48 protein-coding genes and 2 pseudogenes are annotated in these 55,733 nt (G+C 71.2%); 22 read left to right on the top strand and 28 right to left on the bottom strand.

Annotated elements, in window-relative coordinates:
- Nucleotides 1-208: pseudogene (locus KIP79_RS09165) on the top strand (CBM35 domain-containing protein); the annotation flags it as partial.
- Between the two features lie 189 nt (nt 209-397).
- Here KIP79_RS09165 and KIP79_RS09160 read toward each other — a convergent pair.
- From KIP79_RS09160 to KIP79_RS09150, 3 genes are all read right to left on the bottom strand, one after another.
- On the bottom strand, nt 398-1,483 hold the full coding sequence (locus KIP79_RS09160; protein WP_214104255.1) for a LacI family DNA-binding transcriptional regulator: 1,086 nt from the start codon (nt 1,481-1,483) through the stop codon (nt 398-400).
- Nucleotides 1,484-1,674: 191 nt separating this feature from the next.
- Nucleotides 1,675-2,499 carry an SAM-dependent methyltransferase gene (locus KIP79_RS09155; protein ID WP_250212889.1) on the bottom strand — a complete coding sequence of 275 codons (825 nt, stop codon included), beginning with the start codon at nt 2,497-2,499 and terminating at the stop codon, nt 1,675-1,677.
- A 445-nt stretch (nt 2,500-2,944) separates the two neighbouring features.
- A complete protein-coding gene (locus KIP79_RS09150) occupies nt 2,945-3,709 on the bottom strand; it encodes an SDR family NAD(P)-dependent oxidoreductase (protein ID WP_214104254.1) in 765 nt (254 codons plus the stop codon).
- 156 nt (nt 3,710-3,865) lie between these two features.
- Between KIP79_RS09150 and KIP79_RS09145 the strand changes: the two genes are divergently transcribed.
- From KIP79_RS09145 to KIP79_RS09115, 7 genes are all read left to right on the top strand, one after another.
- Nucleotides 3,866-4,621, top strand: coding sequence for an enoyl-CoA hydratase/isomerase family protein (locus tag KIP79_RS09145; RefSeq protein WP_214104253.1), 756 nt, complete (start codon nt 3,866-3,868; stop codon nt 4,619-4,621).
- A 92-nt stretch (nt 4,622-4,713) separates the two neighbouring features.
- Nucleotides 4,714-6,144, top strand: coding sequence for an aldehyde dehydrogenase (locus KIP79_RS09140; protein WP_214104252.1), 1,431 nt, complete (start codon nt 4,714-4,716; stop codon nt 6,142-6,144).
- A gap of 50 nt (nt 6,145-6,194) precedes the next feature.
- On the top strand, nt 6,195-6,611 hold the full coding sequence (locus tag KIP79_RS09135) for a RidA family protein (RefSeq protein WP_214104251.1): 417 nt from the start codon (nt 6,195-6,197) through the stop codon (nt 6,609-6,611).
- Entirely contained in the window at nt 6,608-8,176 is a 1,569-nt protein-coding gene (locus tag KIP79_RS09130; RefSeq protein ID WP_214104250.1) for an amidohydrolase, read from the top strand. Before KIP79_RS09135 ends, KIP79_RS09130 begins: the two co-directional genes overlap by 4 nt.
- Before the next feature lie 21 nt (nt 8,177-8,197).
- Nucleotides 8,198-8,719, top strand: coding sequence for a 3-hydroxyanthranilate 3,4-dioxygenase (locus KIP79_RS09125; protein ID WP_214104249.1), 522 nt, complete (start codon nt 8,198-8,200; stop codon nt 8,717-8,719).
- Nucleotides 8,719-10,158, top strand: coding sequence for a class I adenylate-forming enzyme family protein (locus tag KIP79_RS09120; protein WP_214104248.1), 1,440 nt, complete (start codon nt 8,719-8,721; stop codon nt 10,156-10,158). Before KIP79_RS09125 ends, KIP79_RS09120 begins: the two co-directional genes overlap by 1 nt.
- A complete protein-coding gene (locus KIP79_RS09115) occupies nt 10,155-11,144 on the top strand; it encodes an amidohydrolase family protein (protein ID WP_214104247.1) in 990 nt (329 codons plus the stop codon). The genes KIP79_RS09120 and KIP79_RS09115 overlap by 4 nt, the downstream gene beginning before the upstream one ends.
- Here the strand turns inward: KIP79_RS09115 and KIP79_RS09110 are convergent.
- From KIP79_RS09110 to KIP79_RS09095, 4 genes are read right to left on the bottom strand one after another with little or no spacing between them, the layout of a single operon-like run.
- The gene (locus KIP79_RS09110; protein ID WP_214104246.1) at nt 11,116-11,955 is read right to left on the bottom strand and encodes an IclR family transcriptional regulator; all 840 of its coding nucleotides are present in this window, start codon (nt 11,953-11,955) and stop codon (nt 11,116-11,118) included. The two genes, KIP79_RS09115 and KIP79_RS09110, sit on opposite strands and share 29 nt — an antisense overlap.
- A gap of 20 nt (nt 11,956-11,975) precedes the next feature.
- Nucleotides 11,976-13,367, bottom strand: coding sequence for an MFS transporter (locus tag KIP79_RS09105; RefSeq protein WP_214104245.1), 1,392 nt, complete (start codon nt 13,365-13,367; stop codon nt 11,976-11,978).
- Nucleotides 13,364-14,359, bottom strand: coding sequence for an NADPH:quinone oxidoreductase family protein (locus KIP79_RS09100; protein WP_214104244.1), 996 nt, complete (start codon nt 14,357-14,359; stop codon nt 13,364-13,366). Before KIP79_RS09100 ends, KIP79_RS09105 begins: the two co-directional genes overlap by 4 nt.
- Entirely contained in the window at nt 14,356-15,531 is a 1,176-nt protein-coding gene (locus KIP79_RS09095; RefSeq protein ID WP_214104243.1) for a CaiB/BaiF CoA transferase family protein, read from the bottom strand. Before KIP79_RS09095 ends, KIP79_RS09100 begins: the two co-directional genes overlap by 4 nt.
- Before the next feature lie 143 nt (nt 15,532-15,674).
- On the opposite strand from KIP79_RS09095, the gene KIP79_RS09090 reads away from it, so the two are divergent.
- Together KIP79_RS09090 and KIP79_RS09085 are read left to right on the top strand one after the other, a co-directional pair.
- Entirely contained in the window at nt 15,675-16,553 is an 879-nt protein-coding gene (locus tag KIP79_RS09090) for an alpha/beta fold hydrolase (RefSeq protein ID WP_214104242.1), read from the top strand.
- Nucleotides 16,543-17,379 carry an alpha/beta hydrolase gene (locus tag KIP79_RS09085; protein ID WP_214104241.1) on the top strand — a complete coding sequence of 279 codons (837 nt, stop codon included), beginning with the start codon at nt 16,543-16,545 and terminating at the stop codon, nt 17,377-17,379. The genes KIP79_RS09090 and KIP79_RS09085 overlap by 11 nt, the downstream gene beginning before the upstream one ends.
- On the opposite strand, the gene KIP79_RS09080 is transcribed toward KIP79_RS09085, so the two are convergent.
- The 5 genes from KIP79_RS09080 to KIP79_RS09060 are packed head-to-tail and all read right to left on the bottom strand — an operon-like array spanning nt 17,371 to nt 23,386.
- A complete protein-coding gene (locus tag KIP79_RS09080; protein ID WP_214104240.1) occupies nt 17,371-18,903 on the bottom strand; it encodes an ATP-binding cassette domain-containing protein in 1,533 nt (510 codons plus the stop codon). The genes KIP79_RS09085 and KIP79_RS09080 overlap by 9 nt on opposite strands.
- Entirely contained in the window at nt 18,900-19,700 is an 801-nt protein-coding gene (locus KIP79_RS09075) for an ABC transporter permease (RefSeq protein WP_214104239.1), read from the bottom strand. The genes KIP79_RS09080 and KIP79_RS09075 overlap by 4 nt, the downstream gene beginning before the upstream one ends.
- The gene (locus tag KIP79_RS09070) at nt 19,697-20,629 is read right to left on the bottom strand and encodes an ABC transporter permease (RefSeq protein ID WP_214104238.1); all 933 of its coding nucleotides are present in this window, start codon (nt 20,627-20,629) and stop codon (nt 19,697-19,699) included. Before KIP79_RS09070 ends, KIP79_RS09075 begins: the two co-directional genes overlap by 4 nt.
- Before the next feature lies 1 nt (nt 20,630).
- Nucleotides 20,631-21,821, bottom strand: a complete 1,191-nt coding sequence (locus KIP79_RS09065) for a hypothetical protein (protein WP_214104237.1) — start codon at nt 21,819-21,821, stop codon at nt 20,631-20,633.
- The gene (locus KIP79_RS09060; protein ID WP_214104236.1) at nt 21,818-23,386 is read right to left on the bottom strand and encodes an ABC transporter substrate-binding protein; all 1,569 of its coding nucleotides are present in this window, start codon (nt 23,384-23,386) and stop codon (nt 21,818-21,820) included. Before KIP79_RS09060 ends, KIP79_RS09065 begins: the two co-directional genes overlap by 4 nt.
- A gap of 252 nt (nt 23,387-23,638) precedes the next feature.
- Here KIP79_RS09060 and KIP79_RS09055 point away from each other — a divergent pair, with 252 nt between their 5' ends.
- The 3 genes from KIP79_RS09055 (at nt 23,639) to rox (ending at nt 26,907) form a co-directional block, all read left to right on the top strand.
- On the top strand, nt 23,639-24,043 hold the full coding sequence (locus tag KIP79_RS09055; RefSeq protein WP_214104235.1) for a YciI family protein: 405 nt from the start codon (nt 23,639-23,641) through the stop codon (nt 24,041-24,043).
- Nucleotides 24,043-25,257: an RNA polymerase sigma factor gene (locus KIP79_RS09050; protein ID WP_214104234.1), complete on the top strand. Its 1,215-nt coding sequence runs from the start codon at nt 24,043-24,045 to the stop codon at nt 25,255-25,257. Before KIP79_RS09055 ends, KIP79_RS09050 begins: the two co-directional genes overlap by 1 nt.
- Before the next feature lie 189 nt (nt 25,258-25,446).
- Complete coding sequence (gene rox / locus KIP79_RS09045; RefSeq protein WP_250212885.1) at nt 25,447-26,907, top strand: rifampin monooxygenase; 1,461 nt, start codon at nt 25,447-25,449, stop codon at nt 26,905-26,907.
- A gap of 2 nt (nt 26,908-26,909) precedes the next feature.
- Here the strand turns inward: rox and KIP79_RS09040 are convergent, their stop codons facing one another.
- Entirely contained in the window at nt 26,910-27,731 is an 822-nt protein-coding gene (locus KIP79_RS09040) for an ABC transporter permease (RefSeq protein ID WP_214104233.1), read from the bottom strand.
- Nucleotides 27,731-28,672 (bottom strand): ATP-binding cassette domain-containing protein, encoded by a 942-nt coding sequence (locus KIP79_RS09035; protein WP_214104232.1) that lies wholly within the window; start codon nt 28,670-28,672, stop codon nt 27,731-27,733. Before KIP79_RS09035 ends, KIP79_RS09040 begins: the two co-directional genes overlap by 1 nt.
- Nucleotides 28,673-28,757: 85 nt before the next feature.
- Between KIP79_RS09035 and KIP79_RS09030 the strand changes: the two genes are divergently transcribed.
- The gene (locus tag KIP79_RS09030; RefSeq protein WP_214104231.1) at nt 28,758-29,495 is read left to right on the top strand and encodes a TetR/AcrR family transcriptional regulator; all 738 of its coding nucleotides are present in this window, start codon (nt 28,758-28,760) and stop codon (nt 29,493-29,495) included.
- On the opposite strand, the gene KIP79_RS09025 is transcribed toward KIP79_RS09030, so the two are convergent.
- The 4 genes from KIP79_RS09025 to KIP79_RS09010 are packed head-to-tail and all read right to left on the bottom strand — an operon-like array spanning nt 29,486 to nt 33,983.
- Nucleotides 29,486-30,628, bottom strand: a complete 1,143-nt coding sequence (locus KIP79_RS09025; RefSeq protein ID WP_214104230.1) for an alpha/beta hydrolase family protein — start codon at nt 30,626-30,628, stop codon at nt 29,486-29,488. The two genes, KIP79_RS09030 and KIP79_RS09025, sit on opposite strands and share 10 nt — an antisense overlap.
- A gap of 12 nt (nt 30,629-30,640) precedes the next feature.
- Nucleotides 30,641-32,062, bottom strand: a complete 1,422-nt coding sequence (locus KIP79_RS09020; protein WP_214104229.1) for a S41 family peptidase — start codon at nt 32,060-32,062, stop codon at nt 30,641-30,643.
- Entirely contained in the window at nt 32,059-33,126 is a 1,068-nt protein-coding gene (locus KIP79_RS09015; RefSeq protein ID WP_214104228.1) for an ABC-2 membrane transporter-related protein, read from the bottom strand. Before KIP79_RS09015 ends, KIP79_RS09020 begins: the two co-directional genes overlap by 4 nt.
- Nucleotides 33,123-33,983, bottom strand: coding sequence for an ABC transporter ATP-binding protein (locus KIP79_RS09010; RefSeq protein WP_214104227.1), 861 nt, complete (start codon nt 33,981-33,983; stop codon nt 33,123-33,125). The genes KIP79_RS09015 and KIP79_RS09010 overlap by 4 nt, the downstream gene beginning before the upstream one ends.
- Nucleotides 33,984-34,223: 240 nt before the next feature.
- Between KIP79_RS09010 and KIP79_RS49300 the strand changes: the two genes are divergently transcribed.
- Both KIP79_RS49300 and KIP79_RS09000 read left to right on the top strand, forming a co-directional pair.
- Entirely contained in the window at nt 34,224-35,630 is a 1,407-nt protein-coding gene (locus KIP79_RS49300; RefSeq protein WP_308169630.1) for a sensor histidine kinase, read from the top strand.
- Nucleotides 35,627-36,298, top strand: a complete 672-nt coding sequence (locus KIP79_RS09000) for a response regulator (RefSeq protein ID WP_214104226.1) — start codon at nt 35,627-35,629, stop codon at nt 36,296-36,298. The genes KIP79_RS49300 and KIP79_RS09000 overlap by 4 nt, the downstream gene beginning before the upstream one ends.
- 209 nt (nt 36,299-36,507) lie before the next feature.
- Here KIP79_RS09000 and mmsB read toward each other — a convergent pair whose 3' ends face one another.
- The 4 genes from mmsB to KIP79_RS08980 form a co-directional block, all read right to left on the bottom strand.
- A complete protein-coding gene (mmsB, locus tag KIP79_RS08995) occupies nt 36,508-37,692 on the bottom strand; it encodes a multiple monosaccharide ABC transporter permease (RefSeq protein WP_214104225.1) in 1,185 nt (394 codons plus the stop codon).
- Entirely contained in the window at nt 37,689-39,221 is a 1,533-nt protein-coding gene (gene mmsA, locus KIP79_RS08990; RefSeq protein ID WP_214104224.1) for a multiple monosaccharide ABC transporter ATP-binding protein, read from the bottom strand. The genes mmsB and mmsA overlap by 4 nt, the downstream gene beginning before the upstream one ends.
- The gene (gene chvE, locus KIP79_RS08985) at nt 39,218-40,357 is read right to left on the bottom strand and encodes a multiple monosaccharide ABC transporter substrate-binding protein (RefSeq protein WP_308169629.1); all 1,140 of its coding nucleotides are present in this window, start codon (nt 40,355-40,357) and stop codon (nt 39,218-39,220) included. Before chvE ends, mmsA begins: the two co-directional genes overlap by 4 nt.
- A 157-nt stretch (nt 40,358-40,514) precedes the next feature.
- Nucleotides 40,515-41,591, bottom strand: coding sequence for an endonuclease/exonuclease/phosphatase family protein (locus tag KIP79_RS08980; RefSeq protein ID WP_214104223.1), 1,077 nt, complete (start codon nt 41,589-41,591; stop codon nt 40,515-40,517).
- A gap of 154 nt (nt 41,592-41,745) precedes the next feature.
- Here KIP79_RS08980 and KIP79_RS08975 point away from each other — a divergent pair, with 154 nt between their 5' ends.
- From KIP79_RS08975 to KIP79_RS08965, 3 genes are all read left to right on the top strand, one after another.
- Nucleotides 41,746-42,153, top strand: coding sequence for a YciI family protein (locus tag KIP79_RS08975; RefSeq protein ID WP_214104270.1), 408 nt, complete (start codon nt 41,746-41,748; stop codon nt 42,151-42,153).
- The gene (locus tag KIP79_RS08970) at nt 42,150-43,295 is read left to right on the top strand and encodes an RNA polymerase sigma factor (RefSeq protein ID WP_214104222.1); all 1,146 of its coding nucleotides are present in this window, start codon (nt 42,150-42,152) and stop codon (nt 43,293-43,295) included. Before KIP79_RS08975 ends, KIP79_RS08970 begins: the two co-directional genes overlap by 4 nt.
- Before the next feature lie 153 nt (nt 43,296-43,448).
- Entirely contained in the window at nt 43,449-43,793 is a 345-nt protein-coding gene (locus KIP79_RS08965) for a YchJ family protein (protein ID WP_214104269.1), read from the top strand.
- A gap of 108 nt (nt 43,794-43,901) precedes the next feature.
- On the opposite strand, the pseudogene KIP79_RS50020 reads toward KIP79_RS08965, so the two are convergent.
- Nucleotides 43,902-44,111: pseudogene (locus KIP79_RS50020) on the bottom strand (NAD(P)H-binding protein); the annotation flags it as partial.
- Between the two features lie 2 nt (nt 44,112-44,113).
- On the bottom strand, nt 44,114-44,539 hold the full coding sequence (locus KIP79_RS08955; RefSeq protein WP_214104221.1) for a Rossmann-fold NAD(P)-binding domain-containing protein: 426 nt from the start codon (nt 44,537-44,539) through the stop codon (nt 44,114-44,116).
- A 101-nt stretch (nt 44,540-44,640) separates the two neighbouring features.
- Between KIP79_RS08955 and KIP79_RS48190 the strand changes: the two genes are divergently transcribed.
- From KIP79_RS48190 to KIP79_RS08945, 3 genes are all read left to right on the top strand, one after another.
- Nucleotides 44,641-44,775, top strand: a complete 135-nt coding sequence (locus KIP79_RS48190) for a hypothetical protein (RefSeq protein ID WP_256447165.1) — start codon at nt 44,641-44,643, stop codon at nt 44,773-44,775.
- 159 nt (nt 44,776-44,934) lie between these two features.
- Nucleotides 44,935-46,065 (top strand): HupE/UreJ family protein, encoded by a 1,131-nt coding sequence (locus tag KIP79_RS08950; RefSeq protein ID WP_214104220.1) that lies wholly within the window; start codon nt 44,935-44,937, stop codon nt 46,063-46,065.
- 31 nt (nt 46,066-46,096) lie between these two features.
- Entirely contained in the window at nt 46,097-50,815 is a 4,719-nt protein-coding gene (locus tag KIP79_RS08945) for an outer membrane protein assembly factor BamB family protein (RefSeq protein ID WP_214104219.1), read from the top strand.
- A gap of 160 nt (nt 50,816-50,975) precedes the next feature.
- On the opposite strand, the gene KIP79_RS08940 is transcribed toward KIP79_RS08945, so the two are convergent.
- The 4 genes from KIP79_RS08940 to KIP79_RS08925 form a co-directional block, all read right to left on the bottom strand.
- On the bottom strand, nt 50,976-51,233 hold the full coding sequence (locus tag KIP79_RS08940; protein WP_214104218.1) for a DDE-type integrase/transposase/recombinase: 258 nt from the start codon (nt 51,231-51,233) through the stop codon (nt 50,976-50,978).
- 255 nt (nt 51,234-51,488) lie between these two features.
- Nucleotides 51,489-52,121 carry a TetR/AcrR family transcriptional regulator gene (locus tag KIP79_RS08935; RefSeq protein ID WP_250212935.1) on the bottom strand — a complete coding sequence of 211 codons (633 nt, stop codon included), beginning with the start codon at nt 52,119-52,121 and terminating at the stop codon, nt 51,489-51,491.
- Nucleotides 52,122-52,164: 43 nt separating this feature from the next.
- On the bottom strand, nt 52,165-52,998 hold the full coding sequence (locus tag KIP79_RS08930) for an SDR family oxidoreductase (protein WP_214104216.1): 834 nt from the start codon (nt 52,996-52,998) through the stop codon (nt 52,165-52,167).
- The coding region (locus tag KIP79_RS08925) for an indolepyruvate ferredoxin oxidoreductase family protein (protein ID WP_250212884.1) at nt 52,995-55,733 on the bottom strand (2,739 nt) is incomplete at its 5' end. The genes KIP79_RS08930 and KIP79_RS08925, both read right to left, overlap by 4 nt.

The raw sequence follows: 55,733 nt of genomic DNA, 5'->3' as shown, positions 1-55,733 counted from the left end.
CTCGATCCGGGTGGACGGGATCGGCGCGCTGGGCTCCTCGGTCACCGCCACCCTGGAGTACACCCCGGGCACCGGACGCACGACGAACGTGTCCGGGCCGACCACGGTGTCCTCGACCGCCTACACCGTCACCAACGGAAGCCTCACCATCCCGATCGCCAACCAGGACGCCAACCGGGCCTACCGCCTGGTCCTGACCCCGCGCTGACTCCTCCCCGGGCAGTTTCCCCGCCGGGCAGTTTCCCCGCCGGGCGGCTTCCCCGCCGGGCAGTTTCCCCGCCGGGCGGCTTCCCCGCCGGGCGGCGAACGCATCGGGCCATCGGCACCCCCGAGCGCCGATGGCCCTTCGCGTTCCCGCGCACCCGGTGACCACGGCGCTCGCGTGGTCGCCGGGCGGTCAGGACGGTGCCGGGCCGCTGCTCTCGCGGACGATCAGTTCCGGCTCGCTCCAGACCGGCACGGCCGGGGCGGCCTCCGGGTCAAGCCGGCGGTGCAGCAGCCCGAAGCAGGCCCGGCCGAGACCTTCGAAGTCGAGCCGGACGGTGGTCAGCGAGGGGTTCATGAAGGCGGACTGCGGCGAGTCGTCGAAACCGACCACGCTGAGGTCGCCGGGAACCTCCCGCCCGGCCTCGCGGGCGGCCCGCATGACGCCCAGGGCCAGGTCGTCGTTGCCGCACAGGATGGCGGTCACCGAGCGGTCCGCCAGCAGGGAGCGCACGGCCAGGTAACCCGAGCGGGGGCTCCACCCGCCCTGCAACGGCTCGGGCCGCGGCCGCCCGGCGGCGAAGAGCGCCTCACGCCAGCCCTGGGTCCGCTGCGCGAGCGCGCTGGTGGAGGAGGGGATGGCGACGTAGTGCACGGTCCGGTGCCCCAGGCCGAGCAGGTAGCGGGTCGCGTGCGCCGCCGCCGCCCGGTCATCCAGCCAGATCTGCCACGGCTCGGCGTCCGCGCTGTGACCCGCGCTGTGACCCGCGCTGTGACCCGCGCCCTCGCCCGGGCGGCGTTCGACGGCGGCGGCCACCGGGACGTCCGGCGGCAGCGCGCGCAGCACCCGCACGCCCACGTCGTCGAAGGCGATCACCATGACCGCCTCCCCGGGGCGGTTGAGCCGCAGGACGACCTCCGCCGGCTCCAGGTCGGGCTCCAGCACGCTGATGCCCACCGAGAAGCCCGCCCGCCTGGCCGCCTCCTCCATGCCGCGCAGCGTGGCGGCCGCGCCGTACAGGGCGGTGTCGGAGGTCAGCACGGTGACCGACCGCGCCGGACCGCCGGCCAGCGCCTGGGCCAGCCGGTTGGGCCGGTAGCCGAGCTCGGCGATGACCTGCAGGACCTTGGCCCTGGTCGCCTCGCTCACCCTGGCCTTGCCGTTGATGACACGGGAGACGGTCTGCTGGGAGACCCCGGCCACCCGGGCGACGTCCCAGATGCTCGCGGACCGGCCACGAGGAGCGCCGCCCGCTGGCGTGTGACCGATAACATCCATAGATCAAGCCTACTTGATGGCCTCGCCGGCATCGTTGACACGTGTTTGATCCGAGACGCCCGGGAGCGAGCGCCGGCCTTTCCCGGCCGGTCCTGGCGAGCGGTTCGAGATGGCTGACATCAACCTTCGTCCTGCGGGAGGCCTGTTCCCGCAGGACGCGTCACCGTCGGGGTTGGCCGACCGGCAGCTGGTCAGGGTTTGACCGCGACGCCGCCGTACGCCCAGGCGTGACCGCCGGGGATGTACTCGCGGGGCTCGTCCGGCCGCCAGAGCACCACCTCGACCAGGCCAGGTTCGACCAGCTGCCAGCCGTCGAAGAACCGCAGGACGTCGGCGTGGGTGCGGGGGACCATGGGCGCGGTGCTCTTGTCGTACGGCTTGCTCATCTCCTCCTGCTGCACCTGGGGGGCGAAGTCGAGCGTGATGTGCGACAGCAGCAGGTGGCTGCCCGAGGGCACGGCGGCCTTGAACCGTTCGACGGTCGCGTGCGGACCCTCGTCGTCGGGGACGAAGTGCAGGACGCCCGCCAGGATGACGGCCACCGGCTGAGTGAAGTCGATGACGGCCTTGACCTCGGGGTGGCCGAGGATGGCCTCCGGCTGCCGGAGGTCGGCCTCGATGACCGTGGTCCGTCCGGTGGCGCTGCCGGTGAGCAGGGCGCGGCCGTGGACCAGGACGATGGGGTCGTTGTCGACGTAGGCCACCCGGGCGTCGGGGTTGGCCTCCTGCGCGACCTCGTGGGTGTTGCCCTGGGTGGGGATGCCGGTGCCGATGTCGAGGAACTGCGTGATCCCCGCCTCGGTGGCGAGGTGACGCACCGCCCGGCGGAGGAAGGCGCGGTGGGCGCGGACGCCCTCCCGGGTGCCCGGGGAGACCTTGACGAGTTGTTCGGCCGCCTCGCGGTCGGCCGCGTAGTTGTCCTTGCCGCCCAGCAGGTAGTCGTAGATGCGAGCCGGGTGGGGGATCGAGGTGTTGATCCGTGCGGCGGCGGATCGGGTGTCCATGGAGTCCGGCATCAGCGCGTCCCGCCGTCTCTGGGGCTCATCGGCTCTCCCTTGTGAGCGTTAACTCGGTTGAGGTGGTGCAAGCCGGTGCCGTTTCACAAAACTTCGGCTGGGCTAGTGAGACATCCTATGTCCAAGCAGTAACGCGCACTAAGACGAAATAGAGCGCTATATCAGGCGTCTTGTGCGCCTGGCGGGCTCCGGCCGGTTGCCCGCCAACCGGTTTCGTCAGGAGAGTGCTCAGGGGTCCCGTTGCAGCGTTGCCGGTGTGGGTGGCCTGGAAGCTGATCTGAGTGGAGGCTCCGGCCGCCAGTGAACCGTGGTAGCCGACGTTCCTCGCCGTGACCTGGCCGCTGGCGCACGGGGCCGGTCCGCCACCCCCAAGCGATCGCCCATGCCGGGCGTACGCAGAAGCGGGCCGGGGCCGACTGTCGCCCCGGCCCGTTCCGCGTCGCGGTCAGCCGCGGAAGTGCGTGCTGGTCCAGCCGCCGTCCACCGGGATGGTGAGGCCGGTGACGAACGCCGCCTCCTCGGACGCCAGGAACGCGATGACCCGCGCGACGTCGATCGGCTGCCCGACCCTCGGCAGCGGGCGCGACCGGGTCACCAGGTCGTCGAAGACGCCTGCGGCGATCTTCGCGCGGGTGGCCGGGGTCTCGATCAGGCCCGGCGCCACCGCGTTGACCCGGATGCCCCGCCGGCCGTAGTCGGCCGCCATCTGGCGGGTGAGGCTGGAGACCGCGCCCTTGGCCGCCGAGTACGGCGCGGACCCCGCGACCCCGGTCAGCGCGAACGCCGAGGAGGTGTTGACGATCGCCCCGCCCGCGTCGCCGAACGCGAGCACCGCGCGGCGGCTCAGCGCGAACGTCGTGCCGAGGTTGGTCCGCAGGAAGAACTCGAAGTCCTCGTCCGTGGTGTCGGCCGCCGGGTGGTCCCCGGCCTTGCCCGCGATGTTGGCGAGCACGTCCGGTGCGCCGACCACCTCGGCGCAGTGGTCGAAGACCCGCTCCGCCACGCCCGCCGCGGTGAGGTCGGCGGCCAGCACGGCCAGGTCGTCGCCCGCCGCCACCACCTCCTCCCGCAGGTCCCGCAGGCCCTCCTCGGCGCGGTCCACGGCGAGCACCGCGGCGCCCCGGGCGGCGAACAGCGCGGCGGTCGCGCGTCCGATACCCGACGCCGCCCCGGTGACGATCGCCGTCTTGCCGCGCAGCTGCCCGTTCACGAATTTCCTCCCGAACCTCGAATGTCCATGCGCTCCGATCATGCGCGGTGGCACCAGGCCCGGCCACCTGCGGGCTTCCGCTCAATGAGAACCGGTCCTGGTGGGCCGGAGCCCGCATCCGGTCAGCTCAGGGCCATGAATGTACGTGGACTTCAGGTGAGGTTCCCCGCAGCGGGGGTCGCGCTGCTGGAGCTGGACAGGCCGCACCGCCGTAACGCGCTGGACCGCACGCTGCTCGACGGACTGCTGGCGGCGCTGCGCGAGCTGGACGGCGACTCCACCGTACGGGCCCTGGTTCTCACCGGGCGCGGCGGCGCGTTCTGCGCGGGCGGCGACCTGGACACGATCGGCGACCTGGGGAACGAGGCGCCGCAGGACGCGCGGGAGCGCATGACCCGCGAGTTCTCCATCGCCGAACTGTTGCTGGAGTTCCACGCGCCGACCGTGGCGGTCGTGGACGGCGCGGCCGTCGGCGCGGGGATGGCCCTGGCCCTCGCCTGCGACCTGCGGATCGGCTCGGACGGCGCGGTGTTCGCCAGCCCGTTCATCAAGATGGCGCTGGTCCCCGACTTCGGCGTGTCGTGGTTGCTCGCCCGGGCGGTCGGTCCGGCGCGGGCGACGGAGCTGGCGCTGTCCGGGCGCAAGGTCGCGGCGGAGGAGGCCGTGCGGATCGGCCTGCTCGACGTCGTCGTGGCCGACCCGCTCGTGCAGGCGCTCGGCCGCGCCGAGGCGCTCGCGGCCGCGCCCCCCGAGGCGGCGCGGGCGACCAAACGCCTGATCGCCGCGGCGGCGGCCGGTGGCGGGTTCGCCGAGGCGGTGGACCGGGAGATCACCGAGCAGATCCAGGCGGTGCGCTCGCCCGAGTTCGGGCAGCGGTGGGCGGAGTGGTCACGCGCGGTGCGTGGCCGCTGACCGCGTTTCCCGGCGAGTGGAAACCAGCCGTTGAGCGTGCGCCGGTCGCACGCGGAGAGTTGACGACACAGCGATCAAGAGGAGGACCAGCGGTGGAATCGTTCGGGCACGTCATCGGGGGCGAGGAGGTAGCCTCGGCCGATGGGACGGCGTTCGAGTCCGTGGACCCGTGGACGCGGGAACCGTGGGCCACGGTGGCGCTCGGCTCGGCCGGCGACGCGGAACGCGCCGTACACGCCGCGCGGTCGGCCTTCGACGAAGGTCCGTGGCCGCGGATGAGCTTCGCCGAACGCGGCGCGATCCTGCACCGCCTCGCCGACCTGCTGGACAAGCACGTCGAGGAGCTGGCGGCGGCCGACACCACGGACATGGGCAAGCCGATCACCCAGACCACGGGGCACGACGTCCCCCGCGCGGCGCGGAACTTCCGGTTCTTCGCCGACCACGCGCAGATCACCCCCGCCGAGACGTTCCCGATGCCGACCGGGCACCACGCCTACACCCAGTACGACCCGGCGGGCGTCGTGGCCGCCATCGCGCCGTGGAACTTCCCGCTCATGATGGCGAGCTGGAAGGTCGCGCCCGCGCTCGCCTGGGGGAACACGGTCGTGCTCAAGCCCGCCGAGCAGTCGCCCGCCTCGGCCACCATCCTGGCCCGGCTGGCGCTGGAGGCCGGCCTGCCACCCGGCGTGCTCAACGTCGTCCACGGGTTCGGGGCGAACTCGGCGGGCCAGGCGCTGACCGACTCCCCGCTGGTCGACCGGATCACCTTCACCGGCGAGTCGGCCACCGGCCGGCTGATCTCCAGGGCCGCGGCGGCCAACCTGACCCCGGTCAGCCTGGAACTGGGCGGCAAGGGCGCGAACATCGTCTTCGCCGACGCGGACCTGGACCAGGCGGTCAGCTGGTCCATCCAGGCGGTGTTCAGCAACAGCGGGCAGGTCTGCCTGGCCGGAAGCCGGCTGTACGTGCAGCGCGAGGTGTACGACGAGTTCCTGGCCAGGTTCACCGCCGCGGCCGACGCGCTCGTGCTCGGCGACCCGAAGGATCCGGCGACGCAGATCGGCCCGCTGTCCTCGCGGGAACACTTCACGAAGGTGGCCGGTTACCTGGACATCGCGACGGAGGCCGGCGCGCGGCTGCACACGGGCGGCGTGGGCGAGGGGTGGACCGTGCGGCCGACCGTGGTGGTCGGCGCGGGCCAGCGCGACCGGGTCACCCAGGAGGAGATCTTCGGGCCCGTCGTGGTGGTGCTCCCGTTCGAGGAGGAGGCGGACGCGGTGACGGCGGCCAACGACACGCCGTACGGCCTGAACGCCATGCTGTTCACCCAGGACCTCTCCCGCGCCCACCGCGTCGCGCGGGCACTGCGGGTCGGCACCGTCTGGGCGAACTGCTTCTTCGTCAGGGATCTCCGCGCGCCTTTCGGCGGTGCCAAAAACTCCGGCGTCGGCCGTGAGGGCGGAACCTACAGCCGGGAGTTCTTCACCGAACCCAAGGCCGTCATCATGGAGATCTCGTAACGGGGTCGCCGCCCCACCGCGACCGCACGTCCGACTCGCAAGGAGCAACCATGTCCGAAATTCGAGCCGTCAGCACCCGCAACGCACCCACCGTGGGCTTCTCCACGGGGACGGCCGCGCCGCTGTCCCAGGCGATCGTGCACGGCGACACCATCTACTGCTCGGGCACCGGGCCGCTGGACCCGCAGACGCGCACCATCGTCTCCGACGACTTCGCCGAGCAGGTCAGGCAGACGCTCACCAACCTGGTCGCGGTCGTCGAGGCGGCGGGCGGCAGCCGGGAGAGCATCCTCAAGTGCACCTGTTTCGTGCGCGACGTGGCCAACTTCCCGGTGTTCAACGCCGTCTACCGCGAGTTCTTCGAGGGCAACCCGCACTTCCCCGCGCGGACCACGGTCATCGCGACCCCGCACCGCACCGGGGTGCAGGTCGAGGTCGAGTGCGTGGCCGCCGTGATCCGGCCATGACCGACCTGGTCCTGCTCGGCGGCCGGGTGCACACGCTGGACGCGCGCGGCACGGTCGCCGAGGCGGTCGCGGTGACCGGGGGCCGGGTGTCCGCGGTCGGCCGTGACGCCGACGTCGCACCCCTGGCCGGCCCGTCCACCAGGGTGGTACGGCTGGCGGGCCGGACGGTGATCCCCGGGCTGGTCGACTCGCACTGCCACTTCGAGAACGCGGGGATGGACGAGCACACCGTGTCGTTCGCGGGTGTGCGCACGCTCGACGCCGCACTGGACCGGGTCGCCGCGCTGGCCGCCACCCGCGAGCCCGGCGCGTGGGTGCAGGGGCAGCCGTGGAACCCGCTTCTCCAGCTCGCCGAGGGCCGTGGGCCCAACCGGCACGAGCTGGACCGGGCGGCGGGCGGACGCCCGGTGTACCTGCCGGAGGGCCACGCCGCGACGGTCAGCACCGCCGCGCTGGAACGGGCGGGCGTCGACCCCAGCGGGCACGACGGCAGGCTGGTCGAGGGCGCCAGGCACGCCGTCGCCCGGGTGGTGCCGGAATGGACCCGTGCGGAGCGGGCCGCCCAGCTCACCGCCGCCATGCGAGCGCTCAACCGGCACGGGATCACCTCGGTCGTGGCGGGCGCGTTGCGGCCACCGGACGTCGAGGCGGTGCGTGAGCTGGCCGGGGACGGGCGGTCCACGCTCCGGGTGGCCGCGATGGTCATGCCGTCCAGCGAGCTCAACCCGTCGGTCCCGCTCGCGGACTGGGAGGCGCTGCTGGCCTCGGGACCGCCCGGGCCCGTCGGCGGGCACTACCTCACCCGGGGTGTGAAGCTCCAGGTGGACGGCGGCATGACGCTCGGCACGGCGGCCACGCGTGAGCCGTACCGCACCGATCCCTGCTACCACGGTGAGGTGTTCGCCGACCGGGATCGGCTGGGCGAGCTGGTCGGCGCGGCGCACCGCGCGGGCTGGCCGGTCGGCACGCACGTGGTGGGCGACGCCGCGATCGACCTCGCCCTCGACGTCTACGAGGCCGGCCGGTGCCGGGGCCTCCTGCCGGACGTGCTCATCCACGCCAGCCTGATCCGGCCCGACCAGATCGCCCGGGCCCGCGCGCTGGGCGTGCAGGTGGCCGCGCAGATCCCGTTCCTGTGGCACAACCGGGTGGCCATCGCCGGCCACCTCGGCGATGCCCGCACCGAGGCCGCCGTGCCGCTGCGCGACCTCGTGGACGGCCTCGGGCTCGACGGCGTCGCGGCCGGCACCGACTATCCGATCAACGCCCTCGACCCGTTCCAGAACATCTACGCCATGACGACCAGGCGCGACGCGGCGGGCGACGTCGTGGGGGACACGCAGGCGATCACCCGGGCGGAGGCCCTGCGCCTGTACACCACCTCCGGCGCCGCGCACACCGGCGAGCAGGAGGTCAAGGGCCGGCTCACCGCGGGCGCGCTCGCCGACCTGGCCGTGCTCGGCGCCGACCCGCTCACCGCGTCCGACGACGAACTCCGCGCGATCGAGGTCCTGATGACCGTCGTCGACGGCCAGATCGTGTACGACACCGGCCTGCTCGGCTGAGCAGCACACCAGGAGGTAGCAATGCACCCCAGCCAGATGCCCATCGTCGAGCTGCGCAAGGCGGCCGGAGAACTGCAGGTGAGCGGCAGGCGGGTCAAGGTGCTGTGGCAGGAGAGCGAGTCGCTCGCCTTCCTCGCCCGTGGCCGCGAATATCGCAGCGAGTTCCACCTCAACCCGAGCGACGAGGTGATGTTCATGGTGCTGGGCTCCATGGACCTGCACTACCGCAAGCCCGAGGGCGGCTCGGACATCGCGGTGATCCCTGAGGGCGGGACCATTTTCACGCCGACCGGCATCGCCCACTCGCCCCGGTTCGCGCCGGACGCGTTCGTGCTGGTCATCGAACGGCTGCGGCGGCCGGGTGAACTGGACCGCTTCCGCTGGTTCTGTCCCGCCTGCGATGAGTTTCTGCACGAGGAGGCCGTCCACGTGAGCGACTACCGCACCGACCCGGTGGCGGGCGCGTACCAGCGGTTCTACGGCGACGTCGCCGCGCGGACCTGCAAGTCCTGCGGCACGGTCATGCCGGACGAGCGGCTGTGATGGCGATCGGCGGGCTGGTGCTGGACGCGCTGCGCGCGCGTCCTGGCCTCATCGCGTTCCGGCAGGGCGGCGCCGAGCTGACCTACCGCGAGGCGGAGCGGCTGGTGCTGGGCGTGGCGGACGCCCTGGCCGAGGCCGGCCTGCGGCCGGGTGACACGGTGCTGCAGGTCCGGCCCAACGACCCGCTGCAGTGGCTGGTCAACGCGGCCTGCTACGTGGCGGGCCACCGGTCCGCCGCCCTGCCGCCGGGGGGCCTGCGCGGCGCGGCACTGGCCGAGCGGCTGGACCTTGTCGCGCCGGACGCCGTGCTCACCGAGCCGGGCGACCCGGATCTGGACGCCTGGCTGCGGGCCCATCCTGAGGTCCGGGTGCTGACCGATCGCGAGCTGACCGCCGCGAGGGAGCCTGGGCCCGCAGGTCCGGCCGCGCCTGCGAGCGCCGTGGTACGGCTGGCGTTCACCTCCGGCGCCACCGGGCCGGTCAAGGGCGTCGAACTGTCCGCCGGCGCGCTGGGCGCGGTGGCGACCGCGCTGCGCGACACCCTCCCGTGGCCGGAGCAGCCGCGTGTGCTGTGCCCTGAGTCGGTGTCCGGTGGCTTCGGCAACATGGTGCTGCCGACGCTGATGCTGGGCGGGACGTTCGTCATCCCGGAGGGTCCAGGCGCTGACGCGCTGCTGGCGGCCGCCGCCCGGCACCGCCCGACCGTGCTGATGGCGATGCCGCCCGCGCTGCGCGCCCTGCTGGCCCACCCGGACGCCGCCGGTCACGACTGGTCGTCCCTGGCGCTGGTGATCTACAGCGGGGCCTCGTTCACCGGCGAGGAGATCGACCGTGCGCACGCGCTGTTCGGCGAGGTGCTGTGCGGGGTGTTCGGCCAGGTCGAGGTGCCCAAGACGATCGCGTGGACCGCCCCGGCCGACCACCTTGACCCGCGCCTGCGCACCTCGCTCGGCGCGCCGTTCCCCGGGACCGAAGTCCGCCTGCGCGGCCCCGGCGGCGGCGACGTCCCGGCCGGGCGGGCGGGGGAGTTGTGGGTACGGGGCCCGACCACCGCGCACGCCTACGCGTTCCCCGCGGGCACGCCGGTCGAGGACGGCTGGCTGCGTACCGGCGACGTCTGCCGGCGCGACGCCGACGGCCACCTGCACTACGTGAACCGCGTCCAGGACGCGCTGCGGATCGCGGACGCCTACGTGGGCCCGAGCGATCTGGAGGCAGCCGTGTCGCGCCGCACCGGATATCCGGCGGCGGTCGTCCCGACCGGCCCCGCGAGCGTCGCCGTCCTGGTCGAGAGCGAGGGCGTCACGCTGGAGCAGGACGTACGTGACGCGCTGCGCGACACCCCCGTGGCGGTCGACGCGGTCGTCCGGACCGACCGGCTGTTCCGCGACTTCATGGGACGGCTCGACCGCGCCAGACTCGCCGAGGCGGTCGGATGATCGACGTTCACGCCCACGCGCTGCCGACGGCACTGCTGACCTGGTTGTCCGGCCGCGGCCTCGCCGACCTGTCCGGCCTCGCCGCCGGCGTGGTCAGGATCGACCCGCTGGTGTCCGGGATACCGACGGGCGCGCCGATCCCGCTGCCGCCCGCCCAGTACGACGTCGCGGAACGGCTGGCCGACCTGCGCCGCATGGGCGTCACCCGCCAGCTCGTGTCGGTGCCGCCGTTCGTGACGTGCGCGGACGCCGCCGACGAGCGGGACGTCCTGGCCGTGGTCCGCCGCGGCAACGACGCGCTGGCCGACCTCCTCGCCGGGCATCGCGGGGTGCTCGACCCGCTCGGGTACGTGCCGCTCGGCACGCCGGCCGCGCCGGACGAGGCCCGCCGCTGCCTGGACGAGCTGGGGTGCGCGGGCATCGCCATCGGCACCCGCGGTCTGGGCAGGGAACTGGACGATCCCCTGCACGAGCCGCTGTGGGAGCTCCTCGCGGACCGCCGCGCGTTCGTCTTCCTCCACCCCAACAGCGTCCCCGGCGGCCCCCGGCTCGCCGACTACTGGCTGCCCCAGCTCGCCGGCTACCCGATGGAGACCGCGCTCGCCGTCTCGCGGCTCGTGCTCGGCGGCGTCCTGGAACGGCACGACCTGCGGCTGTGCCTGGCGCACGGCGGCGGGTGCCTGCCGTCCCTGCTCGGCAGGCTGGACCTCGGCTGGTCGCGCAAGCCGGTCCCCCGCACCACGCCGCGCCCGCCGAGCGACTACCTGCGCCGCCTCTACTACGACACCGCCACCTTCTCGACCCCGCTGCTGCGGCGGCTCGTCGAGGACTTCGGCGCCGACCACGTGCTCGTCGGCACGGACTACCCGTTCGAACTCGCCGACACCGACCCGCTCGGCACGGTCGCGGCGCTCGAACTCGCGCCGGGGGACGCGGCGGCCGTCCAGGCGGGGACGGCTACCGCGCTGCTGACCGGATCGGCGTGACGGTGCCGGGCGGGCCGCCGGCCTCCGGCCCGCCCGCGTAGCCCTTGGCCAGTTCCCGGGAGATTGACATCGCCGCCAGCCGCAGCGCGGGCTCCACCGCCGCCAGCGACCGGGTGTGGGTGACGGTGTGCGAGACGACGGAGAGCGCGGCCACGACCCGGCGGTCGGGCCCGTGGATGGGGGCCGCCACGGACACGGTGCCCAGCGACAGCTCTTCCGCGCACCGGGCGATCCCGGTCTCCCGGATCTCCTGGAGCGCCCGCATCAGCAGGCCCGGCATGACGATCGTGCGCGGCGTGTAGCGCCTCAGCCCGGCCGCCAGCACGGCCTGCTGCAGTTCGCGCGGCGCGTGGGCCAGCAGTACCTTGCCGACTCCCGTGGCGTGCAGCGGCGAGCGCCCGCCGACGCGGCTGACCACGTCGACCGAGCGGCGTCCCCACACCCGCTCGACGTAGAGGACCTCGTCGCCGTCGAGCACCGCGAGGTGGACGTTCTCCGCCGTGGTCTCGTACAGGTCGTGGATGAACGGCAGCGACACGTCCCGTAGCGTGCGCGGTTGCGGGCACAGCGAGCCCAGCTCCCACATGCGCAACCCGATCCGGTAGGTCCCGTCGCGCTCCTTCTTCAACGCTCCCAGCTCGACCAGCTCGGCCGCGATGCGGTGCACCGTCGAGACCGGCAGCCCGGTGACGGCGGTCAGTTCGACGAGGCGGAGCGCGGGCCGCTCCTGGGAGAACGCGTTGAGCAGCGCGAAGACCCGGCTGGACACCGTCCGGCCGGGCTTGTGGGCGTCTTCTCGGGGCGCGGTCATGGTGAGAATCGTGGGTTCTGTCATCGCGGACCAGCTGTCCGGTGCAAGGATGCTACCTCATCGTTTCGGGATCGCCGCAGGTCACGGGCGAGCATGACGATCACGGCCACCGCGACGGCGGTCATCGCCACCGCGAGCGCGCGCGGGTCGGCGGGTTTGCCGGGGTTGTCGGGGGCGAACGCGCCGACCAGCCCGACCGCGAGGATCGCGCCGACGTAGCGGGCCGACTGGAACAGGCCGCCGACCACACCGGTCATGTCGGCGGGCGCCCGCTCGTACATCAGCCGCTGCAGGCCGAGGTTGCACAGCCCGTACGGGACGCCGAGCACCACGCCGTCGAGCACGATGGCCCACGCGGGCGTCGCCCTACCGAACGTGGTGATCGCGGCGACCCCGGCCAGCAGCAGTCCGCCGCCGCCCAGCAGGGTCCGCCCGACGCCGAGCCGGCGCATGACCGGTCCGCCGAGCACGGTCGCCACGACGCTGGTGGCCGCGATCGGCATGATCAGCAGCCCGGCGTGCGCCGCGTCGTACCCGAGCGTGGTCTGCAACCACGGCGGCAGCCCGTAGAACGCGCCATAATAGGCCAGGTTGAACAGCACGAACGCGCCGAGCACCGGCACCAGACCGCGTGCCGCCGCGAGCGCGCGGACGTCCACGAACGGCTCGGCGGCGCGCCGCTCCCACCACAGGAACCCGGTCCCGGCGACGATCACCGCGACCGCGCCCGGAACCGAGACCCCGGGGACGGCGAGCATCAGGAGCAGCAGGCCGACCACCGTCACCGCGAACAGCGCGACCCCTACCGGATCGATCGCGCGGAGAAGGCCGCCACGCGCGGGCCGCCGCTCATCGGGGCCGATCGTGCGCCACGCGACCACCACCGCCCCCAGCATGACCGGCAGGTTGACCCAGAAGATGGCCTGCCACCCGGCCCAGGAGGTCAGCAACCCGCCGAGCACCGGGCCGACCGCCCCCGCGGTCGTGTTGACCGTCGCGACCGCCGAGAGCCGCGTGACGTCGCCGTGGCGCCGGATGACGACCATCGCGCACGGGAACGCGGCCGACACGCCGACCGCCTGCACACACCGGCACAGCACGAGCAGCGGCAGCGAGGTGACCATGGCCGCCGCCGCGGAGGCGACCGCCGCCACCATCAGCCCGGCCGCGAACAGCCTGCGCGGGCCGACGCGGTCGGCCACCCGGCCGAGCACCGGCTGGCAGACGCACGCGGTCAGGTAGAAGACGGTGACGATCCACGTCGTCACCGCCAGCGGCTGCCCGAGGTCGCGCTGGATGGGCGCGAGCGCCACCGCGACCATCGAGGAGTTGAGCGGCGCGAGCAGGGTGCCGCCGAGCAGTGCCGCCAGCGCCATCCTCGTCCTGCGCGCCGACTGGACGGCCGTCGTCATTCCGCCGGGCCGCCTGCCCGCAGGAGCAGCTTGCCGCGGACTCTGCCGTCGGCCAGTTCGCGCAGGGCGCGCGGCCCCTGGTCGAGTGGGAGCACGTCGTGGATCTGGTGCCGTAGTCGTCCGGCCGCGGCCCAGTCGAAGATCTGGCCCAGGTTCCGCTCGTGGAGCGCGCGGTCCCGCCGTACGAACTCGCCCCAGAACACCCCGACCACCGAGGAGCCCTTGACCAGCGGGATGTTCAGCCCGACGCGCGGGATGCCGCCGGAGGCGAACCCGATCACCAGGTATCGGCCGCCCCACGCGACGGCGCGCACCGCGGCCTCAGCCACCGCGCCGCCCACCGGGTCGAAAACCACGTCCGCGCCGGCCCCACCGGTCAGCTCCTTGATCGCGGTCTTGGCGTCGGCGCCGCCGTAGGAGAAGGTCTCGTGCGCGCCGTACCGGCGGGCCGACTCCGCCCGCTCCGGTGTGGCGGCGCCCGCGATCACCCGGGCGCCGAGCAGGTTCCCCACGTCCACGGCGGCGGAGCCGACCCCGCCGGCGGCGCCGAGCACGGCGAGCGTCTCGCCCGCGCGCAGCCCGGCCCGCTGGACGAGCGCGTGGTAGGCGGTCGAGTAGGCCACCAGGATCGCCGCGGCCTGCCGGTCGGTGACGTGGCCGGGCAGTACGGTGACCCTGTCCGCCCGGACCAGTACGGCATCGCGGGCGCAGCCGTACTCCTCGTTGCCCGCCACGCGGTCGCCGGGCCGCACCGACGTGACCTCCGCGCCGACGGCCAGCACCGTTCCCGCGTACTCGCTGCCGGGGGAAAACGGCGGTTCCGGCTTCACCACGTGCGTGCCCGCGATGATCAGCGTGTCGTGGAAGTTCAGCCCCACGTGGCTGACCCCGACCAGCACCTCGCCCGGCCCCGGGTTCGGCGTCGCCACCTCGGCCAGCTCAAGATCCTCGGGCCCGCCGAGCTGGGTGCAGACCAGCGCGCGTCCGCTCACTTCCCGCCTCCGGCCGCGAACACGACGCCGGCGGACAGGAAGCCGTCCACCTCGTCCGCGGCGAACCCCGCCGCGCGCAGCACCGCCACGGTGTCGGCGCCGAGTTCGGGAGGCGCCGTGCGCAGGCCGGGCAGCTCGCCGTCGTAGCGGACCGGGTGGCGCAGCACGGTCGCCCGTTCCTCGCCCACCGGGAACTCGGCGAGCAGCTCTTCCGCGGCCACCTGGGGGTCGTCGCGTACGTCGTCGTAGGTGGCCACCCGCTCGAACCAGAATCCGCGAGGCTCCAGCCGGGAGGCCACCTCCGCGTAGGTCATTCCGGCCAGCGCCCGGGCCACCGCCGCGGTGTACTCCTCCCGCTTGGTCCGCCTGGCCCGCTGGTCGTAGCCGGCCAGCGCGGGGGAGCCGAGCGCGTCGCCGAGGTCGTCCTCCGACCCGTTCAGCGCGATCACCACCGAGGCGTCCAGCAGCCGGTAGACCCCGTAGGGGGCGTCGATCGACCAGCACGCCGACTCGGCGGGGCGGCGGATGTCGGTCTGGGTCCTGCGGCCGGAGTAGTACAGCGCGAGCGATTCCGCCTGCAGGTCGAGCCCCGCGCCGAGCAGGCTCGACTCGACCCGGGTGCCCTCGCCGGTGGTCAGCCTGCGCGCGTAGGCGGCCAGCACGCCCATCGCGAGCAGGGCAGCGCCGTGCTGGTCCACGACGGGCGTGCCGGCCGCGGTGGGGCGGTCGCCGGTGACGTCCACCAGCCCGGTGCGCGCCTGCACGAGCAGGTCCACTCCCGGTCGCCCGGCCATCGGGCCGCGCGACCCCCAGCCGCTGGCCGAGGCGTAGATGATGTCGGGTTTGATCGCGCGTACCGCCTCGTACCCGAGGCCGAGCTTCTCCAGTGCGCCGCCCCGGTAGTTCTCCAGCAGCACGTCGGCCCGCTCGATCAGCGGGCGCAGCACGGCGCGGGCGTCCGGATGTTTGAGGTCGACGGCGATCGAGCGCTTGTTCCTGTTGACCGCCAGGAACGTCACACTGCGCCCGGCGACCCGGATGCCCGCGCTGCCGATCCTGCGCTCCCACGACCCGGCGGGCGGCTCGACCTTGATCACGTCGGCCCCGAGGTCGGCCAGGTACTGCGAGGCCGCGGGCCCCTGGACGAAGTGCGAGAAACTCAGGACCCTCATTTTGTCGATCACATGACCTCCCAGCGGCGGCGACCCCGGCAGGGCGACCGTAGAAACGGACGGTTACCGCCCTCAACGCCGGGTTCCCACTGGATGGAAACGCGCCATCCGGGCGGAGCCCTCGGCTGGGCACCATGGTCGCCATGACAGAAGGGTTCTCCCCGATCCGCGTCCGGCTCCCGGGGCACGTGATCAACTGCGTGGTCGCCGGGCAGGGGCCCGCGGTGCTGCTCCTGCACGGGTGGCCGCAGACCGCCCACGCGTGGCGCGAGGTGGTGCCGCTGCTCGCCGGCCGCTACACCGTCGTGGCCCCCGATCTGCCCGGCTTCGGGGCCAGCTCGCGGCCCGCCGGGGGATACGACAAGCGCACGGTGGCGACCACCCTCGCCCAGCTCATGGCCGCCCTCGGGCTGACCCGCTACCACCTCGTCGGCCACGACGTCGGCGGCCAGGTCGCCTACCCGCTCGCCGCGCTGTACCCGGAGTCGGTGCGCAGCCTGACGTTCGTCGAGGCGGGCATCCCCGGGCTCGGTGCGAGCCTCGCGGCGGCGAACCCGCTGACCGGCGGGTCCTGGCACTTCGGCTTCAACATGGTGCCCGACCTGCCGGAGTTCCTGCTCGCCGGTCGCGAGCGCGGCTATCTGGAGTTCATGTTCCGCCGCGACACGGTGGGCCTGTACGTGACCGAGGCGATCGACGACGCGGCGCTGGAGGTCTACGCGCGTGCCCTGGCCGCCCCCGGAGCGGTACGCGCCACCATGGGCTACTACCGGGCGCTGCCGACCGACATCGCCGACAACCGGGCGCTGTGCGCCGCCGGGCCGCTGCGGGTGCCCGCGCTGGTGGTGGGCGCGCGGCACGGCGTCGGGTTCGGCTGGCTGGACACGGTCCAGGAGGCCGTGGCGAACGTGTCGACGCGCTGGGTGGAAGAATGCGGACACTACGTGCCCGAGGAGCGTCCCGCCGAGCTGGCGCGGACGCTGGTGGAGACGTGGCAGGAGGTCGAGTCGCATGACGAGTGACGTGGTGCTGATCCACGGGGCCTGGCACGGGGCCGGGCACTTCGCGTCACTCGCCGGGGCGCTGACCGCCAGGGGCCACCGCGTCCTGGCGCTCGACCTGGCGGGCCACGGCGCCCGGGCCCGCTTCCCGGCGAGCTACCTCACCAGGGACGTCGCCGCACTGCGTACCGAGGTGTCCCCGCTCGCGGACCTGAGCCTCGACGACGTGGCGGCGGACGTGGTGGCCACGCTCCGCCGCTTCGCCGCCCCGCCGGTGGTGGCCGCGCACAGCATGGGCGGGGCGGTGGCCACCAGGGTCGCCGAACTGGCCCCCGAGCTGGTGGCCGGACTGGTGTACGTCGCCGCGTTCGTCCCCACACTGCTGGGTCCCGCGGGCGCGTACCTGGGCCTGCCGGAGGCGAAGACCGCGCTCGGCGGTGGCCTGTACCTGGGCGATCCCGCCGCCATCGGCGCGGTGCGTATCGACCCGCGCAGCACCGACCCCGCCTACCAGGACGAACTGCACGCGGCCTACTTCACGGACCTCGACCGCGCCGACTTCCTGGCCCTGGCCGCCCTCCTCACCCCTGACCAGCCGATGTCGTTCCTCACCACCCCGACCGGGGCCACGGCCGAGCGCTGGGGGAGCGTGCCCCGGACCTACCTCCGTACCACCCTGGACCGCGCGCTGCCCGTCGCGCTCCAGGACGTGATGATCCGCGACGCCGACGAGCTGGCCCCCGCCACCGCGTTCGCCCAGGCGACCCTCGACGCGGGGCACGCCGTCTTCGCCGGTGCCCCGGACGAGGTGGCGGACCTCATCCACCACGCCCCGCGCTCAAGCTGAGCGCACCCGCCCGCCCGGGATGGCGGCGAGCAGTTCGCGGGTGAACGGCGCCTCCGGGGCGGCGAGCACCTCGGCGGTCGGGCCGTACTCGACGATCCTGCCGTCCCGCATCACCGCGAGCCGCCCCGCGGCGGCGGCCACCACGGCGAGGTCGTGCGAGATGAGCAGATAGGCCATCCCGTGCTTGCCCTGGAGGCGGCGCAGCAGCGTGAGGATCTGGGCCTGCGTCACCGTGTCCAGGGCGGACACCGGCTCGTCGAGCACGATCAGATCGGGCGACGGCGCCAGCGCCCTGGCTATGGCGACCCGCTGGCGCTGCCCGCCGGAGAGCGCCGAGGGCCGCCGCCAGGCGACCTCGGGGGGCAGGCCGACGTCCTCAAGCAGGCGCCGCACCCGTTCCCGGCGCCCGGCCCTGGTGCCCGCGCGCAGCGCCCGCAGCGGTTCCGCGATGATGCGGCCCACGCTCATCAGCGGGTCGAGCGACGCGTACGGGTTCTGCGCGACGAACTGCACCCGCCCTGCCCTGACCGGCGCGCCGTCCAGCAGCACGCTCCCGCCCGTCGGCTCGACGAGCCCGGTGATCACGCGGGCGACGGTCGACTTGCCCGACCCCGACGCGCCGACCAGCCCGAGCGTGCCCGCCCGGTCCAGCGTGAACGAGGCGCCCTCGACCGCGACCGTGCCGTCCGGATACACCTTGCGCAGGTCACGGACCGCGAGCAGCGGTTCCCCTGCGGTCGGCGCGGGCCCGGCCGACGGGCGGGGGACCGAGTCGAGCAGCAGCCGGGTGTAGGCGGCCTCCGGACTGCCGAGCACCCGCTCCGCCGGGCCTTCCTCCACGACACGGCCCTCGGTCATGACGGCCACGCGGTCCGCGCGGTCCGCGGCGACGCCGAGGTCATGAGTGATCAGGAGGATGCTCGTGCCGTCCCTGGCCGCGACCCGCTGAATGAGGTCGAGCACGGTCTTCTGCACCGTGGTGTCGAGCGCGGAGGTCGGCTCGTCGGCGATCAGCAGCGCCGGTCGCCCGGCAAGCGCCATGCCCAGCAGCACGCGCTGCCGGAAACCACCGGAGAGCTGGTGCGGGTACCGGCCGAGAACTGCTGCCGGGTCGGGGATGCCCACGCGGCCGAGCGCGTCTTCGAGGGCGTCCTGGCCCGGCCTCGGGGTGCCGGTCAGCCGCAGCGCCTCGGCGAGCTGGGCGCGCACGGTCATCAGCGGGTTGAGCGCCGTTCCCGGGTCCTGCGGCACAAATGCGATTCGCCGTCCGCGCAGCCGCCGCCACGCCCGCTCCCGCAGGCCGTCCACCCGTTCGCCGCCGAAGGTGACCGAGCCCCCGGTCACCCTGGCCGTGTCCGGCAGCAGACCGGCCAGCGCATGCGCGAGCGTGGACTTGCCCGACCCCGACTCGCCGACCACCGCCACGATCTGCCCGGCCTCCACCGTCAGGTCGGCGCGGTCCACGGCCGGCCCGCCCCGCCCGTAGCGCACGGTCAGGCCACGTACGGCCAGCAGCGGGGTCATCCTGTCTCCGATCGCGTACGCAGCACATTTCCGAGGTGGTTGACCGCGAGCACCACGGCGACGATGACGAGACCGGGCACGGTCGTCAGCCACCACGCCGAGGCCAGGAAAGGCCGTCCCGCGGCGATCAGTGAGCCCCACTCGGGCGCCGGCGGCGGAGCCCCGAAGCCGAGGAAGCTCACGGCGGCGACGGTGAGGACGGCGTTGCCCAGTTCGAGCGTCGCCAGCGCGGCCACCGGCCCCGCGGCGTTGGGCAGCACATGGGTCAGCAGCACGGTGGCCCGCCCGGTCCCGCACACCGCGGCGGCCTCGACGTACCCCGACCCGCGGACCCGGATGACCTCGGCGCGCACCACCCGGGAGAACACCGCCGCCGCCGACACGCCGACCGCGAAGGCCACCTCGCGCGTCCCCGGCCCGAGCACCGCCACGACCACAAGGATCAGCAGGAACGACGGCACCGCGAGCAGCACCTCCACCGCGCGCATGACCAGGTCGTCCAACCGCCCCCGCGCGGTCCCCGCCACCAGCCCGATCGCCGAACCGGCCAGGACGGCGATGCCCACCGCGATGACCGCGGCCTGCAACGAGGGGGCGGATCCGTGCACGACTCTGGCCAGCACGTCCCTGCCCAGCTCGTCCGTCCCGAACAGGTGCGCGGCCTCCGGCGGCAGCAGCCGTTCCGTGAGATCGCCGCGCAGCGGATCGGCGGGGGAGAACAGGCCGGGCGCCAGCGCGGCGGCCGTGGCCGCCAGCAGCACCAGGGCCGACGGCAGGACGCCGAGCCGCCGCCTCATGCGGCACGCTCCCGCAGCCGCGGGTCCACCAGAGGATGGGCCAGGTCCACCGCGAGCGTGAGCAGTGTGACGACCGCCGTGGACACCACGACCAGGCCCTGCAGCATGGACAGGTCCCGGGTGGTGACCGCCGACTCGATCAGACGGCCGAGCCCGTTGCGCGCGAAGACCGTCTCCACCACGACCGACCCGGCCAGCAGCCAGCCGGCCAGCAGCGCGGTCATGGTCAGCGCGGGCATGGCGGCGTTGCGCAGCGCGTGCGCCGTCACCGCCCGCGCCCGCGACGCGCCCTTGGCCCGCGCGGTGTCGACGTACGGCTGCCGCATCTCCACGGTCAGCCGTTCCAGGAGAACCTGCGCCACGAAAGCCGACGACGGCAGCGCCAGCGTCACCGCCGGCAGCACCAGACCGGCGAGCCCGTCCTCGCCCCTGGCGGGGAACAGCGGCAGCCCGAACGAGAACGCCTGCAACAGCACCAGCCCGAGCCAGAACGTCGGAACCGACAGCGACAGACCGGGCAGCGCGCCGAGCAGGCGGCGCAGCCACACCCGCCGAGTGTGCGCGGCCGACCAGGCGATCAGGAAGCCGAGCGGGATCGCCACCAGCAGCGCGCCGCCCGCCAGCGCGAGCGTGCGCGGCGCGGCCTCGGCGATCGTCGCGCCGACGTCCCGACCCGTCTGGAACGACGTGCCGAAGTCGCCGCGCAGGGCGCCGAGCAGCCCGTCGAGATAGCGCTCGGCCGCCGGGCGGTCCAGGCCGTACTCGGCGCGCAGCGCGGCCACCCGCGCCTGGTCCACCGCGTTCTGCGGGCCGATCATGATCTGTACGGGATCGGCGGGAAGGAGGTGGAAGGCGGCGAAGGTGAGCGTGTAGGCCGCCAGCACCACGGCCGCCGCCTGCGCGAGACGCCGCGCCACGAACCGGGTCACCTCAGCTCCGGATGTCCAGGAGGATCTGCTGCCCGCCGACCTCCTGGCCGGTGTAGAGCACCACGTTGCCCGGCCGGATCCTGCCGAGCAGCGCGAGGGTCAGCGCGCGCTGCCCACCGGTCGGGATGACACCGCCCTCCGGCACCGCCACCTCGCCGTCCTGCCGCAGCACCGCGCAGCCCGACCAGGCGCCGATTACCGTGGCCGCGGCCCCCGCCGCCGCGGCGGCGGCCGGGCGGGCGGCGTAGCGGTGGCCGCGCAGGGCGCGCCCGAGGTCGGCCGTCCACTCGTGGCCGTCGAAGTCCACCACCAGGCTGAGGGTGCGGGTCGCGCCTGGACCGGGCGGGCCGGGCACCAGCCGGTCGGTCAGGCTGACCACCTCGACGTCGCCGACCGCCCGCACCGGGGCGGACAGCGTGCTCGCGGACTCCCCGTCCTCCCGCCCCTGGACGAAGTACGCGGTGTCCTCGGCGACCAGCGTTCCATCGCGCCGGCCCAGCAGGTACGCCGGGCCGAGCAGGTCGCCGTCGAGGGCGACCGGCGGCAGGACCACCGCGCCCCCGTGCTGGAACCCGTAGGCCCCCTCGGCGTACCCGCCCGTCACGGCCTCGGCGGCGAACCGGACGATCGCCGCGTGGGCGATCCTCCTGGTCATCACCTGGACGGTGAACCAGTCGCGGGCGTCCTGGAGCCTGGTCAGGCCGTCGGCGTCGGCGAGCACCCGCACCCGGGCCGGGTCGGTGAACGGGATCAGGGCGTCCCGCAGCAGCACGAGCTGCCACAGCCACTCGTTGTACAGGTTGCGCGCGGCGTGCAGGCCGGGACCGGCGATGAGCAGATCGACCACCGGCGGAATCCAGGCGTAACCCACGCAGTTGCTGTGGATGTCCAGCGGGCCTGGCACCCCCGTGCCGGGTGTGCTCCGCACCAGGTCGAGCACCACCTCGGACACCGCGATGGCGTTCTCCCGCAGCTCACCCCGGACGCCCTGGTCGGCGAGCCCGGCGTCCAGCCGCAGGGTCGCGTATGGGCCGGAGGTGCTCAGGCTGGCCTGGAGCCCGGCGATGAAGTGGGCCCTGGTGGCCTCGCCGCCGCCCGCGGCGGCGACCGCGGAGTCCAGCAGCGTGCTCGCCGCTGCGACGAAGGTCTCGGGGGCCACCGCGCGGCCTCCGTCGAAGTCGTTCCAGCTCATGCCCGTACCTCCGCGTCCTGGAAGATCGGCCGCCCCGACGCGTCGAGGCGGACGCCTGTCACCCGCGCCGCGAGCCCGATCGACGATGCCTGCTCGAAGAGCGGGATGCCGTGCCCGCCGGAAATGATCGCTTCAGCCGCGGCCGCCACGGCCTCGGCGCGCTCGGCGGGATCGAGCACCGTGGCGATCTCGGCGATCGTGCTGTCCACTTCGTCCGGCTTGGTGCGCCGCTGCGGGTTCGCGCTCCGCACCGGATACACGGTGGCCAGCACCGTGGGGTCGCCCCTGGTCACCGCCCAGGAGACGAAGTCGTAGTCGCCCGCGCCCTGCCGCGCGCTGTTGGTGGCGTCGTCGAGCGGCGTCGGCCGCAGCTCGATCCCGGCCTCGGCGAGCTGCTGGGCCATCAGCTGGTACACCGACCCGTAGGGTTCGTTGGCCGAGTAGACCAGCTCGAACGACAGCCGCTGCGACCCCTTGACGCGCACGCCGTCCGGGCCGCGCCGCCACCCGGCCGCATCGAGCAGCCGGACCGCCTCGTCGGGCGCGTACGCCAGGTCGGCGGAGCGGTCGGCGTAGCCGGGCGTGGTGGTGGCGAGCACGTCGGTCGCCGGGCGTTCGCCCGCCGCGAGCAGCGGCGCGAACCGCGACCGGTCGAGGGCGGCGCCGATGGCCCGCCGTACGGAGAGATCGTGCAGCGCGGGCCGCGTCTCGTTGGGCAGCAGCGTGAACACGATGCCGGGGCGGGTGCCGGAGAGCAACCGGGGGCCCTGCTCGCCGAAGGACCGCTGGTTCTGCTCAAGCACCTGCAGGTCGGCGTCGAGCTGCCCGGACAGGAGGCTGCCGTGCCTGACGCTCGGGTCGGTGACGATGGCGAAGGTCAGCGTGCGCACGCGCGGGGCGCCGCGGTGGGTGGCCAGCTCGCTCGCCCAGGCGTATCCGGTGCGCGCGGAGAGCCGTACCTCCTCATTGAGCGCGACCCGGTCGAGCACGAACGGCCCGGAGCCGGCGAGCGTGCCCGCGCAGCGCTGCTCGGGGGTCTTCCCGAGCGTGCCTGGCGAGAGCATGCCGAGCGTCACCATCGAGGTGGCCTGGAGGAACTGCCCGCTCGGGACGTCGAACCGCACCTCGACGGTCTTCGCGTCGAGCGCGGAGGCTCCCGCGTACCCGGCGAGGTAGCCCGCGCCGAGCGGGGACCGCGCGCCGAGCTTGGCGATGTCGTCGAGGTTGGCGACGACCGCGGCGGCGTCCAGCGGCGTGCCGTCGCTGAACGTCACGCCGTCGCGCAGGGTGAAGGTGAACCGCTTGGCCTCCTCGCCGACCTGCCATGACGTCGCGAGCCACGGCACGATCTCGCCGGTCCGCGGGTCCTGGTCGGTCAGCGAGTCCACCAGCTGGCGCGACACGTGGAGGTTGGAGGTCTGCGGGGTCTGGTGCGGGTCGAGGCAGCTCACCGGCGCGGCCAGCCCCACGGTGAGGGCGTCCCCGGCGGGCCGCCCGGCGTCCGCGGTCGCGCAGCCCGCGACCAGTACGGCGCCGCACGCGAGTACAGAGATCAGTCGAAGCACGGGCACCAGTCTGTGAGCCCTGGCCCTAAATCCCACAATCCCGATTCCCATTACATGGAAATCGCTGGATCAGGGTGAGCGTCGCCGCCTTCCAAAGCCGCGACGTTAAGCTTTCTGATCGGCATGGCGTCCGCGTCAGCCATCGCTCAGGGGCCGGATGGATTTCTTCGGGACTGTGTCGATCCGCGGGCCGTTCGTTCGACGTGTGGGGTGTGAGGGCCGAGAGGCGGCCCCGCCGAGGAGGAGAACACGATGGCGAAGTACATGCTGATCATGCGCGGCACCGATGAGTCGAACGCGGCCCTGATGGCCGGGTTCGAAGAGTTGGCGGCCACGACGTACACCTACATCGAGGAGCTGGTCAAGGCCGGGGTGTTCGTCGCGGCCGAAGGACTGGACGATGCGGGCCGGGGCGTCGTCGTCGACTTCAGCGGCGAGACCCCGGTGGTCACGGACGGGCCGTACGGCGAGACCAAGGAACTGTTCGGGGGCTACTTCCTGCTTGATGTCGCCTCCAAGCAGGAGGCGGTCGAGTGGGCCAAGCGGGTCCCGGCGGTCCGCGGGTCCAAGATCGAGGTCCGGCGGGTGGCCGGGGACGACGAGATGCCTCAGGACAACGAGGAACGGGCCGGGAGCGAGAGCACCGGCCGGATCTGATGGGTCCGGCCGACGTCGAGGCCGTCTGGCGGATCGAGTCGGCGCGGATCGTCGCCGCGCTGACCCGGTTCACCGGCGACTTCGGGCTGGCCGAGGACGCCGCCCAGGAGGCGGTGGCCGAGGCGCTGACCTCGTGGCCGCTCACCTCTCCGGCCAATCCGGCCGGCTGGCTGATGGCCACGGCCCGGCGGCGGGCCATCGACGCGCTCCGCCGCCGGACCGCCCTGCGGGACCGGCACGCTCTGCTGGCGGCCGACCCGGTGGTCGAGGAGGACATCGACCCCGACCGGATCGACGACGACATCCTGGCGCTGATGTTCGTCAGCTGCCACCCGGTGCTCTCCCCCGAGGCCCGGGTGGCGCTGACCCTGCGCGTGGTCGGCGGCCTGTCCAGCGAACAGATCGCCCGCGCGTTCCTGGTGCCCGTGCCGACCGTGCAGGCCCGCATCACCCGGGCGAAGAAGACGATCGCGGCGGCCGGAGTGCCGTTCGAGCTGCCGCCGGCCGGTGAGCGCCGGGAACGGCTGGGCGGCGTGCTCAGCGTCATCTACGTGATCTTCACCGAGGGGTCGACGGCCACGTCGGGCGACCGGCTGCTCCGCCCCGACGTCGCCTACGAGGCGATCCGGCTGGCCCGCACGCTGGCCGCGCTGCAGCCGGACGAGCCGGAGGTGCACGGTCTGCTCGCGCTGTGCGAGCTGACGGCCGCGCGCTTCCCTGCCCGGACCGGCCCGGACGGTTCGCCGATCCTGCTGGCGGACCAGGACCGGCGGCGGTGGGACTTCTCGGCGATCCGCCGCGGGCTGGCCGCGCTGGCCAAGGCCTCGGCTCGCGGGCTCGGCCCCTACGGCCTGCAGGCGGCGATCGCCGCCGTCCACGCGTCGGCGCCGTCGGTGGAGGCGACCGACTGGGACCGGATCGTGCTGCTCTACGAGGCGCTCGGCCGGATCGCTCCCTCGCCGGTGGTCGAGCTCAACCGGGCCGTCGCCGTGGCCATGGCCTCGGGTCCGGAGCAGGCCCTGGCCATGGTGGACGAGCTGATCGCCTTGGACCGGCTCCCCGGTTCGCATCTGGTCCCGACCGTACGCGGGGAGCTGCTGGCCCGCCTCGGCCGGCGACCGGAGGCGCGCGCCGAACTGGAGCTGGCGGCCCGGCTCTGCGCCAACCAGCGCGAACGCTCAGTACTGCTGCGCAAGGTGGCCGAGCTGGGCTGACTGGAAAAGGATTGGACGGGGTGATGCTCGAACTTGTAGCTTGCGGTTGCCTGTGACACCGCCCGAGGAGGTGAGACCCATGAACGCTGTATCGATGTGGGTGCTCCCCCTTCCCGTCACGGCCGGGCGATTGACGTAGGTGTCGCCGGGAGCGCCTGTCCAACAAGGCACTCCCGAAAGGCAACACCTATGCACTCTCAGCAGGTCACCGCCGAGCCGCCCCTCATCTTCGATGTGATCATTGCCGGGTGCGGGCCGACCGGCGCGATGCTGGCCGCCGAACTGCGGCTGCACGATGTGCGGGTACTCGTTCTGGAGAAGGAAACCGAGCCCACGTCGTTCGTCCGCATAGTCGGCCTGCATATTCGCAGTCTCGAGCTGATGGCGATGCGCGGACTGCTGGATCGCATTCTCCCGCACGGAAGACGGCGTCCGGCCGCCGGTTTCTTCGCCGCCATCCCCAAACCCGCGCCCCAGGGCCTGGATTCCGCGTACGCCTATCTGCTGGGTATCCCGCAGCCGGTCATCGAACATCTGCTCCAAGAACATGCGATCGAACTGGGTGCGCAGGTCCGGCGCGGTTGCGCGGTCGCCGGTTTCGAGCAGGACGACGAGGGTGTGACCGTCGAGCTGGCCGACGGGGAACAACTGCGTTCGCGCTACCTCGTCGGCTGTGACGGCAGCCGCAGTACGGTGCGTAAACGGCTGGGTGTCGGCTTCCCCGGCGAGCCCGCACGGACCGAGACGCTGATGGGCGAGATGGAAGTGGGCGTCCCGCAGGAGGAGATCGCCGCCAAGGTGACCGAAATCCGGGACACCCATCAGCGATTCTGGCTCCGGCCCTTCGGCGAAGGGGTCTACAGCGTCTTGGTCCCCGCCGCGGGAGTCGGCGACCGCGCGGAACCGCCCACCCTCGAGGATTTCAAACAACAGTTGCGCACCATCGCCGGAACCGATTTCGGCGTGCACTCCCCGCGCTGGATGTCCCGCTTCGGGGATGCCACCCGGCTGGCCGAACGTTATCGGGTCGGGCGGGTGCTGCTGGCCGGCGATGCGGCACACATCCATCCACCCATCGGCGGACAGGGCCTCAACCTGGGCGTTCAGGACGCCTTCAACCTCGGCTGGAAACTGGCCGCACAGATCCGCGGCTGGGCCCCGGACACACTGCTGGACACCTACCAGGCCGAACGTCATCCGGTCGCCGAGGAGGTGCTGGACAACACCCGCGCCCAGACGGAACTGCTGTCCACCGAACCGGGCGCGCAGGCCGTGCGCAGGCTGCTCACCGAACTGATGGACTTCGACGAGGTGAACCGCCATCTGATCGAGAAGATCACCGCGACCGGCATCCGCTACGACTTCGGCGAAGGCCCCGACCTGCTTGGCCGCCGCCTGCGCGACATCGACGTGAAACAGGGCCGCCTCTACGGTCTGCTTCATCGCGGACGCGGCCTGCTGCTGGACCGCACCGAACGCCTGACCGTCGGCGGCTGGTCAGACCGGGTCGACTACCTCGCGGATCCCACTGCGGCACTGGATGTCCCGTGCGTCCTGCTCCGCCCCGACGGCCACGTCGCCTGGATCGGCGACGATCAGCAGGACCTGGACGACCACCTCTCCCGCTGGTTCGGCAAGCCCGCCGACTGATTTCAGCGTCCTCCGCGCGTGTAGGCGCGGAGCGACAGCGGGACGAAGATCACCAGCAGCGCGGCCGACCAGAGCAGGACGGCGGTCACCGGATGCGCGAGTGGCCAGGCCAGGTTTCCGGACGGGGCGCCCGGGTTGCCGAACAGCTCCCGTGCGGCGGCGGTGAGCGCGCTCACCGGGTTCCAGTCGGCCAGGAAGCGCAGCCAGCCCGGCATGCCGTCGGTCGGGACGAACGCGTTGGACAGCATCGTGAACGGCAGGAACAGCGGCACCATCGCGTCGGCGACCTGGTCGTTCTTCACTGCCAGGCCCACATAGACGCCCACCCAGCTCAGCGCGTACCGCAGCACGACCATCAGCAGAAACGCCTGGGCCGTGGGGATCAGGCCGCGGTGCGGCTGCCAGCCCACGAGCAGGCCCGCGCCGACCATGATGGCCAGCATCAGCAGGCCGGTCAGCAGGTCGGCGCCGGTCTGCCCGAACGGCACCGCCAGGCGCGCCATCGGCATGGAGCGGAACCGGTCCATCACACCGCGGGAGGCGTCGGCGGCCATCCGCGTCATGACCCCCATCACCGCGGCGAAGGTCACCATCGCGAACAGGCCGGGCATGAGGTACTCGCGGTAGTCGCCGCCGTCCGGCACCTGGATCGCGCTGCCGAAGACGTACCCGAACAGCACCACCATGACGGCCGGGAAGATCAGCGCCGCGACGAGTTCGCCGGGGTCGTGGCGCAGCCGTCCCAGCTCGCGGCCGACCAGGGTCAGCCCGTCGGTGAACGTCCACCGCAGGCGGCGGCCCAGCGGCGGGGCGAGGTCGGTCATCAGACCGGCTCCTTCCGGTCGGTGAGGCGCAGGAACACCTCGTCGAGGGTGGGGCGGCGCAGCCCCACGTCGGCCGCGGCGACCCCGGCGCGGTCGAGCTCGCGCACGATGTCGGCGAGCCGGAAGCCGCCGCCCGGCAGGGCGACGCTGAGCCGGTCGGCGCCGGTCATCGTGGGATCGGTCCCGGCCAGGGCTGTCAGCACGGTCGCCGCCGGAGGCAGGGCGGCGGGGTCTTCGAGGACGACGTCGAGGCGGTCGCCGATCGTGGCCTTCAGCTCGTCGGGGGTGCCTGTGGCGATCACCTGTCCGTGGTCGACGACGGCGATGTCGTCGGCCAGCTGGTCGGCCTCGTCCAGGTACTGCGTGGTGAGCAGCACCGTGGTGCCGTCCGCCACCAGTTCGCGGACGCTGTCCCAGATCTCGCCGCGGCTGCGCGGGTCCAGGCCGGTGGTCGGCTCGTCCAGGAAGAGCACCTCGGGGCGGAGGATGAGGCTGGTGATCAGGTCGAGGCGGCGCCGCATGCCGCCGGAGTAGCCGGTGACCTGCCGATCGGCGGCGTCCATCAGACCGAAGCGTTCGAGCAGCTCGTCGGCCCGCCGGTGCGCCTCGCGCCGGGACAGGTGGGACAGGCGCCCGAACATGCGCAGGTTGCCACGGCCGGTGAGCTTCTCGTCCACGGCCGCGTGCTGGCCCGCGAGCCCGATCCTGGCGCGCACCTGGCCGGCCTCGCGGACGACGTCGTATCCGGCGATCCGGGCGTGCCCGGCATCGGGATCGGACAAGGTCGCCAGGATACGCACCGCGGTCGTCTTCCCCGCGCCATTGGGCCCCAGCACACCGCAGACCGTTCCTCTCGGCACGCTCAGGTCCAGCCCCCGCAGCGCATGCGTGTCGCCGAAGGACTTGTGCAGCCCCTCGGCGAAGACCACCGGATCCGCCATGATCCCTCCACTGGGTACGTTGTACGCGGTTACGTCGGCCAGGCTAAGTTACTGGGTACGATGTACGCAAGTAGGGGGTGGCACGGTGACCGACGCCGAGTACGTGAACATCTGGATGCGGCCCGAACGCCCCGCCCGCGGGCCGAAGCCGCTCTACAGCCGCGCGCAGATCACCGAGGCGGCGGTCAGGATCGCCGACGCCGAGGGGCTGGAGGCCGCCACCATGCGGCGGATCGCCGCCGAGATCGGCGCCGGCGCGATGTCCCTCTACCGGTACGTTCCGAGCCGCGACAACCTGGTCGAGCTCATGGCCGACCGGCTGATGGGCGAGATCGACCTCACGGGCGTGCCCTCGGGCGACTGGCGCGCCGACCTGACCCGCTACGCCGACGAGCTGCGGGCCATGTGGCTGAGGCACCCGTGGATCGGCGGCGTGCAGCGGTCACTCCCCAGCTTCGGCCCCAACCAGCTGCTCCTGATCGAACGGCTGATGGGAGTGCTCGACCCCGTCGTCTCCATCGACGAGAACCTCGGCCTCGTCGCCATGCTGAACAGCTACGTCGAGGGCACCGTCCGCGAGGAGATCAGTTCGGCCGAGGAAGTCCGCCGCAGCGGGCTCAGCGAGTCGGAGTGGATGGCGCGGAGCTACCCGTACGTCGACCGGCTGGTGAAGAGCGGGGAGTACCCGATCTTCACCAAGATCGTGATGGAGGCGCGCCAGCCGCACCTGAGCCGCGACGACCAGTTCAGGTACGGGCTCCAGCGCGTCCTCGACTGCATCGCCGCGGCCCTCCCGTCAACGGCTGCCGGGCCTCAGGATTGAGCGCAGAACTTGACCTCGGGGTAGCGGGATGACGGCTCGTCCAGGAGGGGCTGCCGCTGTGACTTCAGATGACGGTGGAGGAAAGCCGCCACGTAGGTGCGGGTGAGCTCGGCTGCGCGGGCCGCGGGCAGGGCGCCGGGTAGCGGCTTGATGGCGAGGGCGTCCGCCATCAGCGGGCTGTCGGTGAAGGACGTGTGTTCGGTGCCCGTCAGAACGAGCCAGCGCTTCCATCCGGTCAGCAGCTTCCAGTCGCGGTCCCAGGAGTTGTCGGGTCCGCCGGTGATGTGCTGCTTCGTCCCCATGAACAGGAACGGCTTGGCGAGCCCGGTCTTGGGGATGCGGGCGTAGGTGGTGCCGTCCATGTCGATTCCGGCGCGTATCCGGGGGTCCTTGACCATGGCCGCCAGGGCGGTGGCCCCGCCGATCGCCTGGCCCGCCATCGCGATCCTGGACCGGTCGATCAGGGCGGAGCCGTCCCATTTCGATGGCAGTTGGTCGAGCACGAAGGAGACGTCGGCCACCCGGCCCTGGACCGTCCTCGTGCCGAAGCCCGGGTCGGTGTCGCTGTCGCAGGCGAGGCATTCCGCGACCCGTCCGCCCGGGAATGTGGTGGCGTAACTTTCGTAGGTGTGGTCGATCCCGGCCACGACGTACCCTCGGCTGGCCAGGTCCTCGGCCAGGGAGGTGAGGGTGCTCATCGGCTGGGTGAAGCCGGGGGAGAGCACCACCAGCGGAAACCTTCCCCCCGCAGGTTCGGCGCCTTGGATGGCGTTCGTGCGGGTTCTGCTCAGCGTGTCGTACGGCGCGCTCGCGATCCCCGAGCCTTTCAGCAGGAGTTCCGATTCCCTAGGTGTCATGTACGGCGCGCGCTGCCCTTCGCGCTGCTCGGTCGGGTACCACAGGGTGACCTTGAGCTCCCTGGCGTCGGCGTCGAGGTTCCAGGGGTCAGGGCGGGAGGCGTCCTTCAGATACAGGGCGGTGGTTCCGACCGGGTAGGGGCCGGTGGGGGAGGGCAGGGCGGCGGGGCCGGTCGGCGTGGCCGGCGGGGCGTCGGCCCGGGGCGGTGCGGGGGAGGAGCAGGCGGACGCGGCCAGGACGGCCAGTCCCGCGGCGACGGCCAGGAGCTGTCTCATGGAGAGGTCCGTTCACTCGTGCAGCAAGGTCAGGGCCTTGGCCAGTGCGGGGTCGCGTCCGGCGGCCGCGTCCTGCGCGGTCAGGGGTACGTAGTGGTCGGGCGGCACGCCGATCCGGTCGATCACCTCACGGCCGGGCCCCAGGTGGTGCCTGTCGGGGAAGACCAGGAGCGTGTTGTTGGCGAGCAGGTACGACCGGGCCGGGCCGGAGATCACGCCGGCGGTTCTGGTGCCGACCAGCCGGCCGATGCGCAGGTCCTTGACCGCGGCGCTGGTGTGTTCGCACGCCGAGGCGCAGCCCTGGTCGACGAGCACGACCAGCGGCAGGTGGAGCAGTTCGACGGTGTCGTCGGTCCAGGAGGTCGAGCATCTGCCGTCCACGGCGCACTGGTAGGCGGTGACCTTGCCGTGGACGAACGCGCTCAGCAGCCGGGTCGCCTCCACGGGGCTGCCGCCACCGTTGCCGCGCAGATCCAGCACGACGCCGGCCAGGGCCCGGCCGGTGCGCAGTCGGGTGATCGCCTTGAACACCCTGTTCGCGGAGTCGGGGGCGAATCCGGTCATCCGTACGTAGGCGATGCCGTCGTCCAGCAGTTTCGACCGCACCACCTGCAGGGTGGCCAGATCACGCTCGTAGGGGCCGGGCCTGAGCGTGACCGTCCAGCGGCGGCCGGTGGCCTGCCGCAGGAGCCGCAGCTCGACCGGGCGCGCCTCGGGATAGTCCGGGTAGAGGCCGGCGATCGCCGGCGTGGCCGCGCCGTCGAAGAAGGGCGGCGTCCCGTTGATCGACTGGATGACGTCGCCGGGGCGCAGCCCGGCGGCCTTCGCGGCGCCGCCGAGTACGGTGGTGACGAACAGCGGGGGGAGGGCGACGCGGGGAGTGTCGCCGTTCGCCTGCGCGACGTCCACGTTCGCCTCAACGCCCAGGCCGTAGCCGTCGCCGTCGTAGTAGTCGAGCGGTCGTTTGAAGTCGTGCGCCCAGTGGGCGTGGTTGTCGCCGAGGGCGGCCACGATGCCCTCAAGGGTGACGACGGCCAGCTTGTCGCGCAGGTCGGGGACCTGGTCGGTGATCTTCCGGTAGGCGGTCTCGAAGGCGGCCCAGTCGGCTTTCCGGTCACCGGTCAGCGCCGGCATGATCGCCTCGGGCACGTCGCGCCCGCCGCGGTTGATCTCCTGCGTCAGGGCGAGGAACCCGGCGGTCAGTAGCGAGCGGGCGTCCAGCGTCGGGCCGCTGTAGTAGTTGCCGAGGATGCAGAAGTACGCCTGCTCGATGACGTCGATCGTGGTGGCCGTCTCCGCCTCGGGGACTCCCGAGGGTGGCGCGCAGACCGTACCGGCTGTTGTGCCTGCCTGGCCGCGCGGTGGCGTCGGCGCGGTGCAGGCCGCCGCCAGCAGGAGCGCGAGCCCGGCGGCTGCCCTTCTGACGGCGGTCATGACAGGCGTCTCCGGAGCCACCAGAAGGAGAACCAGGTGAGCCCGAGGGTGAGCAGGGCGTAGATCCCGGTCTCGATCCACTGGAACGGCCAGAAGCGCTCCAGGGGCTGGTAGGTCGCCTGCTGCCGGTAGCCGAGCCGGTTGATCTCGGCCGTGCATCCCCCCGCGGGTAGTCCCTGCGGTGAGCAGGGCCCCGACGTCGTGGAGACCGGGACGGCCCGCACGATCGTCGACGACGGTCCCGCGCCGCCATATCCGCTGGAGATCGTACGTCCGGACGGATCGACCAGCTTGCTGGACAGGACCCAGGCGCCCGCATGGCCGGGAACGGCCGACGTCCTCAGGAAGATCTGCACGGATCCGCCGCTCGGCGCGTCGAGGCCGTCCATGTTCTCCCCGCCGAGCTCGAAGGTCCCGGTGACCGGGGGCATCAGGTGGGGACGGACGAGGAGCGGCATGGCGAGCTGGATCGCGGCGAAGACGACCAGGGTGAGGGCCATGGCGGGCAGCGTGCGGCGCACCAGCATGCCCACGGTCACCCCGAGGACGAAGGCGAAGGCCGCATACCCCATCGGGGCGATACCGCGCGCGCCGAACACCACGGGAGCCATCTGCGCCATTTCCGGAACGGCCGACCTGTCCAGCGGGCCGGACCACCAGGTCACCGCGAGGCCGCACACGCCGGCGGCGGCCATGGCCGCCAGGCCGGTGAGCCCGAGCTTGACCGCCAGCCAGCGCCCGCGGGTGACGCTCTGGTTCCACACCAGCAGATGCGTGCCCGCCTCCAGCTCCCGGGTGATCAACGGCGCTCCCCAGAAGAGCCCGACCAGCGCCGGCAGCATCAGCACGACGAGGGTGAGGGCCAGGAAGAGGAGGTCGTACTCACCGAAGAACCGGTCGAAGAAGTCGAGGCAGGTGTCGTCCGGGGTACAGTCGGCGATCCCGGCGGCGTAGTCGGAGGCCAGACTCGGGCCGGTCAGGGCCAGGGCGGCGGCGAGAACCCCGAGTACGGCGGCCACCATCGTGGCCGAGCCGCGGAACTGGCGCCAGGTGAGCCAGATCATCGCTGCACCTCCAGGACGGTTCGCCGGTTGTCCATGTAGGCCAGGACGAGGTCTTCCAGGCTGAGCCGGCTGACCGTCCAGGCGGGGTCGTGGATCGGGGCGTCGCTACGGACCACGTACGTGCTCTGTCGCTCGGTGTGGCTGGCGGAGATGACGTGCTGGTCGGGATCGCGGCGTGGGCCGGTGAGCCGGTGATGGGCGGCCAGTAACCGGTCGACCTCCCCGGCCAGCTGGACGCGGGAGTCGGCGAGCACGATCACGTAGTCGCAGATGCGTTCCAGGTCAGAGACCAGGTGAGACGAGAGCAGCACGCTCAGCTGGTGCGCGACGGCAGCCTCCGTCAGCCCCTGCAGGAACTCGCGGCGGGCCAGTGGGTCGAGCGAGGCCACCGGCTCGTCCAGGATCAGCAGGTCGGGCCGTTTGGCCAGGCCCAGGGTGAGGGCGAGCTGGGCGCGCTGGCCGCCGGACAGCTTGCCCGCCCGTTGGGCGGGGACGAGGCCGAGCCGCGCGATGCGCTCCCGTGCCATGGCGGCGTCCCAGCGTGGGTTGAGCCGGGCTCCCAGCCGCAGGTGTTCGGCGACGGTCAGTCCCGCGTAGACGGGGGTGTCCTGGGCGACGAACCCGACCCTGGCCAGTTGCGCGGGCGTGGTGCCCGGCCGGCCGCCGAGTACGGTGATGCCGCCCGCCGTCGGTTCGAGCTGGCCCGCGGCCAGCTTCAGCAGCGTCGTCTTGCCTGCTCCGTTGGGGCCCACCAACCCCACGACGTGGCCCGCCGGGATGTCGATGGTGCACTCGCGCAGCGCCCAGCGCTTGCCGTACTTCCTGCCCAGTGCCTGGGCTGCTAGGACAGCGGTCACGCTGTGTCCTCCTGAGTGGTGGTCCGAAAGGTGGTCATGAACCCGGAACCGAGGTTCCAGAGCGGCGGGAACGAAACTAGGCACTGCCCATGCCGATGCGCGTCGGCCGTCATACCGAGATCGCGTACCTCCTGAGAACGAAGGGCCGCCAGGTCATCCCTGCGATGTACTCCCCAAAGACCGTGAGCCCCGTCACAACGGCCGATGCGTGACGGACAGGCAGGCGGTGACAATGTCCCGGTGAGAACCGGTGAACGACCACCGTGGTGGCGGCATGTGCTCGACCTGGACGGCCGGCTGGACGAGGACTACCCGGACCCGCCCCGGCCGAGTGGCGACGGACCCCCAAGGCCGTCTCGCCGAGCACTCGCCGCCGACGTGGTGGTCGCGCTCGTTCTGACGGTCATCGTGGTGGCCATATCGGCGAGATATCCAGGGATCGGCCCCATCGCGGATCACCCCGAAGTGATCGAGTACTTACGGCTCCAACCTGACTCTCCGCCCACACCGCCGGCTCCTGATCTCCCGGCGGTTCCTGATCCCCCGACCGACTACCTGCCACCTCCTGGCGACCTGCCCGGCGACGTGCCTGCCCCGCCTCTGCCCTACGACCCGCCCGCGTTCCTTGTGGCGCTGACGGCGTTGCCGCTGGCGGCGCGGCGCCGGTACCCGCTCATCACCTTCTGGGTGGTGCTTGCCGCCGCGCGGGCCACCCACGCGAGTGCCACCTGGATCACCGTGCTGACCTGCGCTGTCGCCGCGTACGGCGCCGTCGTCCACGGCCGTAGCCGGTTCCTGGCGATGGGTGGCCTCGTGCTCGCGGCCGGGCTCGCCGGTGGCGCCTTCCGGGACGTCGCGCCTGGGCTGCCGAGTTGGATGGGGCCGTTCGTCGTCCTGCTGAGCGTCGGCGTCTTCGCAAGCTTCGTCCGTTTCTGGCGGCGACAGCTGGGAGCCAGCCGGCATCGGCTCGCCGAGCTGCAGCAGGCGCAGGAAGACGCCATGCGCAGGGCTGTCGCGGAGGAGCGCTCCCGGATCGCCGCCGAACTCCACGATGTGGTGACCCACAATGTCAGCGTGATGGTGATCCAGGCCGGCGCGGCCCGCAAGGTCATGGACGTGGAGCCGGAGCAGTCGAAGCAGGCTCTGCTCGCGATCGAGTCCGGCGGCCGGGCCGCCATGGCCGAACTGCGCAACGTCATGGGCCTGCTCGCCGGCCCTGGCGGCGAGCGTCTCGACGGGCCCGCCGACGGGCTCGAACCCCAACCCGGGCTCGCCCAGCTCGACGCCCTGGTGGAACGGGTCCGCGCCGCTGGCGTGCCGGTGAGCGTCGAGGTGTCGCCGCCTGGGCCGCTGCCTCCCGGGATCGACCTCGCCGCCTACCGCGTCGTCCAGGAGGCCCTCACCAACACGATCAAGCACGCAGCCGGAGCCGCCGCGTCCGTGACGATCGGTCATGACGGCGACTGGCTGGATATCGAGGTGACTGACACCGGGGGAGTAGGGACCGCCGGTCCGCGGACGGGCGACGGCAGGGGGCTGATCGGGTTGCGCGAGCGGCTCGCCGTCTACGGCGGCACTCTGGACGCCGGACGGACTGCCGGGGGCGGATTCCGGATCAAGGCCCGCGTCCCGTGGAGGACTACATGACCGAGCGGTTGCGCGCCGTCATCGCCGACGACCAGGCACTGGTACGCACGGGCTTCCGCATGATCCTCGCCGCCGACGGCATCGAAGTGGCGGCTGAGGCCGCCGACGGGGACGAAGCCGTCGCCGCGGTCCGCCGTACCAGGCCCGACGTCGTACTCATGGACATCAGGATGCCGCGGATGGACGGCCTCGAAGCCACCCGGCGGATCCTCGCGGGCGGCGCCGAGGACACCCGCGTGCTGATCCTGACCACCTACGACCTCGACCACTACGTGTACGCCGCGCTCGCGGCGGGGGCGAGCGGGTTCCTCCTCAAAGACGTCACCCCCGAACACCTGGTGGCCGCGGTCCGCCTGGTGCGCTCCGGCGACGCCCTGCTCGCCCCCACCATCACCCGCCGCCTGGTCGAACGTTTCGCCCGCCGCGACAATGCGAAGCCCACCCTCCACCGCGACCTCTCCCAGCTGACGCCTCGGGAACTGGACGTGCTGCGCCTGCTCGCCACCGGCCTGAGCAACGCCGAACTCGCCGACCAGCTGACCCTCAGCGTGACCACGGTGAAGACCCACGTCGCGCGCATCCTGTCCAAACTCGGCCTGCGCGACCGCGTCCAAGCCGTGGTGGTCGCCTACGAGACCGGCCTGATCTTGCCCGGCGGCGCCGGTTGAGAGGACCGGATATCTTACTTTGTAAAGGGCGTGGGCTTTTGCACTTTTCTGATCAACAAACCCAACAACCACCGCACGCGACGGGCCTCGTCGAAACAGGGCTATTGCACAGAACTATGGCCAAAGCGGCGCTGCAGGATATCGAGTGCTGGCTTGCGGGCCGCTTCTCCCCAGCGTCCAGCTAACGTTGATCGTTAACAGCTCGCGGCTCAGCGGGTCGCGCGGCGTTTGGTCCAGACGTCGAAGGCGACGGCGGCGAGCAGGACGATGCCTTTGACGAGCATGACGCGCTCGCTGGGGGAGCCGATCAGGGACATGCCGTTGTTGATTACGCCCATGATGAGGCCGCCGGTGATCGCTCCGACGACCTTGCCGACACCGCCCTGGACGGCCGCGCCGCCGATGAAGGCTGCCGCGATGGCGTCGAGTTCGAAGGCGTTGCCGGCGGTGGGGCCTGCCTGGTTGAGGCGGCCGGCGAAGATCACGCCGGCGAGTGCGGCCAGTACGCCCATGTTGACGAAGATCCAGAAGACGACCTGTTTGACGTTGATGCCGGACAGTTGGGCGGCCTGCAGGTTGCCGCCGATGGCGTAGATCTGGCGGCCGAAGACGGCGCGGGTGGTGAGCAGTGAGTAGGCGAGAACGAGGAAGGCGAGCAGGATCAGCACCCAGGGGAGGTTCTTGAAGCGGGCCAGCTGGACTACCACGACGATGATCACGGCGGCGGCGCAGAGCAGCTTGAGCAGGAAGATGGGGAGCGGGTCGACGCTCTGGCGGTAGCCGAGGCGGGCGGCGCGGGCGCGCCACTGTGTGGTGGCCATGCCGGCGATGACGAGCGCGCCGACGATCAGGCTGAACAGGTCGGCGCCGCCGAGCGGGCCGAGGCCGATGTTGCCGAGGTAGCCGTCGGTGAAGCCGTTGGACAGTGTCCGTACTGGATCGGGGAAGGGGCCGATGCCCTGGTTGCCGAGGACGGTGAGGGTGAGGGCGCGGAACAGGAGCATGCCCGCCAGGGTGACGATGAAGGCGGGGATGCCGAAGTAGGCGATCCAGTAGCCCTGCCAGGCGCCGATGACGCCGCCCGAGATCAGGGTGATGACGAGGGCCAGGGGCCAGGGTAGGCCGTACTCGACCATCAGGACGGCGGCGATCGCGCCGGTGACGGCGACGACTGAGCCGACCGACAGGTCGATGTGGCCGGCGATGATGATGAGGATCATGCCGATGGACAGGATCAGGATGTAGCTGTTCTGGACGATGATGTTGGAGATGTTCTGCGGTTGTAGCAGGGCGCCGTCGGTCAGGATCGAGAAGAGCACGACGATCAGCGCGAAGGCGATGTAGATGCCGCTCTGGCGGATGTTCAGCGACCTGCCGAGCAGTGATGCGATCATCTGGGCTGTTCCTTGGTCATCAAGGCCATGAGGCGTTCCTGGGTGGCGTCGGCGCGGGCGAGTTCGCCGGTGATGCGTCCGGCCGACAGGGTGTAGATGCGGTCGCAGAGGCCGAGCAGTTCGGGTAGTTCGGAGGAGATGACGAGCAGGGCCTTTCCGGCGTCGGCCAGCCGGTTGATGATCGAGTAGATCTCGTACTTGGCGCCGACGTCGATGCCGCGGGTGGGTTCGTCCAGGATGAGCACGTCGGCGTCGGTGAAGATCCACTTGGACAGTACGACCTTCTGTTGGTTGCCGCCGCTCAGCTTGCCGGTGACGCTGAGCACGCTGGGTGCCTTGATGCCGAGTTCGTGGCGGAATCGGTCGGCGACGCGGTATTCCTCGTTGTCGTCGACCCAGCCGCGCCGGGCCAGCCGGCCGAGGTCGGCGGCTGAGATGTTGCGTTTGATGTCCTCGATCAGGTTGAGGCCGTAGCGTTTGCGGTCTTCGGTGGCGTATGCGATGCCGTGCCGGATGGCGTCGCGTACGGTCCGGATCTCGACCTGGTGGCCGTCGCGGTAGATCCGGCCGGAGATGTCTGTGCCGTAGGAGCGTCCGAAGACGCTCATCGCCAGTTCGGTACGGCCTGCGCCCATCAGTCCGGCGAGCCCTACGATCTCGCCGCGGCGTACCGAGAGGGTGGCTCCGGAGACGACGACGCGTCCTCGCTGGACGGGGCTGTGGACGGTCCAGTCCTCGATGCGCAGGGCCTCGGTGCCGATGTTCGGTTCGTGTGGCGGGAATCGGTGTTCCAGGTCTCGGCCGACCATGCCGGCGATGATGCGTTCCTCGGTGACCGGGTCGGCGGCCAGGTCGAGGGTTTCGATCAGTTTCCCGTCCCGGAGGATGGTGATGGAGTCGGCGATGGAGGCGACCTCGTTCAGTTTGTGCGAGATGATCACGCAGGTGACCCCGTCTTCGCGCAGGCCGCGGAGCAGGTCCAGCAGGTGCGCCGAGTCCTCGTCGTTGAGCGCGGCTGTCGGTTCGTCCAGGATGAGCAGGCGGACTTCCTTGGCCAGGGCCTTGGCGATTTCGACCAGTTGTTGTTTGCCGACGCCGATGTCGGCGACCGCGGTGACGGGGCTCTCCCGCAGGCCGACCCGGTCCAGCAGTCGGCCTGCTTCGTGGTTGGTGCGGTTCCAGTCCACCAGGCCGCGCCTGGCCCGCTCGTTGCCGAGGAAGATGTTCTCGGCGATCGACAGTTGCGGGCAGAGCGCGAGTTCCTGGTGGATGATGACGATCCCGCGCCGCTCGCTGTCGCGGATGTCGGAGAACCGCACGTGGTCGCCGTCGAAGGTGATCTCGCCCTCGTACGAGCCGTGCGGGTAGACGCCTGACAGCACTTTCATCAGGGTCGATTTGCCGGCGCCGTTCTCTCCGCAGATCGCGTGGATCTCGCCCCGGCGTACCGACAGGTTCACGTCGTGCAGTGCCCGTACGCCGGGGAAGGTCTTGGTGATCGCGCGCATGCGCAGGATGTCATCGTTCATCCGAGCTGGGATGCCTGGTAGTAGCCGGTGTCGATCAGCGCCTGCTTGTAGTTGTTCTTGTCGACGATGATCGGTTCGAGCAGGTACGACGGCACGACCTTGTTGCCGTTCTCGTAGTCGGTGGTGTTGTTCACCTCGGGTGTCCCGCCCTTGAGCAGGGCGTCGGTCATTTTGACGGTGATGTCGGCGAGTTGCCGGGTGTCCTTGTAGATGGTCGAGTACTGCTCGTCGGCGATGATCGACTTGACCGAGGCCAGCTCGGCGTCCTGCCCGGTGACGATCGGGTACGGCTGGCCGGAGGTGCCGTAGCCGTTGCTCTTCAGCGCCGACAGGATGCCGATCGACAGTCCGTCGTACGGGGAGAGCACGCCGTTCACCTGGTCGCCGCCGCTGTAGGTCTTGGTGAGGATGTCCTCCATGCGTTTCTGTGCCGTGGCCGGGTCCCAGCGAAGGATGGCGACGGTCTTGAAGTCGGTCTGGCCGCTCTTGACGACCAGGGTGCCGCTGTCGATGTGCGGTTTGAGGATGGACATCGCGCCGTTGAAGAAGAAGGTGGCGTTGTTGTCGTCGGGGGAGCCCGCGAACAGTTCGATGTTGAAAGGGCCCTTGGCGTCGCCCGCGGAGCCGTCGGCGTTGAGCACCTTCAGGCCGGTCAGCAGGGAGGTGGCCTGCTGTACGCCCACCTTGAAGTTGTCGAAGGTGGCGTAGTAGTCCACGTTCGGGCTGTTGCGGATCAGCCGGTCGTAGGCGATGACCGGGATCTTGTTGTCGGCTGCCTGTTGCAGCTGTGTGGTGATGGCGGTGCCGTCGATGGAGGCGATGATGAGCAGCTTGGCGCCCTTGGTGATCTGGTTCTCGATCTGGTTGACCTGTGTCGGGATGTCGTTCTCCGCGTACTGCAGGTCGACCTGGTAGCCGAGCTTCTCGAGCCCGGCTTTGACGTTGTCGCCGTCGCTGATCCAGCGCTCGGAGGACTTTGTGGGCATGGTGACGCCCACCAGTGCGCCCGCGTTCCCTGCGGAGGCGGAGGCTGCGGCTTCTTGGTCGACGGTCTTCTCGGTGGAGCCGCAGGCGGCGAGTCCAAGGGCCAGTGCGACGATGGCGGCCATTCTGGTCAGGGGGGAAGGGTCCATCATGGGAAAAGACTGTTATCGTTAACATTACTTGTCAACAGCTAGTGGTCAGGACCGTTAATTCGCCGGGTCGGCGGGTCGAGCCAGGCCGCGGTTTCCCCGAGGTAGGGGCGCTCCGGGCTAGGCCGGGGCAGGCTCCGGTTCCGGTGCGGTGCGGTGTTCACCAGCTGATTCCGGCCGCCACCGGCAGGTGGTCGCTGCCGGTGGCCGGCAGCACCCACGAGCTCGCCGGCTCCATGCCGCGGACCAGGATCTCATCGGCCCGTACCACCGGGAAGGACGCCGGCCAGGTGAAGCCGAAGCCGTCCCCGGCCGTGTCCTGGGCCGAGTGCATCTGTGAGGTGATGTCGGCGAACGCGCGGTCGTCCATGGTGCCGTTCAGGTCGCCGAGCAACACCACCCGCTTGTTCTTCTCGGCGGCGATGGCCCTGCCGAGCGCCTGCACGCCTATGTTCCGCGAGGCCGTCCAGAAGCCCGCCCTGGGATTCACCCGTACGGACCCCAGGTGGGCCACATACACCGTCAGTGGCCCGTGGTCCGTGGCCACCGTGGTGCGCAGCGCCCGGTTCGGGGCCATCTTTTCATCGGCCGATATGGCTTCCGCCAGTGGCCCGTAGTTCATGATGTCGATCGGCTGGGTGTCCGACAGCGGCAGCTTGCTCCACAGCCCGACCGTGCCCAGCACCGTGTGGTAGGGGTAGGTTTTCGCCAGTTCCTTCTCATACGTGCCCGTGGTCTGCGGGATCAGCTCCTCCAGCGCCAGCACATCCGCCCCGGAGGCGGCCAGGTCGCGGGCGGTGCCGGCGGGGTCGGGGTTGGCGGCGCCGACGTTGTGGCTGGCCACGGTGAGGTCGGCGCCCGGGTGGGACTTGTCGATGAGCTGCCCGCCGAAGAGGTACACCCACACCACGACCGGCAGCAGCAGCGCGGCCACCGCAGAGGCGGAGCGGCGCCACAGCGCCCCGGCCAGCAGCACCGGAATGCCCAGGCCGAACCATGGCAGGAAGGTCTCCACCAGGCTGCCGAGGTTCCCGGGCCGGTTCGGGATCTTCGCGTGCAGCAGCATGAGCAGGCCCAGCAGCAGCGCCAGCGCTGCGAGCACCAGGCCACGCCTCCAGGGCTCCGGCCGGGAGCCGATCAGGATCGCCCGGCGGACGCCCGCGCGCCAGCGGCCGACGCCGCCCTGCCCGGACTCTGCCCTGTCCACCAGCGCCTGTCCTCGCATGCTGTCAGTCACTTCCGCATCCTAGGGTCCTGGGTGAGGTCCGCGTATCCGAGAAGAACCGCGAACCCATCTGTGAAGTCCGCCAAGAGATGTCGAGAATCCGCATGTGGTTTCGTCCCCGAGGTGAACACGACCACAATGGGCGTGCCGTACGGAGGAGGACATGATGGCCAAGTACCTGCTGCTCAAGCACTACCGGGGCGCGCCGGCAGCGGTCAACGACGTGCCGATGGACCAGTGGACGCCGGAGGAGCTTTCTGCCCATGTGCGGTACATGGCGGACTTCGCCGCTCGGCTGGAGGGCACGGGCGAGTTCGTCGACGGTCAGGCGCTCTCCCCGGAGGGGACGTTCGTCCGCTACGACGGTGAGGGGCGGCCGCCGGTCACCGACGGCCCGTTCGCCGAGACCAAGGATCTGATCGCCGGCTGGATGGTGATCGACGTCGAGACCTACGAGCGGGCGCTGGAGCTGGCCGGGGAGCTGTCCGCGGCTCCGGGTGCGGGTGGCAAGCCGATCCACGAGTGGCTGGAGGTGCGGCCGTTCATGGCCCATCAGCACACGGTGATCGAGTGAACGAGCCGCTGCTGCGGGAGCTGGTGCCCGCGGTGATCGGTGTTCTCGTCCGCCGCGGAGCCGACTTCGCGGCGGCCGAGGACGCCGTACAGGATGCCCTGGTCGAGGCCGTACGCGGGTGGCAGGACGGCCCGCTGCGGGATCCCAAGGGCTGGCTGATCACCGTGGCCTGGCGGAAGTTCCTCGACGCCGCCCGCGCGGAGACCTCGCGACGGCACCGCGAGCTACGCGTCGAGAGCGAGCCCGTGCCCGGCCCGGGCGGGCCGGCCGACGACACGCTCCAGCTGTACTTCCTGTGCGCGCACCCCTCCCTGACCCCGGCTTCGGCCGTCGCGCTCACGCTGCGGGCGGTGGGCGGCCTGACCACGCGGCAGATCGCGCAGGCCTATCTCGTGCCGGAGGCGACCATGGCCCAGCGGATCAGCAGGGCCAAGCGCACCGTTTCCGGCGTACGGTTCAACCAGCCAGGTGACGTCGCCACGGTGCTGCGCGTGCTCTACCTGGTCTTCAACGAGGGCTATTCCGGCGACGTCGACCTCGCCGCCGAGGCGATCCGGCTCACTCGCCAGCTGGCCGCGGTGACCAGACATGAGGAGGTCGCGGGCCTTCTGGCGCTCATGCTGCTTCACCACGCCCGGCGTCCGGCACGGACCGCTCCCGATGGCAGGCTCGTGCCTCTGGCCGAGCAGGACCGCGGTCTGTGGAACACCCGCCTGATCGCCGAGGGCGTCGACGTGCTCCAGGCGGCCCTCGCCCGCGACCGGCTGGGCGAGTTCCAGGCCCAGGCCGCCATCGCCGCGCTCCACGCCGACGCCAGGACGGCCGAGGAGACCGACTGGGTGCAGATCGTCGAGTGGTACGACGAGCTGGTGCGCCTCACCGGCAACCCGGTGGCCCGTCTCAACCGGGCCGTCGCGGTCGGCGAGGCCGACGGCGCGCGGGCCGGTCTGGCCGCGCTGGCTGGGCTCGACCCCGCCCTGCCCCGTCATACCGCCGTCGCGGCCTACCTGCACGAGCGCGCCGGCGACCCGGTGACCGCAGCCCGCCTCTACGCCGAAGCCGCCCGGCAGGCGTCCAGCCTCCCCGAACGCGACCACCTCACACGACAGGCCGCACGACTCAACGCGCAGCTGCGCGGTTGAGCGCCGTCGCGGGCGCGCGGGCCGCTCGTGACGTCGGCGCGGGTGAAGGCGTAGCGGCTGCCGGTCGGCAGGCACAATGGGTGCGTGTCCCGACGTCGTGCACAGCCTCAGCCACGTTCCGCGTCCACCTCCGCCTGCCCGTGCGGGCTCGCCATGCCGTACCGGGAGTGCTGCGGCCCGCTGCATCAAGGGGTGGCGGCCGCGCCCACCGCGGAAAGGCTGATGCGGTCGCGGTACAGCGCGTTCAGCGTCGGCGACGTCGCCTACCTCCTGCGCAGCTGGCATCCGACGACGCGGCCACCCCGCATCGATCTCGACAAAGGGCTCCAATGGGTACGCCTGGAGGTACTCGAAACAACCGGAGGCAGCCCCTTCCACACCGAGGGCACTGTACGCTTCCGCGCCCACTACCTCAGCCGGGACGTCGAGGGCCACATGGACGAGCACAGCCGTTTCGTACGGCATGAGGGCACCTGGTCGTACCTCGGAGCGCTTTAGTCCTCGGCACGGCGCCCCGCACGCGCGAGGAGAGGTAACCGCTCGGGCCGATGACTTTATGAGGATGGCCGAGCCACGCATTCCCCTCAGCCACAACGGGTTGCCCAGGGCTGACAGTACGGCGTCGTGGCCTTGCGCTGCCTGGCGGACGAGATCGGGTTGTTCGGTGATGCTGCCGATGCGGATCGACAACGCGGGGTTGTCGGGCAGGGTGCCCGCGTTCCGGACGAAGGCGGTGACCTGGTGACCCTCGGCGAGCGCTCGCGCCACCGCACTGCGGCCGAGCCGTCCGTTCGCGCCGACCACGAAGACGCGCATCGTCAGTTCCTTCCGAGCGGGGCGAGTTGCCGGCTGAGGCGCTGGACAGCGCGAGCGAGCTCCGGCGCGGTCACGCCGCGCGCCGGGGTGACCCGCCGGCCGTCGCGGCCGATGATCAGGCCGGTCTGATCGTCGAGCGAGGGATCGGTGGCCGCGACGATCGACGACCGCGCCGCCTGGGACGGGGTACCGCCGGTGGTGCGGCGGAACGCCCAGAGAACGAGGGGCCAGAAGGGCCGAAGCCACGGAGCGACGACCTGGGAGGAGCGCATGGTGCCGGCGGTCATGTCGGTGACCGCACCCCCGGGATCGGCGGCGAAGACCGAGACACCGGTTCCCCGCAGTTGCTTCGCCAGATCGAGGGTGTAAACGAGGTTGGCGAGTTTCGCGCGGCCGTAGGCGTGCAGCCCGTAGTAGCCACCCGGCACCTCGGCCGCGTCGAACCGGCGAGTGCCGATCCGGGCGGCTGGGCGCGCCGTCTCGCAGCCGCGGCAGGAGCAGCTCGGTGAGCACTCGCCGGTGGTAGCCGGTGGTCGAGCTCAACCGGGCCGTCGACAATCGCGTCGGCCCCGGCGGCCAGGCGCAGCGGCAGCTCCGCTTCCGCGGCGAGCTGCGCCGGTTCTGGGCTTACGCGGCTTTGCGCGGGTCTCGTAGCCGGGCCTAGAAGCCGGATTTCGGCGCCCAGAAACCCATCTTTCGGCTAGCGGGTAACCGTCAGCGGAAGGGTCAGTGAATTGGACCGTCTCGTATTGCCGGGTGTGGAGCGACCACTGCAGGGTTGGGGAACGACCGCCTTTCCCCCCAATGACGGAAGTGCTTCCCCGTGCGTCTACTGGCGTTCCTCGCCGCCCTTGTTGTCATGCTCCTCGCCGTGGCTCCGGCGCAGGCGCACGTCCGCGCGACCTCGGTCGCGGTCGACCTGCGCGGCCAGGGCGACGGCGTCGCGGCCGTCGTTGACGTGGAGTACGACGTCCTGGCCCGGCTGCTGGGTCTCGACGGTGTCCTGAGCCCGGACGCGGACGGCGCGGACGGCGCAGCCGTCGAGGTGCCGACCGAGGTGCGGCGCGGTTCGCTGGACGCTCACGCGCGCGACGTGGCGGTGTACGTCGGCGGGCGGCTGCGGCTGAGCCGCAGTTCGATCGGGTGCATCGCGGAGGACGGGGCCCGCGTCGAACTCGCCGACTCCGGCGCGGTGAGGGTCGCGCTCGCCTACGACTGCCCGGCGTCCGGCGCGCTCACCGTCCGCAGCGACATCTTCCGCTCCTCCGACGGCGTCGTCGACGACATCCGCACGATGGTGGCCTACGACATCGATGGCCGCCGCGGTTCGACGTTGCTCGACACCGACCACACCAGCGCCACGGTGGGGCGCACCGACCTGCTCAGCGAGATCCCGCGCTTCGTCCGGCTCGGGGCAGAGCACCTGCTCTTCGGGCTTGACCACGTGCTGTTCCTACTGGCGCTGCTGCTGGGCGCCAAGCGGCTGCGCGACGTCGTCGAGGTCGCCACGGCCTTCACGGTCGCCCACTCGGTGACCCTGGTGCTGGCCGCGATCGGCTGGGTCAGCGTGCCCGGGTGGATCGTCGAGCCGCTTATCGCGCTGTCGATCGCGTTCGTCGCGCTCGACAACCTGCTCTCGCCGAGGACGAGCCACCGGCTGCCCGTGGTCTTCGGCTTCGGGCTGCTGCACGGGCTCGGCTTCGCGGGCGCGCTCAGCGTCGACGGGCCACTGTCGGCCTCGACGCTGGCCGGCCTGGTCTCCTTCAACGTCGGCATCGAACTCGCCCAGTTGGCGATCATCGCGCTCGCTTTCCCGGCGCTGCTGTTCCTGCGCAGGGCCGGGACCACGCCGCTCGCCGCTCGTGCCCTCGCGCTCGGCACCGTCGCGGCGACCGTCGCCGTCGCCGGTGCCGGTCTGGTCTGGTTCGTGGAACGCTCCCCGCTCCTGGCCTGAGACCCGTCTCTCCCCACCCCGAAGGATCCTGATGTTCGCGTTAACATGGACGCGCGCGCGCCTGCGCGTCGTCCTGTACACCGCCACGCTGGGGCTTGCCGCCAGTGTCGTGGCGGGCCCGCTCACGTCGTACGCGGCGCACGCCATCGACCCGCCAGAGGCCACCGTCAGCGGCGTCGTGTACGTCGACGCCAACGGCGACGGCCGGCGCGACTCCGGCGAGGTCGGCCTGGCCGGCGTGCGCGTCTCCGACGGCGAGGTCGCCACCACGACCGCCGCCGACGGCTCCTACTCGCTGACGATCTCCACCGACCGTCGCAAGACGGACATCGTGTGGGCCGGCCAGCCGCGGGGCTACCGGTTCGGCCTGGACCAGTACAAGGAGCCGAGGTTCTGGGCCAACCTCGGCCAGCTCCCCGACGGCGCCACGCCGACCGCGGACTTCGCGCTCGTCCGTGACCGCCTGTCCGACGGCGACACCTTCTCCTGGGCCAACATCGCCGACCCGCACGTCAACGCACAGCTGCCCGACCAGATCCGCGAGATCAACTCCACGGGCACCGACCTGCGCTTCATCGCGGTCAGCGGCGACCTCACCAACGACGCCAGCCAGGCGCAGTTCGACACCTATCGTCGCGGCACCCAGCAGTCGGCCGTCGGCGTGTGGCCGGCCGTCGGCAACCACGAGTACGCGAGCGGGTCGGCGTACGCGGACAGGATCGACAACTATCGCAAGAACGTCGGTCCGGAGTGGTACTCGTTCAACTACGGCAACCGGCACTTCGTGGTGCTCGAGAACAACGGTTCGGCGCCGTTCGAGGAGGAGCTGAACTGGCTCAAGGACGACCTCGCCGCGAGTGTTCCGCTCGACGACGACCCGGCCAACGACATCGAGGTCGTCGTCCTCACCCACCAGCCGATGAATGTTCCGTTCGGCTCGCCGTCAACGTACGACGCCTTCGGTGACGTGCTCGAGCAGTACAAGGCGCAGCTGATCCTGGTCGGCCACGAGCACTCCAATCACGTCGAGAACAACTCGGCGTTCGCCTCGACCGCCAAGCACATCCAGACCGTGTCGAGCTCGTACACGATCGACAACGCGCCCCGTGGCTTCCGCTACATCCACATGGCGGGTCCGGGTTTCGACAACCCGTTCCGGATGTACGGCGAGAACGAGCACCTCACCATCGTCAGCCCCGCGCCGGGCTCGAAGGTGCCGGCCGCGAAGTTCCCTGGCATCCAGGTCAACGCCTACGACACCGGCGACGAGGTGGTCTCGGCGCGCTACCGGATCGCCGGCGACAAGAACTGGATGCCGCTGCACCGCAGCGGCGAGTTCACCTGGCAGAGCAACCTGCCCGACAGCCTGCAGAGGGTCGGTGAGCACAGCATCGAGGTGAAGGTGGTCGATGCGGCGGGCAAGACCTGGACCAAGTCGGCGAACTTCACCTTCACCGACGAGCCGGCGCTCAAGCCGGTCGCCGGCGGTGACTGGGACCAGCACCACGGCAACCAGGCCCACTCCGGTGTCGCGCCGACGCAGGAGGCCGGCCGCCGCCTGGCCTGGAGCTTCCGCACCGACGGCACCTTCCTCACCGGATCGCCGGTCATCCACGACGGCGTCGTCTACGCGGGCACCCGCGACGAGAACGGCGACGGCAACAGCCGGATCCACGCCGTCCAGCTCAAGAACGGCAAGGAGCTGTGGAACTTCCAGGTGCCGCAGTCGATCCACGGCAGCCTCGCCTACGGCGACGGCTTGATCTTCGCGCCGACCCTCGGCTCGGAGCTCTACGCCGTGGACGCGGTGACCGGCAAGCTGCGCTGGAAGGCCGTGCCCGAGCAGGCGCCGGCCCCCAACAACCAGCGCACCTACGGCTACTACTCGCCGGCCGTCTCCGGCCACACCGTGCTCTGGCCCTACCAGACCCGCTTCGGCATCGGCAGCCAGGGCGTCCTCAAGGCGCTCGACACCCGTACCGGCGCGCAGATCTGGGCCTCCCCGATGTCCGGCGCGACCATGAGCGACGGCACGCCCGCCGTCATGGACGGCACCGTGTACGTCGGCAACGAGACCGCCGACCGCGTGCTCGCCTACGACCTGGCCACCGGCGCCCGCAAGTGGACCGGAGCCGAGTCGCTCGGCAGCTGGCAGGACGGCGTACCGACCGCGGCCGAGGGCAAGGTCTTCATCGGTGCCAACAACGGCATCGCCGCCCGTGACGCCAAGACCGGCGCGACGCTGTGGACCTACCGGAGCTCGCGTTCCTCGCTCGTCTCGAGCGGCTCGACCCCGAGCGCCGCAGCCGTCAAGGACGGCGTCGTCTACATGGGCTTCCCGAGCGGCGCCGTCGTCGCCCTCGACGCCCAGACCGGCAATGTCTTCTGGGAGCGGGTGCTGCCCGGCGACATCTACCACGGTGGCGTCATGTCCAGCCCGGTCGTGGCCGGCGACACGCTCTTCGTCGGCGCCAACAACGGCAGGTTCTACGCCCTGGCCACCGACACGGGCCAGATCCTGTGGAGCCACGAGATCGGCACCTGGGTGGGCGCCGGCCCGGCCGTCAGCGGCAACACCGTCGTGACGGGCGCCTGGGACGGCAACCTCTACGCCTACGTGCCGGGCGGCGAGTCCGCGCAGCGCTGGGCGACGGTGACCGGCACGGTCAGCGACCCGGAGACGGATGCTCCGATCGCCGGCGCGAAGGTCACCGCCGTCGCCGCCGGTCAGGACACCGCGGTGACCAGCACCGACGCCCGGGGCCACTACCGGATCGGCCTGCCGGCGTCGACCTGGACCGTCACGGCGGCCAAGCGCGGCCTGATCGCCGACGACCGCTCGGCGGCCAGCGTCACGCTCGGCACCACCGGCAACGCGACGGCCGACCTGAAACTGATCAAGGTGACCCACCCGGTCGCCGGCAAGTCGACGTACGTGCCGGACTACGGCAACGGCAGCACGCGCACGGACGTCGTCACGGGCAAGGAGTACTACTACCTGGCCAACGACAAGATCCGGGCGTCCGTGACGCCGTACGCCGCCGGCGACAACGGCGTCGGCGGCAACAACGGCGTCGGCGGTCTGGGCGAGGGCGCGCTGTCGGACCTCATGCTCAACGACGCCAACGGCGCCGAAACCCTCGACTGGGCCGAGATGCTGCTGCGTCCGAGCCTCACGCCGCCCGACTCGTGGGACCGGCCGAACGACCAGCTCGACCTGACCGACCTCGCGGTCGACGGCGCTGCCGTGGTCGGCAACGGTCAGTACCGGGCGAACCCGGCCATCAAGGCGCAGGTCCGCTACGAGACCCTGCCCGACGCTCCGATGGTGAAGCTGACGGTCAAGCTGACCAACACCGGCACGACGGGCTACCAGGGCTACTTCAACTACATGATCGACCCCGACAGCTCGGTCGACAACGGCCGGATCCCCGGGTTCAGCGGCATCAACCCGGGCCTGAAGACCTCGGGCTGGACCGGGAACTACGTCTACGTCGGTGCCGATACGGCCACCACGAACGGCCAGGCCGCCCACGGTCTCGCGTGGGCACTGGACACGCCGACCGCGGTCGGTGCGTACGGCTACATCGAGGGTCTCTACTACGACGCCACGATGGCGCCCGGCGCCACCAAGCAGTTCAGCTTCTACCACCTGACCGACTACGCGACCTCAGGTGGCGACCCCACCCGCAACATCGCGAAGTGGGCCGACGAGATCGACCTGCACGACCCGGCCGTCCCGGACGCCGCTCGCGCGGGCGGCACCATCACCGCAGACGGCGCCGCCGTCTCCGGGGCCCGGGTCGCCCTCGAGCAGGCCGGCAAGGTGGTCGCGACCACGAGCACCGACGCCCAGGGCAAGTACCTCGTCAAGGCCCCGACCGGTCAGTACGACGTCCGGGTGTCCAAGCTGGGCTACCAGACGGCCACCGGCACGGTCACCGTGCCGGCGTCGGGCAGCGGCGTCGCCGACATCGCGCTGAGCCCGGTCACGGTCGAGGCGAGCTACGGCAAGCAGATCGGCTCGGGTCTGGTCGAGGCGGGCTACGGCGATGTCATGCTCGAGAACGACAAGCTCTCGATGGCGATCGCCGACGCCTACAACGATTCGCAGCTCTCCGGTGGCACCCGCGGCAAGCCGGTCGACATCGCCGTCCGCGGCATGGCCGACCAGTTCGACTGGATCAACCTGCCCTACGTCTCGGCGACCCAGCCGACCGGCGGTAGCGCGTGGGACATCCGGTCGGTGGCGGCGACCGACGTCCAGATCGTCCAGGCGACCGGCGACAAGGCCGTCGTCCGGGTATCCGGGCCGGTCAACGGCTTCACGGGTCTGACGGCGACGACGACGTACACGCTGAAGCCGGGCGACGACTTCGCCACGGTCTCGACGGAGTTGAGCAACTCCGGCCCGGCTCCACTCAGCGTGTGGACCGGTGACGCGATGGACCACGACGCGGCCGGCCAGGCCAGTGTCATCCCGGGCACCGGCATCGTGCCGCCGGGCGCGACGGCGGCGTACGTCCCGACCAAGCCGTACATCGGCATGACCGGGACCGACCCGCAGGTCTTCGGTCTCGTCTACGGCACGCCGGCCGGCGCCTTCGACGTCTACGCCGCGGGCAACTGGGTGATGAGCCGGTTCAACGTCGACGTGCCGGCGGGCGGCTCCTACACCCTCACCCGCAAGCTCGTCGTCACCCCGGGCACCGACGCGGTGAGCATCCTCGACGGAGTGTCCGCACCGTAACGCGCACTCACCCCACCACATGGCCGGCCCGGAATCCAACCGGGCCGGCCATCGGTACAGCAAGTCGCGGCCAGTGCCTCACTTGTCTCGCGATACCGCCGCCCAGCTCTCGATGTATTCGAAGATCGCGGCGTGTCACTGACCTGCAGAAACGCAAACATTAGCCGGCTAAGAGGGAGACACCCGTGCGGCCGACCGAGCGGCGGATGCCCTGACCGGTCAGGAAGCGGCCGAACTCGTCACTGGTGTAGTTCGAGCCGCGGTCGGTGTGGAACACGGCGCCGGGCTGGAGCAGCCGGGTATCGGCTGCCATCCGGATCGCGTCCTTGATCAGCTCGGTGCGGTAGTGATCGGCCATCGCCCAGCCCAGGACCGCCTTGCTCTTGCTGATCACCCTTGCGGTGATGCTGGGGATCATCGTTGGCCTTGTCACGGGGATTTTGTCCTGTGTGAGCAAATCTCGCGTTCGGGTCACCGAGGCGATCCGCCATGGCGGGATAGCCTTTGGCGGAACGGTCAGTCTGGCCATCCTCATCATGACCTCCCTCGGGCTCCTGTAGGGGCCGGGGTGAGTCTCGCTTCGAAAGGGTCAGCGGCTTCACTGTTCCAGAAGAGGTGTTCCAACGAGCGGCCAAGCGGGGGGACGCTTTTAGGGCCTTCCGCCCGGGTCCGCTCAGGTCCCTGACGGTGGCGTCACGACATCTGTCGTCTGCCCTGTTCCGAACACCTTGATGACTCCCTCGACTATCGCGTTCACGAGGGAGTCGTTCAGTTCGTAATCGCCGATGAGTATCCGGTAGAGGAAGGGGCCGGAAACCATGTCGCTGACGATCACGGCGTCCGTTTCCTCGCGTAGCTCCCCCCGGGCGATCGCGCGCTCGATCGCTCGCGCCAGCGACTCGCGGCGTGGGGCTACGTAGTTGCGATTGAAGAGTTCGCGCGCCGCCGAGTCGCTCGCCATCGCGAAGTAGACGTCGCCGAAAATGTCTGTGCTCGACTGGCCGTAGAGGTCGCGCATGATGGCCAGACCGGCGCGAAGGTCGCCCTCGAATGATCCTGTGTCCTTGAAAACGTCAGGTGAGTCGAACGTCCAGGTCATCGAGGCGACGACCAGCGCTGCTTTCGACGGCCAGCGGCGGTAGACGCTCTGCCGGCCGACACCGGCGCGACTGGCTACTTCGTCCATCGAGAAGCCGGCGTAGCCGTGCTCGAACATCAGCTCGCGACTTGCCTTGAGTATGGCCTCGTCCGCACCGGAACGGCGGGGGCGGCCACGCTCCGGTGGCTCTTCCCATGACGTCTGCATCGTCACTTCGTCCTTCCCAGGGGTGGTGCGTCGGGTCGTCATCTCAGTCCAAGAAGAGGTCGGTGTCGGGTGGTTCGCCCGACACGGCGTACTGGTCGAAGTCGGTTTGGCCCATGCCGCGCAGGACGCTCTCGTCGACCAGGGTCTGGCCGGTCCGGCCGCCGCCGGTCAGGATCGCATAGGCGGCATCCGCCATGATCTCCGGCCGGCGAGATCGTCGTATGCTCTCGTCGCCGCCGAGAATATTGGCGACGGCATCGGTGGCGATGAGCGTTCGCGGCCACAGGCAGTTCGCGGCGATGCCGTCATCGGCGAATTCGGCGGCCAGGCCGAGAGTCGCCAACGTCATGCCGAATTTGGCCAGCATGTAGCCCGGGTGCGCGCCCAGCCACCGATTGCTCAGGTTGAGGGGCGGGCTGAGCGTCAGGATGTGCGGGTCCGGCGCCCGCTTGAGGTGCGGCAGGCACGCGCGCGAAAGCATGAAGGTCCCGCGGACGTTCACGTCCTGCATGAGATCGTACGCCTTGCTCGTGAGCCGCGCCGTTGGGCTCAGGTCCAGGACGCTGGCATTGTTGACGCAGATGTCGATTCCGCCGAACATTTCGGCACCGGCCTGGACGGCTGCGGCGATGCTCTCGTCGGAGCGAACGTCGCCAACCCATGGCAGGGCGTTGCCGCCGGCTTTCCTGATGGCTTCCGCCGCCGTGTGGACGGTTCCCGTCAGCCGCGGATGAGGTTTCGCTGTTTTCGCGATGAGAACGATGTTCGCGCCATCCGTTGCGGCGCGCAGCGCGATCGCGAGCCCGATGCCTCGGCTGCCGCCCGACATCACCATCGTCTTTCCGGCAAGGGTTCGTTGCTGAAGTGATGTGGTCATCCGCGTCCCTCCCTTGCCATCAGCCCGGCCCGGGATTCGTAGCTTTCGAGTAGTACGGCGATGGTTGAGCGGAACCGGTCGACGTTGGCGAGTTTCACGTGCTCGTAGCCGCGAATGACGTCAGGAGCTTCGGCGATCTGTACGGCGAGTTCGATCGTTTCCCTCGAAAGCCTCTTCAGAACGGCGTTGATCAGATCGATGTACTCGCCGACCAGGGCTCGCTCGACCCTGCGGACCTCTGCCCTTCCGAACGGGTCAAATGAGGTCCCCCGAAGACGGCGCATGCCGACGAGTGCCCGGTAGACGAACCGGAACCACGGCCCCAGACTGATCTTCTTCTTCATGCCCATGGCCCGCAGGGTTGGCGGGTGCAGCCGGTAGACGAACGTGGCGCCGTCTCCGAACTGGGCGCGGATGTCCGCCTCCAGTTCGGGGAGCAGCGAAAGCCGCGCGACCTCATACTCATCCTTGTAGGCCATGAGCTTGTGCAAATTCTGGACGACGGCACCGGTCAGCGCGGTTGAGCCGGGCACAGACTCGCTCTCGGCCCGATGAACCCGAGCGATGATGTCGGCGAACTTGGCCGCGTACCGGTGATCCTGGTAGGCGAGGAGTTCGCCGACGCGCCGACGGACGGCTAGCCCGAGAAGAGAACTCGCGTCGACGCCGGTCCGGCGCACCAGTTCCTCGATTTCCGGACGTTCGGCCGGCAGGGTCGGCTCGGACGGTGGGGAGACGGCTGCCTCGAACGCGCCGCGGTTCGCGACGTACTGCCTGCCGCGGCGGAACGCCTGGGTGTTCTCCTCGACGCGTACGCCGTTCGTTTCGATCGCCTGCTCGATCGAGCCGGCCGGAAGCGGCAGCGCGCCGAGCTGGTAGGCGATCCCCGTGAGGATCAGATTGGCGAACTGATCGTCGCCGAACAGCTGACTGCTCGCCGCGCGTACGTCGAGGAACACCGCGCTGCCGGCATCGGTCGCTTCGCGGATGTCGTCCATGAGCGCAGCGGTGTCCGGGTAGCGCGTCGTGACATCGACTGCCATCCGGCCGGTCGGCACCTGGGAGGTCGACACCACGGCAACCGTTCGGCCGGGGTCGGTGGAGGTGAGGTTGCGTGGATCCGCCGCGACCAGCAGATCCGCGCCCAGGTAGAGATCGACCTCCTGGGACGCCGCCTTCGAGGCCATCGACTCGGCGTCCGTTCCGATTTTCACGTCGGAGATGACGGCCCCGCCCTTCTGCGCCAGGCCGGTCTGATCGAGCGAGACGGCCTGGCGGCCGGCGAGGTTCGCGGCGGCGGCGAGGATCTGGGAGAGCGTGACGACACCCGACCCGCCGATGCCCAGAACCCGGGTGGTGTGGTGACCCGCGATCGGCGCTTCGGGCGGTTCCGGAAGGTCCCCGAGAGCGACCACGTCACGCCTGTGCCTGGTTCGCTTGCCCGGAACGACGGTCAGGAACGCGGGACAGTCGCCGTCAAGGCATGAGTAGTCCTTGTTGCAGGAGGACTGGTCGATGCGCGTCTTCCTGCCGAACTCCGTGTCCACGGGATGCACGGAAAGGCAGTTCGACTTGCGTCCGCAGTCACCGCACCCTTCGCAGACCCTTTCGTTGATCATCACCCGTGCCGCCGGATCGGCCGCGAGACCGCGCTTGCGCTTGCGCCGGAGCTCGGTGGCGCACTCCTGGTCGTGGATCAGGACCGTCACGCCCGGGGTCGCGGCGAGTTCCTCCTGCGCTTCGACGATCCGGTCCCGGCCGTAGACCCTGGTGCCCGGCGCCAACCCGGCCCGCCGGTAGGACTTGGGGCTGTCGGTCGTGACGATGATTTTGGAGACGCCCTCGGCTGTGAGGCTTCGCGTGATCTCAGGGATCGTCATCGCGCCCTGCGCCTGCTGGCCACCGGTCATCGCGACGGCGGAGTTGTAGAGCAGCTTGTAGGTGATGTTCACGCCGCCGGCCACGGCCGCCCGGATGGCCAGGCTGCCTGAGTGGTGAAAGGTGCCGTCACCGAGATTCTGGTAAAGGTGCGGCCGATCCAGGAACGGCGCCATCCCGATCCACTGCGCGCCTTCACCACCCATCTGCGTCAGCCCGGTGACCTCGCCGACCCGTTCGGCGGACATGCCCAGAACCAGCCCGTGGCAGCCGATGCCCGCGCCCACCAGAGCCCCGTCAGGCGTCTTCGCCGAGGTGTTGTGTGGACATCCCGAACAGAAGTAGGGCGTGCGCACCGCGAGCGGGAGCAGGCGCCGATCCCGTCGCGGCCGCCGGGCCAGCTCCCAGCTCTTGACGGTCTCGAACCCCGGGTAGCTGCGCAGCCGGGCCGCGAGAACGGGAGCGATCGTGTCGGGTTCGAGTTCGCCGCTCGCGGGGAACGCGCTCGTTCCATCGGGATATCGCTTGCCGGTCACAAGGGGCGCGTTCGGTCGCCCATAGAGCATGTCCCGGATGGCCGCCTCGATGAACGAGCGTTTCTCCTCGACAACGATGATCTCCGTGAGGCCCGCGGCGAACGCGTCGATGATGCCGGGCTCGATCGGATGGATCATGCGAAGGTCCAGGAGGCGGAGGCCGCCCATGGCACGCTCCTCGGGGTCAAGGCCCAGCGCGTGCAACGCCTGGCGGACATCGCGGAACGTCTTGCCGCCCGCGACGATCCCGACGCGGTCGTGACCGCCGTGACCGTGCAGCCGGTTGAGCTCGTTGGCCGCCGCGGTGGGGGGGGGGGGCTC

Origin of the sequence: Acrocarpospora catenulata (genome assembly GCF_018476525.1) — a bacterium.
Taxonomy (GTDB): Bacteria; Actinomycetota; Actinomycetes; order Streptosporangiales; family Streptosporangiaceae; genus Acrocarpospora; species Acrocarpospora catenulata.
Note: the sequence above shows the minus strand (reverse complement) of the source record. Positions and strands in the feature narration are given on the sequence as shown.

Excerpts from the sequence above, each read along its gene's own strand:
- KIP79_RS09160 (WP_214104255.1), bottom strand. The coding sequence starts at position 1,483 with ATGGATGTTATCGGTCACACGCCAGCGGGCGGCGCTCCTCGTGGCCGG.
- KIP79_RS09155 (WP_250212889.1), bottom strand. The coding sequence starts at position 2,499 with ATGCCGGACTCCATGGACACCCGATCCGCCGCCGCACGGATCAACACC.
- KIP79_RS09135 (WP_214104251.1), top strand. The coding sequence starts at position 6,195 with ATGTCCGAAATTCGAGCCGTCAGCACCCGCAACGCACCCACCGTGGGC.
- KIP79_RS09130 (WP_214104250.1), top strand. The coding sequence starts at position 6,608 with ATGACCGACCTGGTCCTGCTCGGCGGCCGGGTGCACACGCTGGACGCG.
- KIP79_RS09125 (WP_214104249.1), top strand. The coding sequence starts at position 8,198 with ATGCACCCCAGCCAGATGCCCATCGTCGAGCTGCGCAAGGCGGCCGGA.
- KIP79_RS09120 (WP_214104248.1), top strand. The coding sequence starts at position 8,719 with ATGGCGATCGGCGGGCTGGTGCTGGACGCGCTGCGCGCGCGTCCTGGC.
- KIP79_RS09115 (WP_214104247.1), top strand. The coding sequence starts at position 10,155 with ATGATCGACGTTCACGCCCACGCGCTGCCGACGGCACTGCTGACCTGG.
- KIP79_RS09110 (WP_214104246.1), bottom strand. The coding sequence starts at position 11,955 with ATGACCGCGCCCCGAGAAGACGCCCACAAGCCCGGCCGGACGGTGTCC.
- KIP79_RS09105 (WP_214104245.1), bottom strand. The coding sequence starts at position 13,367 with ATGACGACGGCCGTCCAGTCGGCGCGCAGGACGAGGATGGCGCTGGCG.
- KIP79_RS09095 (WP_214104243.1), bottom strand. The coding sequence starts at position 15,531 with ATGAGGGTCCTGAGTTTCTCGCACTTCGTCCAGGGGCCCGCGGCCTCG.
- KIP79_RS09090 (WP_214104242.1), top strand. The coding sequence starts at position 15,675 with ATGACAGAAGGGTTCTCCCCGATCCGCGTCCGGCTCCCGGGGCACGTG.
- KIP79_RS09085 (WP_214104241.1), top strand. The coding sequence starts at position 16,543 with ATGACGAGTGACGTGGTGCTGATCCACGGGGCCTGGCACGGGGCCGGG.
- KIP79_RS09080 (WP_214104240.1), bottom strand. The coding sequence starts at position 18,903 with ATGACCCCGCTGCTGGCCGTACGTGGCCTGACCGTGCGCTACGGGCGG.
- KIP79_RS09075 (WP_214104239.1), bottom strand. The coding sequence starts at position 19,700 with ATGAGGCGGCGGCTCGGCGTCCTGCCGTCGGCCCTGGTGCTGCTGGCG.
- KIP79_RS09065 (WP_214104237.1), bottom strand. The coding sequence starts at position 21,821 with ATGAGCTGGAACGACTTCGACGGAGGCCGCGCGGTGGCCCCCGAGACC.
- KIP79_RS09055 (WP_214104235.1), top strand. The coding sequence starts at position 23,639 with ATGGCGAAGTACATGCTGATCATGCGCGGCACCGATGAGTCGAACGCG.
- KIP79_RS09050 (WP_214104234.1), top strand. The coding sequence starts at position 24,043 with ATGGGTCCGGCCGACGTCGAGGCCGTCTGGCGGATCGAGTCGGCGCGG.
- rox (WP_250212885.1), top strand. The coding sequence starts at position 25,447 with ATGCACTCTCAGCAGGTCACCGCCGAGCCGCCCCTCATCTTCGATGTG.
- KIP79_RS09040 (WP_214104233.1), bottom strand. The coding sequence starts at position 27,731 with ATGACCGACCTCGCCCCGCCGCTGGGCCGCCGCCTGCGGTGGACGTTC.
- KIP79_RS09035 (WP_214104232.1), bottom strand. The coding sequence starts at position 28,672 with ATGGCGGATCCGGTGGTCTTCGCCGAGGGGCTGCACAAGTCCTTCGGC.
- KIP79_RS09025 (WP_214104230.1), bottom strand. The coding sequence starts at position 30,628 with ATGAGACAGCTCCTGGCCGTCGCCGCGGGACTGGCCGTCCTGGCCGCG.
- KIP79_RS09020 (WP_214104229.1), bottom strand. The coding sequence starts at position 32,062 with ATGACCGCCGTCAGAAGGGCAGCCGCCGGGCTCGCGCTCCTGCTGGCG.
- KIP79_RS09015 (WP_214104228.1), bottom strand. The coding sequence starts at position 33,126 with ATGATCTGGCTCACCTGGCGCCAGTTCCGCGGCTCGGCCACGATGGTG.
- KIP79_RS09000 (WP_214104226.1), top strand. The coding sequence starts at position 35,627 with ATGACCGAGCGGTTGCGCGCCGTCATCGCCGACGACCAGGCACTGGTA.
- mmsB (WP_214104225.1), bottom strand. The coding sequence starts at position 37,692 with ATGATCGCATCACTGCTCGGCAGGTCGCTGAACATCCGCCAGAGCGGC.
- mmsA (WP_214104224.1), bottom strand. The coding sequence starts at position 39,221 with ATGAACGATGACATCCTGCGCATGCGCGCGATCACCAAGACCTTCCCC.
- chvE (WP_308169629.1), bottom strand. The coding sequence starts at position 40,357 with ATGATGGACCCTTCCCCCCTGACCAGAATGGCCGCCATCGTCGCACTG.
- KIP79_RS08975 (WP_214104270.1), top strand. The coding sequence starts at position 41,746 with ATGGCCAAGTACCTGCTGCTCAAGCACTACCGGGGCGCGCCGGCAGCG.
- KIP79_RS08965 (WP_214104269.1), top strand. The coding sequence starts at position 43,449 with ATGCCGTACCGGGAGTGCTGCGGCCCGCTGCATCAAGGGGTGGCGGCC.
- KIP79_RS08945 (WP_214104219.1), top strand. The coding sequence starts at position 46,097 with ATGTTCGCGTTAACATGGACGCGCGCGCGCCTGCGCGTCGTCCTGTAC.
- KIP79_RS08940 (WP_214104218.1), bottom strand. The coding sequence starts at position 51,233 with ATGATCCCCAGCATCACCGCAAGGGTGATCAGCAAGAGCAAGGCGGTC.
- KIP79_RS08935 (WP_250212935.1), bottom strand. The coding sequence starts at position 52,121 with ATGCAGACGTCATGGGAAGAGCCACCGGAGCGTGGCCGCCCCCGCCGT.
- KIP79_RS08930 (WP_214104216.1), bottom strand. The coding sequence starts at position 52,998 with ATGACCACATCACTTCAGCAACGAACCCTTGCCGGAAAGACGATGGTG.